Origin of the sequence: Microcella alkalica, from assembly GCF_014137945.1 — a bacterium.
Taxonomy (GTDB): domain Bacteria; phylum Actinomycetota; class Actinomycetes; order Actinomycetales; family Microbacteriaceae; genus Microcella; species Microcella alkalica.
Map to the genome: position 1 here is coordinate 1 of NZ_JACGWX010000003.1, position 57,063 is coordinate 57,063.

The 57,063-nt window shown below is 71.6% G+C and carries 49 protein-coding genes, 1 tRNA gene and 1 pseudogene (1 of these 51 only partly in view); 27 read left to right on the forward strand and 24 right to left on the reverse strand.

Features of this window, described 5'->3' with window-relative positions:
- Together FHX53_RS06825 and FHX53_RS13450 are read right to left on the reverse strand one after the other, a co-directional pair.
- Positions 1-355 (reverse strand): annotated as a pseudogene (locus FHX53_RS06825) (hypothetical protein); the annotation flags it as partial.
- Complete coding sequence (locus FHX53_RS13450; RefSeq protein ID WP_343050886.1) at positions 331-1,086, reverse strand: ABC transporter ATP-binding protein; 756 nt, start codon at positions 1,084-1,086, stop codon at positions 331-333. The pseudogene FHX53_RS06825 and the gene FHX53_RS13450, both read right to left, overlap by 25 nt.
- Here FHX53_RS13450 and FHX53_RS13455 point away from each other — a divergent pair.
- The 5 genes from FHX53_RS13455 to FHX53_RS06850 all read left to right on the forward strand — a co-directional run bounded on the left by FHX53_RS13455 (position 1,070) and on the right by FHX53_RS06850 (position 4,967).
- The gene (locus FHX53_RS13455; protein ID WP_220476283.1) at positions 1,070-1,360 is read left to right on the forward strand and encodes a hypothetical protein; all 291 of its coding nucleotides are present in this window, start codon (positions 1,070-1,072) and stop codon (positions 1,358-1,360) included. The two genes, FHX53_RS13450 and FHX53_RS13455, sit on opposite strands and share 17 nt — an antisense overlap.
- 353 nt (positions 1,361-1,713) lie before the next feature.
- Entirely contained in the window at positions 1,714-2,406 is a 693-nt protein-coding gene (locus FHX53_RS06835; RefSeq protein ID WP_182490621.1) for a phosphocholine cytidylyltransferase family protein, read from the forward strand.
- 133 nt (positions 2,407-2,539) lie between these two features.
- On the forward strand, positions 2,540-3,337 hold the full coding sequence (locus FHX53_RS06840; protein WP_425488306.1) for an ABC transporter permease: 798 nt from the start codon (positions 2,540-2,542) through the stop codon (positions 3,335-3,337).
- Positions 3,337-4,080, forward strand: coding sequence for an ABC transporter ATP-binding protein (locus tag FHX53_RS06845; protein WP_182490623.1), 744 nt, complete (start codon positions 3,337-3,339; stop codon positions 4,078-4,080). The genes FHX53_RS06840 and FHX53_RS06845 overlap by 1 nt, the downstream gene beginning before the upstream one ends.
- On the forward strand, positions 4,077-4,967 hold the full coding sequence (locus FHX53_RS06850) for a hypothetical protein (RefSeq protein WP_182490624.1): 891 nt from the start codon (positions 4,077-4,079) through the stop codon (positions 4,965-4,967). The genes FHX53_RS06845 and FHX53_RS06850 overlap by 4 nt, the downstream gene beginning before the upstream one ends.
- A 3-nt stretch (positions 4,968-4,970) precedes the next feature.
- On the opposite strand, the gene FHX53_RS06855 is transcribed toward FHX53_RS06850, so the two are convergent.
- The gene (locus tag FHX53_RS06855) at positions 4,971-6,269 is read right to left on the reverse strand and encodes a CDP-glycerol glycerophosphotransferase family protein (protein ID WP_343050888.1); all 1,299 of its coding nucleotides are present in this window, start codon (positions 6,267-6,269) and stop codon (positions 4,971-4,973) included.
- Between the two features lie 100 nt (positions 6,270-6,369).
- On the opposite strand from FHX53_RS06855, the gene FHX53_RS13600 reads away from it, so the two are divergent.
- A complete protein-coding gene (locus FHX53_RS13600) occupies positions 6,370-9,150 on the forward strand; it encodes a CDP-glycerol glycerophosphotransferase family protein (RefSeq protein ID WP_246335557.1) in 2,781 nt (926 codons plus the stop codon).
- Positions 9,151-9,186: 36 nt separating this feature from the next.
- Here FHX53_RS13600 and FHX53_RS06870 read toward each other — a convergent pair whose 3' ends face one another.
- Positions 9,187-10,230, reverse strand: coding sequence for a glycosyltransferase family 2 protein (locus tag FHX53_RS06870; RefSeq protein WP_182490626.1), 1,044 nt, complete (start codon positions 10,228-10,230; stop codon positions 9,187-9,189).
- An 18-nt stretch (positions 10,231-10,248) separates the two neighbouring features.
- Entirely contained in the window at positions 10,249-11,673 is a 1,425-nt protein-coding gene (locus tag FHX53_RS06875) for a S1C family serine protease (protein WP_182490627.1), read from the reverse strand.
- 207 nt (positions 11,674-11,880) lie between these two features.
- Here FHX53_RS06875 and FHX53_RS06880 point away from each other — a divergent pair, with 207 nt between their 5' ends.
- Together FHX53_RS06880 and FHX53_RS06885 are read left to right on the forward strand one after the other, a co-directional pair.
- Complete coding sequence (locus FHX53_RS06880) at positions 11,881-12,534, forward strand: TetR/AcrR family transcriptional regulator (protein WP_182490628.1); 654 nt, start codon at positions 11,881-11,883, stop codon at positions 12,532-12,534.
- Positions 12,535-12,588: 54 nt separating this feature from the next.
- Positions 12,589-13,788 carry an aminotransferase class I/II-fold pyridoxal phosphate-dependent enzyme gene (locus FHX53_RS06885; protein WP_182490629.1) on the forward strand — a complete coding sequence of 400 codons (1,200 nt, stop codon included), beginning with the start codon at positions 12,589-12,591 and terminating at the stop codon, positions 13,786-13,788.
- 39 nt (positions 13,789-13,827) lie between these two features.
- On the opposite strand, the gene FHX53_RS06890 is transcribed toward FHX53_RS06885, so the two are convergent.
- Positions 13,828-14,667, reverse strand: coding sequence for a carbon-nitrogen hydrolase family protein (locus FHX53_RS06890; protein WP_182490630.1), 840 nt, complete (start codon positions 14,665-14,667; stop codon positions 13,828-13,830).
- A gap of 41 nt (positions 14,668-14,708) precedes the next feature.
- On the opposite strand from FHX53_RS06890, the gene FHX53_RS06895 reads away from it, so the two are divergent.
- Positions 14,709-15,614, forward strand: a complete 906-nt coding sequence (locus FHX53_RS06895) for a ribokinase (RefSeq protein ID WP_182490631.1) — start codon at positions 14,709-14,711, stop codon at positions 15,612-15,614.
- A gap of 59 nt (positions 15,615-15,673) precedes the next feature.
- Here FHX53_RS06895 and FHX53_RS06900 read toward each other — a convergent pair.
- From FHX53_RS06900 to FHX53_RS14025, 5 genes are all read right to left on the reverse strand, one after another.
- A tRNA-Met gene (locus FHX53_RS06900) sits at positions 15,674-15,750 on the reverse strand.
- Positions 15,751-15,831: 81 nt separating this feature from the next.
- Complete coding sequence (locus tag FHX53_RS06905) at positions 15,832-17,070, reverse strand: GAF domain-containing protein (RefSeq protein ID WP_182490632.1); 1,239 nt, start codon at positions 17,068-17,070, stop codon at positions 15,832-15,834.
- A 109-nt stretch (positions 17,071-17,179) separates the two neighbouring features.
- Positions 17,180-18,049 carry a methyltransferase domain-containing protein gene (locus FHX53_RS06910; RefSeq protein ID WP_182490633.1) on the reverse strand — a complete coding sequence of 290 codons (870 nt, stop codon included), beginning with the start codon at positions 18,047-18,049 and terminating at the stop codon, positions 17,180-17,182.
- A 5-nt stretch (positions 18,050-18,054) separates the two neighbouring features.
- A complete protein-coding gene (locus FHX53_RS06915; RefSeq protein WP_182490634.1) occupies positions 18,055-20,982 on the reverse strand; it encodes a UPF0182 family protein in 2,928 nt (975 codons plus the stop codon).
- 118 nt (positions 20,983-21,100) lie between these two features.
- Complete coding sequence (locus FHX53_RS14025; protein ID WP_343050889.1) at positions 21,101-22,213, reverse strand: YlbL family protein; 1,113 nt, start codon at positions 22,211-22,213, stop codon at positions 21,101-21,103.
- Between the two features lie 82 nt (positions 22,214-22,295).
- Between FHX53_RS14025 and FHX53_RS06925 the strand changes: the two genes are divergently transcribed.
- Positions 22,296-23,693 carry a zinc-dependent metalloprotease gene (locus tag FHX53_RS06925; protein WP_182490636.1) on the forward strand — a complete coding sequence of 466 codons (1,398 nt, stop codon included), beginning with the start codon at positions 22,296-22,298 and terminating at the stop codon, positions 23,691-23,693.
- A gap of 34 nt (positions 23,694-23,727) precedes the next feature.
- Positions 23,728-24,585 (forward strand): hypothetical protein, encoded by an 858-nt coding sequence (locus FHX53_RS06930; RefSeq protein ID WP_182490637.1) that lies wholly within the window; start codon positions 23,728-23,730, stop codon positions 24,583-24,585.
- Here the strand turns inward: FHX53_RS06930 and FHX53_RS06935 are convergent.
- Entirely contained in the window at positions 24,557-26,311 is a 1,755-nt protein-coding gene (locus FHX53_RS06935) for an ATP-dependent helicase (RefSeq protein WP_182490638.1), read from the reverse strand. The two genes, FHX53_RS06930 and FHX53_RS06935, sit on opposite strands and share 29 nt — an antisense overlap.
- On the reverse strand, positions 26,308-27,246 hold the full coding sequence (gene nudC, locus FHX53_RS06940; RefSeq protein WP_182490639.1) for an NAD(+) diphosphatase: 939 nt from the start codon (positions 27,244-27,246) through the stop codon (positions 26,308-26,310). The genes FHX53_RS06935 and nudC overlap by 4 nt, the downstream gene beginning before the upstream one ends.
- 75 nt (positions 27,247-27,321) lie before the next feature.
- On the opposite strand from nudC, the gene FHX53_RS06945 reads away from it, so the two are divergent.
- On the forward strand, positions 27,322-28,458 hold the full coding sequence (locus FHX53_RS06945; RefSeq protein ID WP_182490640.1) for a phosphotransferase: 1,137 nt from the start codon (positions 27,322-27,324) through the stop codon (positions 28,456-28,458).
- An 18-nt stretch (positions 28,459-28,476) separates the two neighbouring features.
- On the opposite strand, the gene FHX53_RS06950 is transcribed toward FHX53_RS06945, so the two are convergent.
- The 4 genes from FHX53_RS06950 to FHX53_RS06965 all read right to left on the reverse strand — a co-directional run bounded on the left by FHX53_RS06950 (position 28,477) and on the right by FHX53_RS06965 (position 31,398).
- Entirely contained in the window at positions 28,477-28,737 is a 261-nt protein-coding gene (locus FHX53_RS06950; protein WP_182490641.1) for a hypothetical protein, read from the reverse strand.
- A 71-nt stretch (positions 28,738-28,808) separates the two neighbouring features.
- A complete protein-coding gene (locus tag FHX53_RS06955; protein ID WP_343050890.1) occupies positions 28,809-29,513 on the reverse strand; it encodes a gamma-glutamyl-gamma-aminobutyrate hydrolase family protein in 705 nt (234 codons plus the stop codon).
- Positions 29,510-29,791: a hypothetical protein gene (locus FHX53_RS06960; protein ID WP_182490642.1), complete on the reverse strand. Its 282-nt coding sequence runs from the start codon at positions 29,789-29,791 to the stop codon at positions 29,510-29,512. The genes FHX53_RS06955 and FHX53_RS06960 overlap by 4 nt, the downstream gene beginning before the upstream one ends.
- An 86-nt stretch (positions 29,792-29,877) precedes the next feature.
- Positions 29,878-31,398, reverse strand: a complete 1,521-nt coding sequence (locus tag FHX53_RS06965; protein WP_182490643.1) for an APC family permease — start codon at positions 31,396-31,398, stop codon at positions 29,878-29,880.
- Between the two features lie 146 nt (positions 31,399-31,544).
- Here FHX53_RS06965 and FHX53_RS06970 point away from each other — a divergent pair, with 146 nt between their 5' ends.
- Positions 31,545-32,357: an acetoacetate decarboxylase family protein gene (locus tag FHX53_RS06970; protein ID WP_182490644.1), complete on the forward strand. Its 813-nt coding sequence runs from the start codon at positions 31,545-31,547 to the stop codon at positions 32,355-32,357.
- Between the two features lie 101 nt (positions 32,358-32,458).
- On the opposite strand, the gene FHX53_RS06975 is transcribed toward FHX53_RS06970, so the two are convergent.
- Positions 32,459-33,808, reverse strand: a complete 1,350-nt coding sequence (locus tag FHX53_RS06975) for a glutamine synthetase family protein (RefSeq protein WP_182490645.1) — start codon at positions 33,806-33,808, stop codon at positions 32,459-32,461.
- Between the two features lie 98 nt (positions 33,809-33,906).
- Here FHX53_RS06975 and FHX53_RS06980 point away from each other — a divergent pair, with 98 nt between their 5' ends.
- On the forward strand, positions 33,907-34,623 hold the full coding sequence (locus FHX53_RS06980; protein WP_182490646.1) for a glutamine amidotransferase-related protein: 717 nt from the start codon (positions 33,907-33,909) through the stop codon (positions 34,621-34,623).
- Positions 34,624-34,705: 82 nt separating this feature from the next.
- On the opposite strand, the gene FHX53_RS06985 is transcribed toward FHX53_RS06980, so the two are convergent.
- A complete protein-coding gene (locus FHX53_RS06985; RefSeq protein WP_182490647.1) occupies positions 34,706-35,947 on the reverse strand; it encodes a cytochrome P450 in 1,242 nt (413 codons plus the stop codon).
- A 158-nt stretch (positions 35,948-36,105) separates the two neighbouring features.
- Between FHX53_RS06985 and FHX53_RS06990 the strand changes: the two genes are divergently transcribed.
- The 6 genes from FHX53_RS06990 to FHX53_RS07015 all read left to right on the forward strand — a co-directional run bounded on the left by FHX53_RS06990 (position 36,106) and on the right by FHX53_RS07015 (position 41,419).
- Entirely contained in the window at positions 36,106-36,603 is a 498-nt protein-coding gene (locus FHX53_RS06990) for a MarR family winged helix-turn-helix transcriptional regulator (protein ID WP_182490648.1), read from the forward strand.
- 109 nt (positions 36,604-36,712) lie between these two features.
- Complete coding sequence (locus tag FHX53_RS06995; protein ID WP_182490649.1) at positions 36,713-38,176, forward strand: aldehyde dehydrogenase family protein; 1,464 nt, start codon at positions 36,713-36,715, stop codon at positions 38,174-38,176.
- Positions 38,177-38,178: 2 nt separating this feature from the next.
- Positions 38,179-39,090: a DODA-type extradiol aromatic ring-opening family dioxygenase gene (locus FHX53_RS07000; RefSeq protein ID WP_182490650.1), complete on the forward strand. Its 912-nt coding sequence runs from the start codon at positions 38,179-38,181 to the stop codon at positions 39,088-39,090.
- A 2-nt stretch (positions 39,091-39,092) separates the two neighbouring features.
- Positions 39,093-39,998: a fumarylacetoacetate hydrolase family protein gene (locus FHX53_RS07005; RefSeq protein ID WP_182490651.1), complete on the forward strand. Its 906-nt coding sequence runs from the start codon at positions 39,093-39,095 to the stop codon at positions 39,996-39,998.
- Positions 39,995-40,189 (forward strand): ferredoxin, encoded by a 195-nt coding sequence (locus FHX53_RS07010; protein ID WP_220476284.1) that lies wholly within the window; start codon positions 39,995-39,997, stop codon positions 40,187-40,189. The genes FHX53_RS07005 and FHX53_RS07010 overlap by 4 nt, the downstream gene beginning before the upstream one ends.
- Before the next feature lie 6 nt (positions 40,190-40,195).
- Positions 40,196-41,419 carry an NAD(P)/FAD-dependent oxidoreductase gene (locus FHX53_RS07015; protein WP_182490652.1) on the forward strand — a complete coding sequence of 408 codons (1,224 nt, stop codon included), beginning with the start codon at positions 40,196-40,198 and terminating at the stop codon, positions 41,417-41,419.
- Here the strand turns inward: FHX53_RS07015 and FHX53_RS07020 are convergent.
- A complete protein-coding gene (locus tag FHX53_RS07020) occupies positions 41,416-44,709 on the reverse strand; it encodes an ATP-dependent helicase (RefSeq protein WP_182490653.1) in 3,294 nt (1,097 codons plus the stop codon). The genes FHX53_RS07015 and FHX53_RS07020 overlap by 4 nt on opposite strands.
- Positions 44,709-47,900 (reverse strand): ATP-dependent DNA helicase, encoded by a 3,192-nt coding sequence (locus FHX53_RS07025; RefSeq protein WP_182490654.1) that lies wholly within the window; start codon positions 47,898-47,900, stop codon positions 44,709-44,711. The genes FHX53_RS07020 and FHX53_RS07025 overlap by 1 nt, the downstream gene beginning before the upstream one ends.
- A gap of 115 nt (positions 47,901-48,015) precedes the next feature.
- Here FHX53_RS07025 and FHX53_RS07030 point away from each other — a divergent pair, with 115 nt between their 5' ends.
- Together FHX53_RS07030 and FHX53_RS07035 are read left to right on the forward strand one after the other, a co-directional pair.
- Positions 48,016-48,237 (forward strand): DUF3107 family protein, encoded by a 222-nt coding sequence (locus FHX53_RS07030; RefSeq protein ID WP_182490655.1) that lies wholly within the window; start codon positions 48,016-48,018, stop codon positions 48,235-48,237.
- Between the two features lie 2 nt (positions 48,238-48,239).
- Complete coding sequence (locus FHX53_RS07035) at positions 48,240-48,560, forward strand: hypothetical protein (protein ID WP_182490656.1); 321 nt, start codon at positions 48,240-48,242, stop codon at positions 48,558-48,560.
- Positions 48,561-48,594: 34 nt separating this feature from the next.
- Here FHX53_RS07035 and FHX53_RS07040 read toward each other — a convergent pair whose 3' ends face one another.
- Positions 48,595-49,311, reverse strand: a complete 717-nt coding sequence (locus tag FHX53_RS07040) for a ferritin-like fold-containing protein (RefSeq protein ID WP_182490657.1) — start codon at positions 49,309-49,311, stop codon at positions 48,595-48,597.
- Positions 49,312-49,403: 92 nt separating this feature from the next.
- On the opposite strand from FHX53_RS07040, the gene FHX53_RS07045 reads away from it, so the two are divergent.
- Together FHX53_RS07045 and FHX53_RS07050 are read left to right on the forward strand one after the other, a co-directional pair.
- Positions 49,404-50,876: a DEAD/DEAH box helicase gene (locus FHX53_RS07045; protein ID WP_182490658.1), complete on the forward strand. Its 1,473-nt coding sequence runs from the start codon at positions 49,404-49,406 to the stop codon at positions 50,874-50,876.
- Positions 50,877-51,008: 132 nt separating this feature from the next.
- Positions 51,009-52,568, forward strand: coding sequence for a DHA2 family efflux MFS transporter permease subunit (locus FHX53_RS07050; protein WP_343050892.1), 1,560 nt, complete (start codon positions 51,009-51,011; stop codon positions 52,566-52,568).
- On the opposite strand, the gene FHX53_RS07055 is transcribed toward FHX53_RS07050, so the two are convergent.
- Both FHX53_RS07055 and FHX53_RS07060 read right to left on the reverse strand, forming a co-directional pair.
- Positions 52,475-52,834: an A1S_2505 family phage non-structural protein gene (locus FHX53_RS07055; protein ID WP_182490659.1), complete on the reverse strand. Its 360-nt coding sequence runs from the start codon at positions 52,832-52,834 to the stop codon at positions 52,475-52,477. The genes FHX53_RS07050 and FHX53_RS07055 overlap by 94 nt on opposite strands.
- 107 nt (positions 52,835-52,941) lie before the next feature.
- Entirely contained in the window at positions 52,942-53,793 is an 852-nt protein-coding gene (locus FHX53_RS07060) for a PHP domain-containing protein (RefSeq protein ID WP_182490660.1), read from the reverse strand.
- A 99-nt stretch (positions 53,794-53,892) separates the two neighbouring features.
- On the opposite strand from FHX53_RS07060, the gene FHX53_RS07065 reads away from it, so the two are divergent.
- The 3 genes from FHX53_RS07065 to FHX53_RS07075 all read left to right on the forward strand — a co-directional run.
- On the forward strand, positions 53,893-54,900 hold the full coding sequence (locus FHX53_RS07065) for an endonuclease/exonuclease/phosphatase family protein (RefSeq protein ID WP_182490661.1): 1,008 nt from the start codon (positions 53,893-53,895) through the stop codon (positions 54,898-54,900).
- 59 nt (positions 54,901-54,959) lie between these two features.
- Positions 54,960-56,507, forward strand: coding sequence for an aminopeptidase P family protein (locus tag FHX53_RS07070; protein WP_182490662.1), 1,548 nt, complete (start codon positions 54,960-54,962; stop codon positions 56,505-56,507).
- 96 nt (positions 56,508-56,603) lie between these two features.
- Positions 56,604-57,063, forward strand: partial view of a hypothetical protein gene (locus tag FHX53_RS07075; RefSeq protein ID WP_182490663.1) — the 5' portion only. The gene runs 155 nt beyond the window's last position; only the first 460 of its 615 coding nucleotides appear in the window; it begins with the start codon at positions 56,604-56,606; its stop codon lies off the right edge, out of view.

Genomic DNA, 57,063 nt, shown 5'->3' on the forward strand with positions numbered 1-57,063 from the left:
CGACGAGGACGACCGAGAGGATGCCCTGCACGCCGAGGGCCCCGGCGACCGCGAGCGCCGCCGCGAGCCGACCGGGTGCGATCGGGAAGGGCGCGAACCGCCGCGGCTCGAGCGCCGAGCCCAGCCCCGAGGTAAGCGGGCAGATCGCCAGCGCGAGCGCGATGATGCTCGCGATCACGACGAGGCCCGCCCGGTGACCGTCGTCGGCGGGCCGGAAGGCCGCGGCGGCGTCCAGCAGGGCGACAGTGAACACCGCGGAGAGCGCGACGACCACGGCCGTGCGTGCCAGCCGGCGGGGGCCGCGGAAGGCTGACCCGAGCAGGGCGAGCTTCAGTCGGAGAACGTCGTCAGCCACTCGAGCCCCTCCACCGCGCTGCGGCCCCCGGCGAGCTCGACGAAGCGCTCCTCGAGTGTCGAGCCGTCGCGCACCTTCTCGAGAGTGCCCGAGGCGAGGATGCTCCCTCCGACGATGACGGCGACCGAGTCGCACACCCGCTCGACGAGGTCCATGTTGTGGCTCGACAGCACGACCGTCCCGCCCGCGCGGGCGTAGGAGCGCAGCAGGTCGATCGCGTGAGCCGTCGAGACGGGGTCGACGCCCTCGAAGGGCTCGTCGAGGACGAGCAGCCGCGGCGAGTGGATGAGCGCGGCCGCCAGCGAGACCTTCTTGATCATTCCGATCGAGTAGTCGGCCACCGGCCGGTCGAGCGAGCCCTCGAGCGCGAGTGCACGGGAGAGGTCCTCCGAGCGGCTGCGGGCGGTCGTTCGATCGAGCCCGTGCAGGACGCCGCAGTAGTACAGCATCTGCGCGCCGGTCAGCCGGTCGAAGAGCCGCATCCTGTCGGGCAGAACGCCGAGGACCCGCTTGGCTGCGTCGGGCGAGCGCCAGACGTCGGCCTCGCCCACGACGACGGAGCCGGCATCGGGCCGCAGGAGCCCCGTGATCATCGAGAGGGTCGTGGTCTTCCCGGCACCGTTGGGCCCCACGAAGCCGAAGATGGCACCCTTCCTGACGGCCAGGTCGATGCCGTCGACAGCAACGGTCCGGCCGAAGCGCTTGCGGAGTCCGGTGACCTCGAGGACCACGGGCGCGGGAGGCTCCGTCGGCTCGGGCGTCACCGCGACCGCGGGCTTCTTCGCCGCCGCGGGCTTCTTCGTCGCCGGCGTCCGCTTCGCCGCCGGGGCTCTCGTCGCCGGCGTCCTCGGCGCAGCGGGCTTCTTCGCCGCCGGCGCCTTCGCGGCCGCGGGGCTCGTCGCCTCGGCATCTGCGGGCTTCCGCGGCGCAGCGGGCTTCCGCGGCGCAGCGGGCTTCCGCGGGGCTGCCGTCCTCTTCGGCGCGGCCTCTCGCTCTGCAGGCTGAGCGCTGCCGGGCCTGTCGGCCGTCTCGGGCTGGGCCGCCTCCGCCACCTCCGCGCCGGGGGTCGCGCTGCTGGTCGAGGGCGGCGTAGTCGGATCCACGCGTCCACGCTAGCAACGCTCGAGCCGAAGCCTCCGCCCTCCCTCCCCGTCCGCTGCCCCATCACGATCGGGCAACAGATGCCCGTCATTCCCTGTTGATCGGCAGTTTTCGTCGCTAAGCTCGCCCGAGCACAATGAAGTGTCTGATCCACAGCGCGCAGTTGTCCGTTCGGTGAACAAACACCGGCCGATCCCCCGTACCAGAGGCATGATCGTTGAGAGCCTGCGCAGCCGACTGAAGACACAGGAGGTCCCATGACCACGCAGATCGTCATCCTCGCCGCCGGTATGGGCAGCCGCCTCGGCCGCTCGCTCCCGAAGCCGCTCACGGAGCTCAGCGACGGTCGCACCATCATGCAGCAGCAGCACGACAACATCGCGGCCGCGTTCGGCACCGACGCCACGATCACGACCGTCGTCGGCTACAAGCTCGAGCACATCATCGACGCGTTCCCCGACGTCAACTACGTGTACAACGAGCAGTACGACCAGACCAACACCTCCAAGAGCCTCCTCCGCGCGCTCAAGGCGACGGGGTCGCAGGGCGTGCTCTGGATGAACGGCGACGTCGTGTTCGACCCGCAGGCGCTCGTGCGCGCGGCGAGCCTCGTACACGCCGACCGCTCGTTCGTGAGCGTCAACACCTCGAAGGTCTCCGACGAGGAGGTCAAGTACACGGTCGACGCCGAGGGGTTCATCAAGGAGCTCTCCAAGCAGGTCGTCGGCGGCCTCGGCGAGGCGGTGGGCATCAACTACGTCTCCTCCGCCGACAAGTCAACCCTCATCCACCACCTGCAGCGCGTCGCCGATCAGGACTACTTCGAGCGCGGCATCGAGCTCGCGATCGAGCAGAACGGGCTCCGCGTCGAGCCGCTCGACATCTCCGACTTCTACGCCGTCGAGATCGACTTCGCGGAAGACCTCGAGCGCGCGAACCTCTTCGTCTGAGCGACGCCTCGCCGAACGACCACGAACGGCCCGACCCCGACAGGGGGCGGGCCGTTCGGCATCCGCCCCGCCGATTCATCGATCGCCCTCGCCCCGGGCCTGCGGGAGCGGGATGCCGGTACCGTTGTCGATTGTGACCCTCGCCTCGCCGTCGCGCCCGCCGCGCACCCCCGCACGGGTCTACAGCCAGACGCTCTGGCTGCTCACGAGCCGGGATCTGAAGGTCCGATACTCCACGTCGTTCCTCGGCTACCTGTGGTCGGTGCTCGACCCGCTCGCCATGGCGGTCATCTACTGGTTCGTGTTCACCCAGATCGTCGACCGGGCGATCGGCGCGGAGCCGTACATCGTGTTCCTGCTCGCGGGGCTCCTGCCCTGGACATGGTTCAACGGAGCGATCGGCGACTCGACGCGGGCCTTCATCAAGGACGCCAAGCTCGTGCGCTCGACGCGCCTGCCGCGCAGCGTGTGGGTCGCCAGGATCGTGCTGTCGAAGGGAATCGAGTTCCTGCTCGCCATCCCCGTGCTCCTCGCGTTCGCGATCGTCTTCGGCGCCGAGCTCACGTGGGGCGTGCTCTGGCTGCCGCTCGCGATCGCGCTGCAGGCGGCGCTCATCCTCGGCCTCTGCCTCATGATCGCGCCTCTCGTGGTGTTCTTCCGCGATCTCGAACGGGCCGTAAAGCTCGTGCTGCGCTTCCTCTTCTACGCCTCCCCCATCATCTACGGACTCAGCGACCTGCCGGACGGGCTCGACGTGTGGATGGCGTTCAATCCGCTCTCCGGCATCATCTCGCTCTACCGCGCGAGTTTCTTCCCCGACCAGGTCGAGCCGTTCGCCGTGATCGTGGCGGCCATCATGAGTCTCGTCGCGCTCGGAGCGGGCATCCTCGTCTTCCGGCGCATGGTGCGCGCCGTGCTGAAGGAGATCTGATGAGCGACATCGTCATCCGCGTCGAGGGCGCCGGCATCCGGTTCCGTCGGAACCGCCGTGGCCGCCGGAGCTTCAAGGATCTCTTCGCCGGCAGCAACCGCCGAGCGCGTCCCGACGAGTTCTGGGCGCTGCGCGGCGTGGACGTCGAGGTGCGGGCAGGCGAGGCGATCGGAGTCGTCGGTCGCAACGGCCAAGGCAAGTCGACCCTCCTCAAGCTCGTCGCGGGCGTCATGCTCCCCGACGAGGGCCGCGTCGACGTGCACGGCGGGGTCGCGCCGCTCATCGAGATCACCGGCGGATTCGTCGACGACCTCACGGTGCGCGAGAACGTCCACCTCACTGCTGGGCTCCACGGCATGACGCGCGCCGAGATCGACGAGCGCTACGACGAGATCATCGACTTCGCTGAGCTGGGCGAGAGCGTCGACACCCCGTACAAGCACCTGTCCAGCGGCATGAAGGTCCGCCTGGCCTTCTCCGTCATCTCGAGGCTCGAGGAGCCGATCCTGCTCGTCGACGAGGTGCTCGCCGTCGGCGACAAGGCGTTCCGAGAAAAGTGCTACCGGCGCATCGACGAGCTCCTCGCAGGCGGGCGGACCCTCTTCTTCGTCTCGCACAACGAGCGCGACCTCAAGCGCTTCTGCACCCGCGGCCTCTACCTGGACAAGGGCTTACTGCAGCTCGACGGGCCGATCGAGGGGGTTCTCGCCGCGTACGACAGCGACTACGGTTCCCGTTCATGACCTTCGAGACGCACGACTCCGCGGCGCATGACCCCACGACGCCCCGCATCGTCCCTCCCCAGCACGCGCAGGCCGACCCGCGCATGGTGCGTGCACTGCAGGCGATCATGTCGTCGCAGCGCCCCGCGGTCATCGCCCATGTTCGCCGGATCCGCCGCCGATCGCCCGGTGCCTCCCCCGACGAGGTGATCAGGATGCTCGAGAAGCACTACCTGACGCTCGTCACCGCGAGCGGAGCATCCGTCGGCGCCGCGGCGGTCGTGCCGGCCATCGGGGTCGCCGCCTCCCTCACCCTGAGCGGGGTCGAGACGGTCGCCTTCCTCGAGGCGAGCGCCCTCTTCGCTCAGTCCGTGACAGAGATCCACGGCATCGCCGTCGACGATCCCGAGCGCGCGCAGAGCCTCGTCATGGCGCTCATGCTCGGCGGCGCGGGCAAGGACCTCGTGACGCAGTTCGCCAAGCAGATGACGGGCGGAGCGCCCCGCACCGCCTACTGGGGCGAGCTCGTGACCAAGAGCATGCCGCGCGTCATGCTGGACTCGCTCGCCGACCGGCTGCGCACCGCGTTCGTCCGCAGGTTCGCCGTCACCCAGGGCGGCTCCGTCCTCGGTCGCGCCATCCCCTTCGGCATCGGCGCCGTCATCGGCGGCACGGGCAATCACATCCTCGGAAGGAAGGTCATCAGCAACGCGCGCGAGGCCTTCGGGCCCGCGCCCGCGCTGTGGCCGGCGAGCCTCGAGATCGAGACCCGCGCGCCGGGGGCCCCCCGACCGGGCCGCCGCGTCGTGATCCGCGAGGCAGGCCGTATCGGCCCGCTGCGCGTGCCGCGCCTGGCGATCGAGCGCCGACGCGGCTCCGACGAGCCCGCCGAGGAGTTCGAGATCTGACGCTCAGCCCCCACCGGGGGCGGCGTCCTCGTCGATGTCGGCGTCGAACGGGTTCGACTCGCTCGTGATCGGGTCATGGCGATGCTGCGCCGCCGCGCGCTCCCACTCGGTCATGAGTGATTCCACGGCCGCATGGAAGCGCGCGGTCGCGGCGCCGGGGGCCGTGTCACCGAAGTAGCGCTCGACCCAGTGCTGCAGCCGCTCGTGCGCCTCCGTGCTCGTGAGGACCCGGTCGATCGCCGGGATGACCGCCCTTGCCTCCTCCTGCGTGAGCCACTCGCAGTCGCCGAGGTAGCCGGTCGCGTCGATCTCCGCCTCCGGCGACGCCGGTCGGGCGATCAGGATCGGCTTGCCGGTCGCGAGCCGGTCGTAGACCATAGCCGAGATGTCGGTGATCGCGACATCCGCCGCCGCCAGCTGCCAGCCGAGCTCGGCGCCGTCGTCGAAGACGTGCCGCGCACGCGGGTCGGCGGCGTTGGCGCGGGCGATCGCGGCCACGATCCGCGCGCTTGCGGCACCGTAATCGGGGTCGACGACGCCGCTGCGCGGGTGAGGGCGGTAGATGACGCGGTGTCGGCCGGAGGCAAGGAGCTCGCTGACGAGGGCCTCCCCGTGGCTCGCGGTCGAGCCGTAGGCGGCCGTGGGCCTGTCGCCCTCCCACGTGGGCGCGTACAGCACGACGGTGCGATCGTCGGGCTCGTACGGCACCGCGCCGGCGAAGTGATCCGCCTGGGGACGGCCGATCGCGATCGCCTTGCTCTCCACGTCGTAGTTCCAGAGCTTGCGACGCAGGCGCTCCTTCGCTGCGTCGCCGGCGATGAACGCGTAGTCGTAGGCCTTGTACTGGTTCGTCGTCATGTACATCTTGTCCGACTCGCCGTGGTTGACGAACACGTGCCACATCCGGCTGTACCGGAACATCTGGAAGTTCTTGGCGTTCTGGTTCACGTAGAGCACGATCCGCAGCGGCTGCTCGGCGACGAAGCGCTCGAGGTCGACGACCTGGCGCAGGTAGACGGCCGGGACCGGCGACTCGTCGAGGAGCGTGAGCATCGTCGCCGGGCTGCGGGCGATGATGGCGACGGGATGCACCGTAGCGAGCTCGGCGAGGGGCGCGTACCACTGCCGGATCTGGTAGAGGTTCACCTGCGTGTCAGCGAAGTAGACGGCGATCTGCACGCTTCCCGCAGCGGGCTGCTTCTCTGACCGAAGCCGCCGTGCGAGCTCCGCGCGATGACGGCGCGAGCGGAGGATGTCGCGCGCGAGACGCCGCGCCGTGCCCAGCTGCTTTGAAATACTCACTGCTCCATCATGGTCGCCGGCGAGGGCGCGACCCCGCGAACGGGGGCCAACCGTTATGCGTTTGTTCGCTGGCGGCCTGGCCATGGAAGAATCGCCCGCGATGGCCCGCTTCACGTTCAGCGCCGGCAACGCGCGCGCCCTGGCCCGCGCCCCGCTGTACGGGCTCGGCGCGCTCGCCGCGCGCCTAGTCCCTCGCGACCCCGCACGCTGGGTCTTCGGCTCCGGCATCGGGGTCGGGGAGGGGGCCTTCGCGCTGTGGGAGCTCTGCCGAGATCGCGACCCGGAACGGCGTCTCGTGTGGCTCGCCTCGAGCGACGACGAGCTCGCGGACGCGATCGCGCGAGGGATGCGCGCGGTGCCGACCAGGAGCATCCACGGATTCTGGGAGACGCTGCGGGCGGGCGTCGTGGTCGTGACGCACGGCCTCGGCGACGTCAACCGCTACGGCTCGAGCCGCGCGGTCGTCGTGCAGCTGTGGCACGGGATCCCGCTCAAGCGACTGCATCTCGACACGGGCGCGGCGCTGAGGCTGCCCCTCATGGGGTCGCTGCCCGGAGCGCGCGCGCTCATGGCGCGTCTCTACCGCGCTGGGTCGTCGCGCATCACCCTCTTCCCCGTCGCCTCCGAGCTTGTCGCGGCGCGCATCCGCTCGGCCTTCGGTCTCCCCCGCTCGCGGGTCCGCGTGCTCGGCGATCCCCGTGACGACGTGTTGCTGCGCGGCGACGCGGCCGCACGGCGGGCCTCGGCGCGCGCGCTCGTCGAGAGCGCCGTCGGCCCACTGCCGGAGGGTGCGCGCGTCGTGCTGTACGCGCCCACGTGGCGCGATGGCGAACCCGATCCGGCGATCCCGACCGAGGAGGAGTGGCGCGCGATCGGCGCGTGGGCGGAGCGCGCGGACGCCGTGCTGCTCATCCGCTCGCACCCGCTCGGGGCCGGCTCGTACGCGCGAGGGCCGGAGCTGACGCCGCGGGTGCGCCTCATGGGGCGCGGCCGGCTCACGGATGCAACCCCGGCTCTCCCCGCCCTCGATGCGATCGTCACCGACTACTCCTCGATCGCGTTCGACGCCGCGATCGCGGGGGTGCCGAGCGTGTTCTTCGCCCCCGACCTCGCCCGCTACCTCTCGAGCCGGGGGCTCTACACGCCGTACCGGTCATTCAGCGGAGACGACCCCGCCGCGAGCTGGGAGCAGACGCTCAGCCGGCTCGACGGTCTGCTCGCAGAGGGGCCTGAGCGCGTCGCGGGTCTCGCGCACGCGGCATGGCTGCGCGACGAGCACGTCGATCGACTCGACGGCCATGCGACGGAGCGGGTGCGAGCGGCGATCCTCACGCTCCTCGGCGAAGGACCCGAGCCGGCCGACCTGGAGGTCGCACCGGAGCGCTCGGTCGTCATCGACGCAGTCACGATCGAGGAAGAGTCGATCGTCGTCGAAGGGCGCAGTTCGGCCCTTGTCGGATCCATCGCGCTCGTCGGACCCCGCCAGACGCTCAGCGGCGCCCTCGAGACGCTCGACGATCGGTTCCTCGCGCGGATCCCCTTGCTCGCGAGCCGCTGGGGCTCGGAACCGCTGGCGGCGCCCAGCGGCGCCTACGCCCTCGAACTGACCCTCGACGGCGCGACGCGGGCGACCAAGCGCGCGACGATCGTCGCGAGGATGCCCGGCGCATCCCTCACCCCGCTGGCGCGCATCGAGGTCGCCGCCGATCGCGGGACGCTGGTCGTCTCGCTCAGCGCGCCGCTCCCGGACGACGAGCGGGGGCCAGCCGGACAGCGCCGTCTGGAGGTCGAGTACCGTCGCCGGGACGCGGTGCCGGAGCGCGCGGTCTTCCTCGAGAGCTTCTACGCGCAGACCGCGGCGTGCAATCCGCTCGCGATCGATCGAGAGCTCGCCCGATCGCACCCCGACGTCGTGCGCTACTGGTCCGTCGTCGACCGCTCGATCGCGGTCCCGGAAGGAGGAGTCCCGATCGTGGAGGGCTCGGCCGAGTGGTGGCGCGTGCGCGCCGACGCGCGCGTGCTCGTCGTCAACGACTGGCTGCGCAAGCGCTGGCGGCCTCGAGCGCACCAGACCGTGCTGCAGACCTGGCACGGCACGATGCTCAAGCGCCTCGCGCTCGACCGTGACGGGGTGGGCCTGCGCACGCGCATCGCCGTGCGGCGCGAGAGTGCGCGCTGGTCGATCCTGCTCGCGCAGAACCCCTACGCGGCGAGCATCCTCCGGCGCGCCTACGGGTTCCGCGGACCGGTCTGGATCGAGGGATACCCGCGGAACGACCTGCTGCTCACGGGCGATCGAGCGGCGGTGCGCGCGCGGATCGGCATCGCCGAGGGCGTCACGGCCGTTCTCTACGCCCCGACCTGGCGCGACGACCGCACCGAGATCGTCGACTACCTCGACTTGCCTGGGTTCGCGACGGCACTCGCCGAGCTGCCAGGGGACCACGTACTCCTCGTCCGCGGCCACAGCCGCACGCTGCGCTTCGGCCGCGACCTCGAGGCGCCGGGCCTCATCGATGTGACGACCTTCCCGTCGATGAGCGAGCTGCTGCTCGCCGCCGACGTCGTCGTGACCGACTACAGCTCGATCATGTTCGACGCGACGGCGACGGATGCCCCGCTCGTGCTCTTCCTGCCCGACCTCGAGCACTACCGCCGTGACCTGCGGGGCTTCTACTTCGACGTCACGACCGAGGCCCCCGGCCCCGTCGTCACGGACGGGAATGCGCTGCTCGACGCGCTGCGCGATATCGCGACGGGCGCTGCCGGCACCGACCCCGTGGCGCTCGCCGCGTGGCGGGAGCGGTTCAACCCGCTCGACGACGGCGGGGCGGCCGGACGCGTCGTCGCGCGCATGGCCGCGTCGGGGATGCTCGGCTGAGGCCGCGCTCGCCCGGATGCTCCGCCGCGGCTCGACCTACGACTCGATGCGCGAGCGATCGACCGCGTCGCGCGCACCCAGGACGACCCCGCGCAGGAAGCCGGCGCCCCAGGTCACGTGCATCGTGGCGATGACGAGCGCGAATGTGGCACGGTCCGCGATCGTGCGCCCGCTGGAGGGCGCGAGCAACAGGCCAGCGAGCAGCAGCAGGTACGCGACCGGCGCAAGATGGACGAGCCCGAGGATCAGCGAGGTCGGGCCGACGAGCACGCCGGTGGCCTGCAGGAGCAGCACGATGAGGCTCGCGCCGCTCGAGACGACGAGCGCGGGCGGGGCGAAGTAGCGAAGAGGATGCCGTCCGCCGTGGCGGCGCACGAGCTCCCCGCGCCAGATGCCGGTCGCGACGAACTGGCGCGCAAGCTTCGACCATCTGTCGCGCGGCCAGTAGGTGACGCGCAGGGTGGGGTCGAGCCACACGACGCTGCCCGCGCTGCGGAGACGGAAGTTGAGTTCCCAATCCTCGCCGCGTCGCAGCCCCTCGTCGTACAGCCCCACCGCGATGAGCGATGAGCGCCTCATGATGCCCAGGTACGCGCTCTCGGCGGGCCCCTCGACGGCTGAGCCGTGGTAAGCCCCACCGCCGAGCCCCAGCCGGGAGTTGTAGGCGCGGGCGACCGCCGACTGGAATCGGCTCCGCCCGGAGGCGACCATGAGCCCTCCGAGCGAGGCGGCACCGGTACGGGCGAGGGTCGCGACGGCTGCGGCGGTGTAGTCGGGAGCGAGCTCGGTGTGGGCGTCCACGCGGACGATCACCTCGTGCCGGGCGGCCAGGATCGCGCGATTGAGGCCAATCGGGATCGCCATCTCCGGGTTGTGGACGATGCGGATGCGGCCGTCGACCGCGGCGAGTCGTTCGACCCGCTCGCTCGTGCCGTCGGTCGAGGGGCCGAGGGCGAGCACGAGCTCCTGGTCCCCGCCGTAGTCCTGCGCGAGCACGCTCGCGATCGCGTCGTCGATGTAGGCCGCCTCGTTGTACACCGGCATCACGTAGCTCACGCCGGGGAGCGAGGGGGCGACCATAGCTCCCGAGGCTATCGCCTAGCCGAGCTCGCCCAGGGTCACGGTCACCGACTCGCTCCGGCCTCCCCGCACGTACGACAGCTCGGCGCTGTCACCGGCCGCGAGCACCCGCACCTGCGCCGTGAGGTCGATCTGATCGGTGATCGGGACGCCGTTGAACTCGGTGATGACATCTCCGGAGCGCAGTCCGGCTTGCTCGGCGGGCCCGCCGGGCGCGACCTGATCGATGAGGGCGCCGACGACGTCGCTCGACGCCTCGGCGCTCGCGTCCCTGACGATCGCCCCGAGGAGACCGTGAGTGGCCGTGCCCGTCGCGATGAGCTCGGTCGCGATGCGCTGGGCGTAGTTGGCGGGGATGGAGAAGCCGACGCCGATGCTGCCCGCGCCGCCCTGACCGCCCCCGCCCGCCGTCGCGATCGCGACGTTGATGCCCATGAGCCGACCCTCCTGGTCGAGGAGGGCGCCGCCGGAGTTGCCCGGGTTGATCGCCGCGTCGGTCTGGATGACCGCGAGCGAGATCGTCGTGGAGGCGGAGGGCCGGCGGTCCTGGCCGGGAATGTCGAAGTTCCAGAACTCGAACGGGCTCTCCCCGTCCGGCTGCGGAGCCTCCGGCGCATCGGGAACCGCCGAGGACTGCACCGTGATGGAGCGGTTGAGCGCGGAGACGATGCCGTCGGTCACCGTGCCCGCCAGACCGAGCGGCGCACCGATGGCGATAGCCCGGTCGCCGACGTTGAGCTCGTCGGAGTCGGCGAACTCGATCGGCTGCAAGCCGGAGGCTCCCTCGATTCGGATGACTGCGAGGTCGGCGATCGGGTCGGCGCCGACGAGGCTCGCATCCCACAGGCGCCCGTCGGAGGTGGAGACGCGGATGCTCGGGTCGGCTGCCGCGCCGTCGAGCGTCGCGACGTGGGCGTTGGTGATCACGTATCCGTCCTCGCTCAGGATCACACCGGAGCCGCTGCCCTGCGCGCCGCCGCCCGCGACCTCGATCGTGACCACCGACGGCATGGCCTTCGCGACGACTCCCGTGACGATCGTCGCGTCCTGCGGGTCGTTGACGGTGACGGAGGCGGGACCGGCCGGAGAGGCGGTCGAGCCGGCACGGTCGCTGAGCGCCCATGCCGCGATGCCGCCGCCCGCGGCACCGCCGACGAGCGCACCCACCGCGAGCGCCGCGATCATCGGGGCGAGCGAGCGCTGAGGTGCGGTCGCAGCCTGCGCGGAGGCTGCGGCGGGAGCGACAGCGGAAGCGGTGCGGGTCTCGGGTCCGGCGTGGGCCTCAGGTGCAGCCTGGGCCGGAGGAGCAGCGTGGGCCTCAGCCGCGGGACGAGCCTCGGAAGAGGAGGCAGGGGCTTTCTCCGGCACGGAGTCGGGGTGGTGAGCCGGCCCGGCCGACGGCGCCGGCGCAGGCGGCTCGGGGGTGTTCGGGTTCTCGGTCATGGCGAGGTCTCCTTTCGGCCGCTGTCAGCGTCCTCCGCAAACCTGTGCAGTCTATTTGCCGCTGCTGAGGGCGGCCTGGCGCTCTCAGCAGTGCCGTCTATGCCGGCCGGCCCGCGCCCCGCACCCCCCGAAGGGGGTGCACGCACCGTTCCACCTCCCCGTCGTACACTTCTGACGTCACCTCCCCCACCCGAACGAGGATGCTCCATGCCCGCACCGCTGACAGATGTCGACCGCGTCCTCACCGCCGCCGCCGGCGTGCTCATGGCCGACGGATACGACGCCGTGACCATTTCGGCGATCGCGGCGCACGCCGGTCTCCCCGAGCCCGAGGTCGCCGAACTCTTCGCGACACCGGGAGATGCGCTCGTGGCGATGCTCAATCGCGAGTTCAGCGCGATGTACGCGGGCATCGTCGATCACATCGAGCGCGATCCGCGCGGCGGCCTCCTGTCGCGCATCTACCTGTACATCCTCGCCGGAATCTACGAGCGACCTCTCGCGAAGACCCTCTTCGTCATCGACCGCGACGCTCTCAACCGCATCATGCGGCACAGCCACTCCTTCCGCTACGTTCCGCAGGTCGGCATCCGCGGCGAGATGATCGAGCGGCTCCAGGAAGCGGGCATGGTGCGCCGTGACATCGACGCGACGATGGTGTCATCAGTGCTCTCGGTCTGCTCGGCGGGCCTCGCCCTCACCGCCCCGCACGACGACCTGGATCTGGTGATCCGCGGGATCAGCGATCTGCTCTCGCGGAGCGTCGATGCCGAGGTCGACGACACGGAGGCCGGAAAGCGCGTCTTCTACGACTGGGCGACGAGCCTCACGACCCCCTCTGCCTCCGGCCCAGACGACTGACGGGTGGCGTTCACCTCCCCCTGCGTCGCGGGCGCCTCTCGCTAGGGTGGGCGCATGAGCGCGATGGAGCCCTGGCGACGATCGCTCGACGCCGCGGGCCTGGTCGACGCCGACGGATCGACGCGACCCACGATCTTCGCCGAGATGTCGGCGCTGGCCACCGCCCACGACGCGGTCAATCTGGGCCAGGGCTTCCCCGACGAGGACGGCCCGTCCGAGGTGCTCGACGCCGCTGTCGAGGCGATCCGGTCGGGCGCCAACCAGTACCCGCCCGGCCGAGGTACCCCGGACCTGCGTGCCGCGATCAGCGAGCACCGAGCGCGGTTCGGCTCGCCCGCCCTCGACCCCGAGACGGAAGTGCTCGTCACGGCCGGTGCGACAGAGGCGATCGCGGCCGCGCTGCTCGCGCTCGTCCCCCCGGATGGCGAGGTCGTGACGCTCTCGCCCTTCTACGACAGTTACGCGGCGATCATCGGACTCATCGGAGCGCGGCACACGACCATCCCGCTGCGCGGCGCCGACTTCCAGCCCGAGCCGGCAGACATCGACGCGGCGATCGGGCCGAGCACGACCGTCGTGCTGCTCAACAATCCGCACAATCCGACCGGCTCCGTCATCGCCCCCGAGCTGCTGGAGCGCATCGCGGCGCGCGCCGCAGCGCACGGGGCCGTCGTCGTGAGCGATGAGGTCTACGAGCATCTGGTGTTCGACGGCGCCCCGTTCACGCCGATCGCGGCGGTGCCGAGCGCGCGCGGCCGCGCCCTGTCGATCTCGAGCGCGGCGAAGACGTTCCGCGTCACGGGGTGGAAGATCGGCTGGATCACCGGCCCCGCCGCGCTCATCGAGGCTGTCGTCGCCGTCAAGCAGTTCCTGACGTACGTCAACGGAGCGCCCTTCCAGCCCGCCGTCGCCGTCGGGCTCCGGCTGCCCGATGCGTACTTCACCGAGGCGAGCCTCGTCCTCCAGCGCCGACGCGATCTGCTGAGCGCCGGACTGCGCGACGCGGGCTTCGCGGTCTCGCCGAGCCGCGGGTCGTACTTCGTGGTGGCCGACGCGGCTCCGCTCGGCGTCGAGGACGGCGCGGCGTTCGCTCGCGAGCTCGTGAGGGATGCGGGGGTCGCGTCGATCCCGCTGGCCGCGTTCGCGCCGGGGTCGTCCGATCCCGCTATCCGCAGCTCGCTGCGCTTCGCGTTCTGCCGACGCGACGAGGCGATCGAGGAGTCTGTGCGCCGATTGAGCGCCTACCGCCGCTGAGCCGCGGAACGGACCGAGGGCGCTCGGCGACCGCGCGCGTCAGAGGGGCGCGACCCCGAATCGCCGCAGGCCGAGGGCGGGATTGACGGCCCGCACGTCGTCGATGCGCGCGCGCGTCGGGAAGGCGACCGCGGCATCCGTCTGCTCGCCGATCGAGGCGATCGTGACGCCCATCGGGTCGACGATGAGACTGCAGCCGACCCCGATCGGCGGGGCGTGGTCGGCGGCGGCGACGTAGACGGTGTTCTCGATGGCTCGCGCGGTGACGAGGGTGCGCCAGTGGCGCTCCTTCTGGGGGCCTCGCACCCACTCGGCCGGGATGAGCACGAGGTCGGCGCCCGCGTCGACGAGGCGGCGCGTGACCTCCGGGAAGCGAACGTCGTAGCAGGTCTGGATGCCCACCCGGAGCCCCGCGAACGAGAAGAGCTGCGGCGGCTCGACGTCACCGGCCTCGGCCCAGTCGGACTCGCGCGCCCCGAACGCGTCGTAGAGATGGAGCTTGCGGGAGACGGCTACGACCGCCCCATCCGGGCCGACCGCGACGATCGTGTTGCGGAAGCGGTCCGAGCGCGAGGCCTGCTCGACGAGCCCCGCGACGAGGACGACTCCGAGGTCGCGGGCGATCGCGCCGAGCCCGGCGACGAACGGGCCGTCGAGCGACTCGGCGGCGGTGATCCAGTCGGGGCCGAGCTCCGGAGCGAAGTACGAGCTGTACTCGGGGGCGACGACGAGACCGGCGCCGCGCTCGACCGCGAGGGCGGCGAGCGCGCGGATGCCGGCGAGGTTCTCGTCCCGATCGGCACCGGGCGCGAACTGCGCCACGGCGACGCCGGCGCGGGGCGCCACGGCGGTCACGGCGGTCTCGTCGGTCTCGGTCATGCGCCCAGCCTAGAGGCGGACCCTCTGCCAGCATGGAGCCTATGAGCGCCCCTCTCGCCGTCCTCGGCTCCGCGAACATCGACTACACGGTCGCGGTCGACCGCCATCCGCGGCCCGGCGAGACGGTGCTGGGAGGCGATGTCGTGACGGCGACCGGAGGCAAGGGCGCCAATCAGGCGCTCGCCGCTGCGCGGCACGGGGCACGACCGGTGTTCCTCGGCGCCGTCGGCGACGACGCGGGCGGGCGGCAGCTGCTCGACGCGCTCACGGTCGGCGGCGTCGACGTCAGCGCGGTCGATGTGGTGGCCGACGCTCCTACGGGCGTTGCCCTCATCACCCTCGCCCGCGACGGCGAGAACTCGATCGTCGTCGCGCCGGGGGCCAACGCCCGGGTGGAGGCAGCGCGCGTCGTCGAGCGACTGGGGGCGCTCGCGGGCGCGGTCCTGCTCGCGCAGCTCGAGGTCCCGCTCGACGTGGTCGCGGCGGCGGCCGCCGCCGTCGAGAAGGCGGACGGTCGCGTCGTTCTCAACCTGTCGCCTAGCTCCCGGGTGCCGGATGCCCTCCTCGCGGTCTGCGACCCCCTGGTCGTCAACGAGTCCGAGGCGTCCGACCTCGCCGGAGCGCCCGTCGACGGCCCGCGCTCGGCCGCGGCTGCCGCGGTCGCCCTGCTCGAGCGCTGCCGTAGCATCGTCATCACCCTCGGCAGCGAGGGCGCCGTCTTCGCGTGCCGCGTCCTCAGCCCGACGGGCGAGCCGGCGGCCACGACCGGCCATCGGCCGTCACAGGTGGTACCGGTCGTCGATACCACCGGCGCGGGGGACGCCTTCGTCGGCGCTCTGGCGGCCGAGCTCGCGCGCGGCGCCGAGCTCGCCGAGGCAGTCGAGAGCGGAGTCGCCGCGGGAGCCGAGGCGGTGCAGTGGCTCGGCGCGCAGCCGCCGCGTGCCTGAGCACCCGTCGCGCGGAGGGAAAGCAGAAGGCCCGGAATCATTGATTCCGGGCCTTCGTCTGGTTGCGGGGGCAGGATTTGAACCTACGACCTCTGGGTTATGAGCCCAGCGAGCTACCGAACTGCTCCACCCCGCGGCACGAGGGTTAACGATACCAGGGGCCGGAGCATCCGTCGAATCGCCCCGGGTGGACGCGTCGGGCCGGGCGCGTCGCGGGTCAGGAGGAGTGCGCGAACTCGGCCTCCGCCGCCCAGACGACCTCCTGCGCGCGGCGGGCGAGGCTGACGAGCAGCCCACGCTCGGCCGCGGTCATGCTCGTCCGCGGCTCGCGATCGATCACGCAGACCGCGCCGACCGGTCGGCCGTCGGCACCTTCGATCGCGGCCCCTGCGTAGAAGCGGATGCCGCCGGGCGCCGTGACGAGCGGGTTGTCGGCGAAGCGCGCGTCCCGCTGGGCATCGAGCACGATGAGCGGCTCGTCGAGCTCGACCGCGTAGAGGCAGAAGGAGTCCTGGATGGGCACGCTCTCGGCGATGGGCCCCGTGCGGGCGACGTGCCACTGGCGATCCGGCCCCAGGACCGTCACGAGAGCGGACGGCGCGCGGAACGCGGCCGCGGCGACGGCGACGATCCACTCGAGGCGTGCGCGGTGCTGCGAGAGCGCGAGGACGAGCAGGTCGTTGCGGGCGGCATCGGCGGCACCGAGCGACCGGCGCTGGGCGACCGGGACCCCGACGACGCGATCGAGGTCGTCCATGAGCGCGGCGGCCAGGATCGTCCCGGTCAGGGCGTAGTCACCGCGAGAGATGGCCGCATCGGGCGCGAGGCCGAGCGCGGGCGCGGGCGGAAGGCGGAGGACATCGATCCCGCGCTCGGTCGCGAGCTGCGCCTGCAGGATCGCGTTGAGCTCGTTCGCCCGGCGCTCGGCCCAGCCGACGACGGCGCCGTGGAGGCCGGGGAGGTCCCCCAGCTCGGGGATCTGCAGCACGACGAGGCGCGTCGCCCATCCGGCGGTGGACCGCCAGCCCTCGAGGAGGTCGTGGATCGCGTCTCGCCATGCCCGCGAGGTCTGCCCGGAGAGCACGTCGACGGCACCGAGGACGACCACGACGACGTCGTAGCGGCCGGGCGACGCCGAGCGCAGCGCGCTCGCGATGTCGCTCAGGCCCCACCGCTCGTCGGCGAGCACGTCGACGACGGCGCCCCGGCCCGTGCCCGCGCGCAACGCCCGAGCGACGGAGCCCGGCAGCGCGAGCTCGTGCGAGACGACGCCCCATCCCACCGCTCCGCCAGCCCCGACCAGCAGGAGCCGATCGGGGGACGGCCCGTCGGCGACCGCGTGCGGCCCGTCTACGGGGCGCGGGATGGCATCGCGCGCGTCGGAGGCCCAGGCCTCCCAGGCGCGCAGGACAGGGCGGAGAGAGACCGCCATCGCATCGGCCAGATCTGTCGACATGAGCACCTCCGGGGTCGGGTTGCGCTCAGGCTAGGGCCGACGAGGTCCCCGGCGGCGTGTCCTCCGTTTGGAGGACAGACCGGATGTTCGCAATGCGAACGGTCCGCGCTCAGTCCGCGCGACGCGTCGCGCCGAGACTCATCCCGAGCGGGAGCATCGTCTCGCCCGGCATGCGCCACAGCGCGTCGTCGCCGCGCTCGCACGCCGCGAAGATCCGCCACGGCACCGCGTCGTGCTCGTGCAGGAAGTCGATGTCGAGCCCGGCGGCGATGAGTTCGGTGATCGTGCGGCCGAGGGGGTGCATCCACTCGACGGTGCGCGAGTTCTCCAGGCGCGCGTCCGGCTCCGCGTAATCGCCGTCCTCGTCGGTCGACAGCCCGCCCTCGCGGAAGTACCCGTAGGAGGGCAGGGGGAACGGGCGCCCGTCGACGGGAACGCTTCCGGCGGCGTCGTCGAAGACGAAGGCGGTCGGATGCCCGTCCGCGAAGTACAGCCGCCCCCCGGGCTTGAGGAACCAGGCGATGATGCGAGCCCACTCCGCGATGTCGGGCAGCCAGCCGATCGTGCCCCACGTCGTGTAGACGACGTCGAATCCCTCGGGGTCGGGCAGCCGGTGACGGGCGTCGTAGAGGTCGGCGCACACGAAGCGCGTGCGGTCAGCGAGCCCGAGCTCGTCGGCGAGCTCGCGCGCGGCGCTGATCGCGGGCATCGAGAAGTCGAGGCCGACGACCTCCGCCCCCCGCTGGGCGAGGACGAGAGAGTCAGCGCCGAAGTGGCACTGCAGGTGCAGAACCCGCAGGCCGGCCCAGCCGTCGGGCGCGATGCGCGTGAGCTCGGCCTCCTCGATCGGGTAGAGCCGCCCCTCGCCCCGCCGAAGCGGGGCGAGATCGTAGAAGTCGCTGCCGAGGTGCACGGGGACCTTCTCGTCCCAGTGGGCGCGGTTGAGGGCGACCCACTCGGGCTCGATGCCGGCTCCCACGCCGCCTACTCCTCCGTCTGCAGCTCGCTCAGCTCGAAGAGGCGCTCGAGGGCCGCCTGCAGACGCTCGTCGGCCTCGGCGGCCGCCACGAGGTCGTTCGACGCGTAGGCCGCCTCGCGCTCGAGCAGAGCCTCGCGGGCCTCCTTGAGCGCGGCCTCGAAGTCGAGGTCGGGGTCGGCGGGCGGCTCGGGGTCGGCCGGCTGCTCGGGGTCGGCCGGGGCCTCCGGATCGCTCGGCTCGAGCGGATCGATCGGGTCGACGTCGCCGTCGCCCGCCTCGGCTCCGGACTCGCCGCCGAAGAGCGCGTCGAGCGCCTGGTCGAGGGTGTCCTCGAAGGCGATCTCGTTGCCGAACGCGACGAGCACCTTCCGCAGCAGCGGGTAGCTCGTCCCACCGGTCGACTGCACGTAGACCGGCTGCACGTAGAGGAGGCCGCCACCGACCGGCAGGGTCAGCAGGTTGCCGCTGATGACCTCGGTCTCGCCCTGGCGCAGCAGGTTGAGCTGCTGGCCGACGTTCGCGTCGGAGTCGAACTGGTTCTGCACCTGCCCGGGGCCGGGAACGGTCGTCTGCCTGGGCAGGGTGAGCAGCGTGAGCTTGCCGTAGTCCTCCCCCGCGTCGGCGTTCGCCGTGAGGTAGCCGTAGAGCACGTTGCGACTGTTGCCCCCGGAGGAAGCCGGGATGAACGTCGAGTACAGCGTGAAGGCGGGCTCCTCCGTGCCCGGCACCTGCATCGTCAGGTAGTAGGGCGGCTGGAGCGTCGGGCTGGCCGCGGCCGAGCCCGGGTCGTTCGGGGTCACCCACTCGTCGTCGCGCGAGAAGAAGGAGCCCGGGTCCGTGACGTGGTACTCGCCGAGGATGTCGCGCTGAACCTTGAAGAGGTCGGCCGGGTAGCGGACGTGGGCGAGAAGGTCATCGCTCATCTCCTCCATCGGCTCGAGGGTCGAGGGGAAGATCTTCTGCCAGGTCTGCAGGATCGGGTCGCCCGTGTCCCACGCGTAGAGCGTGACCGAGCCGTCGTAGGCGTCGACGGTGGCCTTCACCGAGTTGCGGATGTAGTTGATGTCGTCGATCGGGAAGGTCGGCGTCGGCGTGTACGTGTCGGCGATCGCGGCCGAGAGCGGCACGGAGGTCGAGTACGGGTAGTTCGCCGAGGTCGTGTAGCCGTCGATGATCCACTGGATCCGGCCGTCGACGATCGCCGGGTACGGGTCGCTGTCGAGCGTCAGGTACGGGGCGACCTTCTGCACCCGATCGAGCGGGTTGCGGTCGTAGAGGATCTGCGAGTCGTCGTTGACGGCGTCGGAGAGGAAAATCTGCTCCGACTGGAACTTCAGCGCGTAGAGCAGCTTCTTGAAGGCGTTGTCGAGCGCCGGCCCGCCGTCGCCCGTGAATGTGTACGTGCGGTTGCCCGAGGTGTCGTCCTCCTCGCCGCCCTCCGACGGGAAGTCGAGCTCGAGGGCGGGCGCGCCCTCCGGGGCGCCGACGATCGAGTACTCCGGCGAGGTCTCGCCGAAGTAGATGCGCGGCTCGTACTCGCCGACCGAGTCGGACAGCGGGCCGCTGACCGGGATGCCCGACTCGAGGAAGAGCGGCTGACCGTCGTCGGCCCGCTGGTTGCCGTACGCGGCGACTATTCCGTAGCCGTGCGTGAAGACGATGCGGGAGTTGTACCAGCTCTCCTCCGTCTGCTCGTTCGGGGTGAGCTCGCGGACGGAGATGACGGTGTCCTGCGTCTCGCCGTCGATCTCGTAGCGGTCGACGTCGAGGTACTGCGGGAAGCCGTAGTACGGGCGGAACTGCTCGAGCTGGGCGAAGGCGTCGGTGACGAGCGCCGGGTCGATGATGCGGATGTTCGCGGTCGTCGCGGCATCCTCCCGCAGCGCGCCCTCCTCCGCGCTCGTCGTCGCCGCGTACGGCACCTCCTCGATGCCCGAGATGCCGTACGCGTCGCGCGTGGCCTCGATGTTGCGCTCGATGTAGGGCGCCTCTAGGGAGCGGGCGCTCGGCTCGACCTGGAAGCGCTGCACGATCCAGGGGTAGACGCTGCCGACGAGGATGCCGGAGATGATGAGGAGCGCCGTGCCGACGATCGAGAGTCGCCAGCGGCCGATGATGGCGGTGATGATGAAGAGCACCGCGATGAGCGCGGCGATGCCGGCGAGGATCTGCCTGCCCGGGATCGTCGCGAAGACCTCGGTGTAGCCGGCGCCTGCCGCGAGGAAGCCGTCGCTCGGCTGCACGAGGGCCGCGTACTGGTCGAGCCAGATCGACACGGCTTGCAGGGCGATGTAGATCGCCGCGGTCACGGCGAGCTGGATGCGCGCGGTGCGCGAGATGCGCACCTCACGACCGGTGAAGCGGATCGCGCCGTAGAGGTAGCTCGTCGCGACGGCGGCGATCGCCGAGAGGAGCACGACGCCCGAGGCGAAGGCGACGATGCCGCGCCAGAACGGGAGCTCGTAGATGTAGAAGGAGATGTCGAGGCCGAACTGCGGGTCGACGTCGCCGAAGGGGGTCCGGTTGATCCACTGGAGCACCATCGGCCAGCGACTCGCGGCCGCGACGCCCGCGAAGAGGCCGAGGACGGCCGGGATGCCCAGCATCGCGACGCGGCGCAGCGGCTCCACGACCTCCTGGTAGCGGTCGAGCTGGCTCGAGAGCTTCGCGTAGACGGGGCGCGAGCGGTACGCGATCTGCAAGCTCGCGAACACGGGGATGAACATCCCGAGGAAGCCGACGAGGAACATCCCACCGGTCGCGAGCCACTGCGTCGTCAGGACGGGCAGATAGCCGACCTGGTCGAACCAGAGCACGTCGCTGTAGAAGTTCGCGAAGACGAAGAAGAGCACGACGACGACGGCGAGGATGCCGGCCGAGATCGCGAGAGTCGCCCGGTTGCGGTTAGCGGGCGGCGTTGCGGTGGACGTCACGGAGAGTCTCCCAGGAGTCGGGTGGCGATCCAGGCCAGACTAGCGGGCGGAACCTTGGCGGCGGCCCCGCGCACGCGCTGTTCGCTCAGGGCGCGGACGCCGCTCCGACGGATCGCGTCTAGGAGCCGCAGCGCGGCAGAGCGCCCCGGTCGCCCCCGTCCGCGACGGTCTGCAGGACCCCGATCGCGTCGTCGAGCGTCGCGACCCGGAAGACGTCGAGACCGTCGGGGATGCTGCCGACCACCTCGCCGCAGTTCTCCGCGGGTGCGAGGAATATTTCGGCACCTGCGTCGACCGCGCCGTACATCTTCTGCACGACGCCGCCGATGGGGCCGACCGTGCCGTCAGCGGCGATCGTGCCGGTGCCCGCGACCTCGGCGCCGCCGGCGAGCGAGCCGGGAGTGAGCTTGTCGATGATCCCGAGCGCGAACATCATGCCGGCGCTCGGGCCGCCCACGTTCGACAGCTCGATCTCGACCTCGAATGGGAACTCGTAGTCGCCCGCGACGAGGATGCCGATGACCGGCACGCGCTCGGTGCCCTCGCTGAGGCGCGGCGTGACCTCGACCGTGCGCTCCCGGCCGCCGCGCTCGATGCCGAGCACGACGGGCGATCCCGTGCCGTTCTCCGAGATCGCGGCGCGCAGCGCCGTGACATCCCGCACCGGCTCGCCCTGGATCGACACGATCACATCGTCGGCCTCGAGGATGCCGACGGATGCGCCGCCCTCCTGCGCCTCGACGACGTACAGGCGGCTCTCGTACGGCTCGCCGATCGCGCGGAGCGCCGCCGCGACGGCCTCCTGCTGCGAGTTCTCCATCTCGATGCGGCTCTGCTCCCGCCTGTCGTCGGTCGAGAGCCCCGGCGGGAAGACCGATTCGAGCGGCACGACCGACTGCTCGGGGTCGAGCCACGCGGCCGCGACCTCGAACCACGACGGCTGGGCCTCGGGGTTGCCGAGGACGTTGACCGTCAGGAGGCTCAGCGAGCCCTCGGTGGGGTACGTCGGCTCGGTGGGGATGGTGATGAGCGCCACCTCCTCACCGTCGACCGAGACCGAGCCGAGGGTGTCGAAGACCGGACCGGGGCGCTCGATGACGTACGGCGAGGGGAGGACGGCCATGGCGAGCACGCCGAAGACGGTCACGGCGAGCAGGAGCCAGCCGATGCGGCGGCCGCGCGAGCGCGCCTCGTCCTGCTCGGCGTCGGCCCCGTCGGTGAAGAGCGACACGGGTTGTTCCTCTCGAAATCCGGCCGTCAGCCTACGGCGAAACCCGGCCGGAGAGCGCGGGCGCCGCACTAGCGTAGGCGGCATGGCTGACGATTCCCTCGGCGGCGCCGAGGACGAGTTCCGCGAGATGATGCGAAAGTTCCTGGCTGGAGAGGGCGACATCGACCCCGCGAGGCTCGCCGGCGCCGCGGGGCTCCCCGCCGACCCCGCGATGGTCGCGCGGCTCATGGGGCAGCTGCAGCGCGCGATGAACTCCCCCAGCGAGGGCATCGACGAGAAGCTCGCACGCGACGAGGCGGGGCGCATCGCCGCGACGGGCGCCGTGACGCCCTCGGCAGCCGAGCTCGAGGCCCTCCGCCAGGCGCTCCACGTCGCGGCGCTGTGGCTCGACGAGGCGACGAGCATCACGCAGCTCACCGCCGAGCCCTCGCTCATCTCGCGCGCCGACTGGGCGCGCCAGACCCTGCCGGTGTGGAGCCAGCTCGCCGAGCCCGTCGCGCTCTCGATCGCCGACGCCCTCACGACGGCCCTCGACACCCAGGTCCCCGAGGAGCTCAAGGCGATGATGGGCGATGCGACGGGCATGATGCGCTCGCTCGGCGGCACGCTCTTCACGCTCCAGCTCGGGCACGTCGTCGGCCAGCTGTCGGCCGAGGTCGTCTCCGGCGGCGACATCGGGATCCCGCTCCTCCCCGGCCGCGACGACCACGACGTGCAGGCGGCCCTGCTGCCGCAGAACGTCGCCGCCTTCGCGCAGGGGCTCGACATCCCCCTCGACCAGGTGCACCTCTACCTCGCCGTGCGCGAGCTCGCCCACGCCCGTCTCTTCCGCCATGCCCGCTGGCTGCGGGCGCACCTCATCAGCGCGATCACCGACTACGCGCGCGGGATCAGCATCGACGCCTCGAGCATCGAGAGCCTCGCGGCCGACTTCGACCCCGCGAACCCCGAGAGCCTCCGCGAGGCGCTCACGAGCGGCGCGCTCATCCCGCCGAAGACCGATGCGCAGCTCGCCGCCCTCGCCCGGCTCGAGACGACGCTCGCCCTCATCGAAGGATGGGTCGACGTGGTCACGGCCGACGCGACGAGCCGGCTGCCCCGAGCGGATGCCGCGGCCGAGACCGTGCGCCGGCGCCGCGGCGCGGGCGGGCCGGCCGAGTCCGCCTTCGCGACGCTCGTCGGGCTCGAGCTGCGCCCGCGACGGCTCCGCGAGGCTGCCGCGTTCTGGCGGGCGATCACCGACGGGGTCGGCACCGCCGCACGAGACGATCTGTGGGGCCACCCCGACCTCCTGCCGACCGCGGAGGACATCGACGACCCCGCGCGCGTCATCGCGGGAATCCAGGCGGGGCCGGTCGACGACGATGCGTTCGACCAGGCGCTCAGCGAGCTGCTCGCCGACGAGGGCGATCGTCCCGTCGAGGGGGCACCGGGTGTCGAGCCCACCGAGGGCGACGACCCGGGGCCTGTGCACAACTGACGCCCTCGAGCGGGGCGCCGCGCATCATGTGCCCATGGTCCTGCGCATCGATCCGCGTCGCCCCCTCGTGTGGCGCACGCCGCACAGCATCCAGATCGGCGTCGACCCCGTCGTCGCGATCATCGACCCCGTCGACGACGGGGACGCGCGGCTGATCGCCGCGCTCGCGACCGGCGTCACGCGCAGCGGGCTCGCAATGCTCGCCTCGACGCTCGGCGTCCCCTCTTCCCGCCTCGACGAGCTCCTGACCGCCCTCGAGCCCGCTTTCGCTCCTCCGCGCGTCGCCGCCGTGCGACGCGTGGCGGTGATCGGAGCGGTGCCCGCCGCGGGGCGGATCGCCCGGATCATCGCGGACGCCGGGCATCCGGTCATCGCCGCGGCGCACGGCGCCGGAGTCCTCGACGAGTCGATCGACGCCGCCGTCCTCGTGAGCCACCACGTGATCGACCCGACCGAGCACCTCGCATGGCTGCGCCGCGACATCGTGCACGTGCCCGTCGTGATCGGCGAGGAGGCCGCGACCGTCGGGCCGCGAGTCGAGCCGGGCACGACGCCCTGCCTCGCGTGCGTCGATCAGGCGCGCACGGCCGCCGATCCGTCCTGGCCCGCGATCGAGGCGCAGCTGTGGGGGCAGCAGGCGCACGCCGACGCGCCGATGCTCGCGACCGAGGCCGCGATCGAGGTGCTGCGGGTGCTGCGCGAGCAGGATGCCGCGAGCGTGCGCATCGACGCCGTCACCGGCCGCCGGCACCGTCAGTCGTGGGCGCCGTCGCAGCAGTGCGGATGCCGCGGGCTCGAGCTCGGGCTGGCTCCCGCCTTCCTCCCCGGGCACGACCTCGCCGGCCCGGTTGACCCAGCCGGTCTCAGCGCCGTGCGGCCCCTCGCCGGCTGACGCTGCCCGCCGCCCCGACCGGGGGCGAGCCGGGCGCTCTGACCTCGTCGAGGAAGCGGCTCGGTGATCGATCGGCGCGACTCGCGCTCGGCCGCTGGGCCCACGACAGCTCGAGCGACCGCCGGGCGCGGGTGATGCCCACGTAGAACAGGCGTCGCTCCTCGTCGACGGCCTCGAGCGTCGTCGCGAAGGTGATCGGGACGGTGCCCTCGTTGAGGCCGACGATGTAGACCGCGTCCCACTCCAGGCCCTTTGCGGCGTGGAGCGTCGAGAGCGTCACCGCCGAGCGGGCAGGAGCGTGCTGCTGCTCGGCGCGGCGCTGCAGCTCGCGCACGAACTCGGCGAGCGTCGTGCCGGCGGGCGACTCCTCAGCGAGGCCGAGGAGCGCCGTGAGGCTCTCCCAGCGCGAGCGCTCGGCACCGCCGCCCTCGGGCGGGTCCTGCCGCCAGCCGAGGCCGCGCAGCACGTCGCTCACGCTCTTGAAGAGCGGCTCGTCGCCGATCGAGATGGCCGCGCCGCGCAAGAGCATGATCGCCTGCCTGACCTCCGGCTGGTCGAAGTAGCGGCTGTTGGCGCGCGTCTGCACCGGCACGCCCGCGCGACGCAGCGCAGCCTCGAGCGCGATGGACTGCGTGTTGATGCGGAACAGCACGGCGATCGTCTCCGGCTCCGCGCCATCGGCGATGCGGCGGGCGATCGACTCGGCGACGGCAGCGGCCTCGGAGGCGTCATCGGGGTGCGCGGCCACCGTGGGGGCGGGTGACGGCCCGGCGCCGTCGCGCGCGGCGGCACGCAGAGTGAGCGCGCCCGGCCGACCGCGCATGAGACGGTTCGCGAGCGTCACGATCGGGTCGGTGGAGCGGTAGTTGTCCTCCAGCCGGACGACGCGAGCGTCGGGGAACTCGCTGCCGAATCGCACGAGGTAGTCGCTCGATGCCCCCGCGAAGGAGTAGATGGTCTGCGAGGCGTCGCCGACGACGCAGAGCTCGCGCCGACCGCCGAGCCACAGCGAGAGCAGGTCGTGCTGGAGGGGCGAGACGTCCTGGTACTCGTCGACGACGAAGAACCGGTACTGCTCGCGCACCTGCTCGGCGACGCGCGGCTCGACCTCGAGCATCCCGGCCGTGGCGAGGAGGACGTCCTCGAAGTCGATCTGGCGACGCTCGTCCTTGATCGCCTCATACTGGCGGTGCAGGTCGACCATCGCCGAGACGGGCAGGCGCGCGGGCATCGTGCGGCTCTCGGCGGCGCGCCCGTACTCGTCGAGCGAGAGCCGCGAGACCTTGCGCCACTCGATCTCGGCCGCGGCGTCGCGGAGGGCGGCGGTGTCGAGCCTGAGCTTGAGCGCGGACGCCGCCTGGCCGATGAGCGGGCCCTTACCGTCGATCACGCGCGGGGGCGACCCTCCGACGACGGTCGGCCAGAAGTAGTGCAGCTGCCGAAGGGCCGCCGAGTGGAAGGTGCGGGCAGAGACGCCGTCGGCGCCGAGCGCGCGCAGGCGCCCGACGAGCTCGCCCGCCGCGCGAGTCGTGAACGTGAGCGCCATGACGCGGGACGGGTCGTACGCGCCGGTCGCGACGCCGTAGGCGATGCGGTGCGTGATGGCGCGGGTCTTGCCGGTGCCGGCGCCCGCGAGCACGCACACGGGGCCGAGCAGGCTCTCGGCGACGACCCGCTGCTGGTCGTCTAGCTGGGCCAACAGGCGATCGGGTTCGGGGCCGCTCATGCGTCGATCGGGCCCCCGTACCAGTCCTCGATGATCGCGCGAGCGATCGAGGTCCGGCCAGGAAGGGCTATGTCATCGAGGGCCGCGCCGAGCTCCTCGCGGCTGAACCAGCGCAGGTCGAGGATCTCGGTGCCGTCCGGCCGCAGCTCGTGCTCGAGCGCCGGGTCGAGGCGGGCGCGGAAGCCGAGCATGAGCGAGGCGGGGAACGGCCACGGCTGCGAGCCGACGTAGACGGGGTCGACGACGCGCAGCCCCGACTCCTCGCGCACCTCGCGCACGACGGCGGCCTCGAGCGACTCGCCCGGCTCGACGAACCCGGCGAGGAGCGAGAAACGGTTGGCCTCCCACTGCGCGTTCGACCCGAGCACAATGCGGTCGTCGGCGTCGGTCACGGCAACGATGATCGCGGCGTCCGTGCGCGGGAACAGCTCGCGGCCCGTCTTGACGTCGACTCTCACCCAGCCGCCTCGTCCTGGCTGCGTCGCGTTGCCCGTGAGCGGCGAGAACGCGTGCGCGGCATGCCAGTTGGCGATGCCGAGCGCCTCGACGGCGAGGCCGGCGTCGCGATCGCCGAGCGCGTGGCCGAGCGAGCGCGGATTGCCCCATCGCGCGATGTCGGCGGCGAACGCAGGGGCGCGGTCGTCGTCGAGCACGACGGCGACGATTGCGGAGCCGGCGGGAAGGTCGGGCGCCTCCTCTGTCGCGCGCCCGAGGTAGATGCGCAGGGCATCCGTCGGGGCCGCCTGCACCGGGAGGAGGGCGAGCGCGACGGCGTCGCCCGCCGCGAGGAGGACCTCGCCGCGCCACACCGGGAGGACGCGCGTGGTCGGCTCGCCCCACAGCTCGTCGAACAGCCGCGGACGCGTGCGCGCCGTGTCGTCGCGATCGATGCGATATCGCGAGAGCGGCAGCGTCGCGGTGAGCGAGAACTGCATGGATGCCTCCAACTGCCGGGTGGGACCTGCGTGGCGCAGGGCGGCCGGGGGGTGCCCGCCGCCTACCCTGGGGGCATGGCCAGATCCCCTCTCACTCTAGCCGCGCTCGCCACGGCGGCCGTCCCGGGACTGGACGTCACGCACGCCTCTCGGCTCAGCTCCGCCCGGTCGCGCGACATCGACGCCGCCGTGCTCACGAGCCGCGACGGGCGCCACCTGGTCATCCGCGTGCCGCGCACCGAGCCGGCGGAGGCCGAGCAGTCGGCCGACCTCGTCGCCCTGCGCGCCCTGAGCGACGGCGTGCGCTCGCGCCTGCCGTTCGCGGTGCCGCGCCTCGTGGGGCAGACTCCCGTCGGCGGCACGCGCGCGATCGTGCACGAGTTCGTCGATGGCGACCCGGTCGCCCTCGAGTCGATCACGCCGGGGCTCGCATCGTCGATCGGGCGCGCGATCGCGGCCGTCCACGCGCTGCCGACGAGCGTCGTGTCGGATGTCGGGCTCCCCCAGCTGCGCGCGATCGACGTCATGCGCGAATCGCTCGCCACTCTCGACCGGGCGAGCGAGACCGGGCTCGTTCCCGCGGGCCTCCTGCGGCGCTGGGAGCTCGCGAGCGAGGACCAGTCGCTCTGGCAGTTCACGCCGACCGTGATCAACGGCGGCGTCTCCGCCGGATCGTTCCTCTCCATCGGCGAGACCGTCACGGGCGTGCTCGGCTGGTCGCGCCTGCAGATCGCCGACCCGGCGCGCGACCTGTTCTGGCTGCTGGGCTCCGCCGACGCCGCCGTGCCCGAGTCGGCGTTCGAGGCGTATCACGAGGCGCGCGGCATCCACGATCGAGAGCTCTCGCGTCGCGCGGTGTTCGCCGCCGAGCTCGAGGTCGCGCGCTGGCTCCTGCACGGCACGACGAGCGGCAGCAGCGAGATCGTCGACGACGCCGTCGAAATGCTCCACGCGCTGCTCGACCGCGTGCACCGCGACATGACGAATCCGCTCACGATGGAGCAGGACCGCCCCGCGACGCTCACCGAGGCCCACGACCTCGCCGAGCTCGGCGCGCCCGAGGCGGCGCGGCTCTCGCCCGCGAGCCTCTCGCCGGCGAGCCCGGCATCGGCAGGGTCGGCGGGCTCGGTCGGCTCCGGCGGCTCGTCCGCGAGCCCCGGCTCGAACGGCAGCGCGGCGACCCCGCCGACGCCGCCCACCCCGCGCGACTGACGGAGGAGCGCGGACCGGCTACTCGCCCGCGGCGATGCGGCGCGCGATGATCGTGCGGCCGCGCTGCACGGCGCGGACGAGCTCGGGCTGGCGGATGCCGAGCTCCTGCGAGACGTCGGAGTACGTGCGCTTCTCCAGCAGGATGCCGCCGAGAGGCGCCCGCAGCTCGGGCGGCAGCTGCGAGATGCGCCCGACGAGCTCGTCGTAGCCGAGAGCGTCGACCGCCGAGTCGTCGATGTCGTGCTCGGGCGTCACGTCGAGGTCGAAGTCGTCTGCCATGCGAGAAGCCTTTCGAAGCGAGGGAGGGCCGGGCGGCGCGACCCAGCCTAGAGCGCGCCCGTACCCGGCGCTCAGGAGCTCGCGGCCTCGATCAGTGCCGAGAAGAGCCGCAGATCGTCAGGCGACTCCTCCGGGTGCCACTGCACGGCGACGCCGAACGAGAGCCCGTCGATGTCGACGGCCTGAATGATGCCCTCGTCGCCGCGGGCGCTCACCGTGAGCCCCGGCGCGAGGTGATCGATGGCCTGGTGGTGATAGCTCTTGACCGTGAGGCCCGCGCCGAGCATCCCGGCGATGCGCGTACCCGGCTCGGTGAGCACAGGGTTGTCGGCGAACGTCGCGTTGCCGTAGCTGTAGCGGTTCGAGCCGAGAACGTCGGGCAGGTGCTGCACGAGCGTGCCGCCGAGCGCCACGTTGAGCACCTGCAGGCCGCGGCAGATGCCGAGAACCGGCAGGTCGCGCGCGATCGCAGCGCGCACGAGCGCGATCTCCCAGGCGTCGCGGTCGGGGCGCGGGGCGTCGTTCTCAGGATGCGCGAGCTCGCCGTAGAGGGCGGCGTCGACGTCTTTGCCCCCAGTGAGGATGAGCCCGTCGATGCCGTCGAGGGCGCGCTCGACCGCTGCGGGGTGAGGCGGCTGCGGGGGCAGGCCCGCGACCGCTCCCCCGGAGGCGATGACGCAGTCGGTGTAGACGCGAGGCAGCACAGAGGCTGGGCGATCCCACAGACCCATGACGGTCTGCTCCATGTAGGTCGTCAGACCGATGAGTGCAGTCACGCGGCGCCGCTGCTCGACGAGAGTGCGTGGTCGGCTGCGATGAGGTGGCGCGCTCGGTGCACGGCGCGCACGAGCTCGGCCTGGCGGATGCCGAGCTCCTGGCTCACGTCGCTGTATCTGCGGCGCTGCACGAGCACGCCGGTCGCGGCGGCCTGCAGATCGTGCGGCAGGCGGGCGATCGACGTCGCGAGGTCGGCGGCGTCGAGGCCGGCCACGAGCTGCTCGAGGCGGGCATCCTCATGATCGACCACATCGAGGTCGAAGTCGTCGTCACGCATGGGTCTCTCCATTTCGGTGGTGGTGGTGGTGGGGGGGGCGCGGCCCGGGAGCGGCGGGATCAGCGGCCGCCCCCGAGCGAGACGAGTCAGCTCGCGAAGTCGCGCACGAGCTGCTCGTTCTCCTTCTTGTTGATGAGGGCGACGACGTAGCCGACGACCAGGGCGATGAACGGCAAGAGCACGAGGAACCAGCCGAGCGCGTTGAGCTGGAAGGCGCTCTCGGGCAGCGACGGGTCGACGCCCTCGGGAACCGTGCCGGCCAGCAGGTTGAAGCGCGACATCACGAGGTAGAGGCCGAGCGTCAGGAGGATCGCCGAGAGCGCCGGAGCGATCACGGTCTTCCACATCGAGCCGCCGCCGACCTTGCGGAAGAAGACGATGATCGCGATCGAGACCAGGATCTCGACGACGATGACCGACATCGCGGTGATCGAGCTCATCCAGAAGAACAGATTCGCGACCGGGTCGAGGCCCGCGACGGCGAACACGATCATGACGATCGCGGCGAGCACCGAGGTGATGACGACGCCGCCGACGGGCGCCCCCGCGCGGTTCGTCGTGGCCGCGCGCTGCGGTAGCACGCCGCCGCGTCCGAGAGCGAAGAAGTAGCGCGCCGCGGCATTCTGGAAGGCCAGGAGGCCCGCGAAGAGGCTCGTGATGACGAGCACCGTCATGATCGTGACGAGCCAGGGGCCGACGTACTGCTCGGTGAGGCTGAAGAGCACGCCCGCGGGGTTCACGAGCGGGTTGCCGTCGGCGTCGGCCGAGCGCGTGACGACCTCGTCGATGATCGAGCCAGCACCCATGCCCGTCACCATGGCGAACGAGACGATCGCGAACAGGATGCTGATGGTCGAGATCGCGATGTAGGTCGCGAGCGGCACGGTGCGCTTGGGGTCCTTCGACTCCTCGCCGTAGATGGCCGTGGCCTCGAAGCCTATGAAGCTCGCGAGGGCGAAGGCGAGGGCGATGCCGGCGCCGCCCGCGAAGCCACCGGCGAAGATGTTCTCGGGGCTGAACGAGGCGACGAGGTTCCAGCCCTCGGGGCCCCCGTCGGCGAGCATCGCCACGGCCGCGACGAGCAGCGACAGCATCTCGAGCACGAGCAGCACGCCGAGCACCTTGGCGCCGATGTCGACGGTGAGTAGCGAGAGACCCGTCACGAGAGCCCAGGCGATGAACGACCAGAGGTACCAGGGCAGGTCGACGCCGAGCTCGGCCATCGTGCCGGCGACGAGGCCGCCGAAGAAGCCGAAGATGGCGAGCTGGATCGTGACGTAGGTGAGGACCGAGACGAAGGCCGAGGCGACGCCGGCGTTCACGCCGAGACCCTTGCCCACGTACGCGAAGAACGCGCCCGAGTTGGTGACGCGCTGGCTCATCGCGGCGTAGCCGACGCTGAACAGCAGCAGCGTCAGGCCGACGACGAGGTACGCGCCGGGGGTTCCTGCGCCGTTGCCGACGAGCATCGCGACGGGCACCGCGCCCGTGATGCCGACGAGCGGGGCTGATGCGGCGACGACGAAGAAGACGACGCCGATGACGCCGAGCCGCCCGGCACGGAGCGACGAGCGCTCCGCCTGGGCCGTGGGGGTGGAACGGGTCATGACCGGTACTCCTCATTGAGCAGGGGTGATCGTTTGGGCCTAAACGACTGGTTCACAGATTGGCCCTCGGCCTCGCTCGCGTCAAGCAGTTCGCCGGGCGAATTTGCCTATCGTTAGTTTACGAACGATTCGGTAGGCTGGTGACCATGTCAGACCTCCACGGCTTCATGGCCCCCCAGACCCCGTCGGGCGCGAGCGCGATCATCCCCGACATGCCCTGGTACTACTCGGGCACCCTGCTCACCGCCGAGTACCGCACCGACCCCGAGAAGGTCGCGGCCCTCCTCCCCGAGGGCCTCGAGCTCGCCGACGACGACCCGGGAGCAGTGGCGCTCATCTGGGCCGACTGGCAGTCGTGCTCGGGCAGCGGCGCCGAGCTGCTCGACCCGCAGCGCTCGCAGTATCTCGAGACCTTCGCCGTCGTGCGCGTCAAGCACGAGGGCCAGACCTACACGCGCTGCGTCGCCATCTGGGTCACGAAGGACTTCGCGATCGCCCGCGGCTGGTTCCAGGGCTACCCCAAGAAGCTCGGCTCGATGGCCGTCACGCGCGTCATGAACGTCGGCCGCGCCGCCCCGCGCCTCGCGCCCGGTGCCAAGATCGGCGCCTCGCTCGCGGCCTACGACCACCGCCTCGCCTCGCTCGTCGTCACGCTCGAGGCCGAGAGCGAGAGCAACGGCTTCGTGAACGGCCACCCCATGCTGCATTCGCGGTGGATGCCCTCGATCACGCCCGGCGCCGGCAACAGCCTCGACCAGCTCATCACCATGAGCACGACCGACGCCGAGCTCGGCGCCACCTGGCGAGGCGACTTCGAGCTCGAGCTGCACGACTCTCCGTGGGACGAGCTCGCGTCGATCCTGCCGATGCGCGAGAAGATCGGCGCGTTCTACCGCGAGGTGGGCGTGACCTTCAATGGGGGAAAACTCGTGAAGGACGCGTCTAACACCTCGATCTAGACCAATGCATGGAACGAGAGGGGCCCGGGAGCATCGCTCCCGGGCCCCTCTCGTCTGCTCCTTCGGAGGTCCAAGAAGCTGTGTTTGCTGACTTCCTCGACCTACAGGTCGAGGAAGTACTCCTTCACTTCCCACTCGGTGACGTCGCGCGTCGAGGGGTCGTCGACCGCCTCGGCGTAGCGCTCGAGCTCGTCGCGCTTCATGACCTCGAAGACGTCGACGAGCGGGCCGCCGAGGATCTCGATGAGGGCGGTATCGGCGCGCAGAGCATCCAGGGCATCGCCCAGCGTCATCGGGAGGACGACCTGCGACTCATCCTCGTACGAGTAGCCGACAGCGGGCGGCGGCGCGACGAGCATGCGGCGGATGCCGTCGAGGCCGGCTGCCAGGATCGCAGCGGTCATGAGGTACGGGTTCGCCGCGCCGTCGCCGAGGCGCATCTCGAGCCGCGTACCGCCGCCGCGCTCCGGCGGGATGCGCACCATCGCGCTGCGGTTGTCGTGGCCCCAGTTGGCGCGGTACGGCGCGAGCGTGTCGGGCCCGAGCCGCTTGAACGCGTTCACCGTGGGGTTGCAGAGGGCGGTGAGCGCCGGCCCGTGCTCGACGATGCCGGCGATCATGTGCAGCGCGATCTCGCTGAGCTCGTGACCCGAGTGCATGAGGTTCTCGCCGTCGACATCGACGACCGAGACGTGCAGGTGGAACCCGCTGCCGCCCTCGTCGCTCCACGGCTTGCCCGAGAACGTCGCCGCCTGGCCGACCCTTGCGATGAGGTCTTTCACGGCGGCCTTGAGCATGAAGATGCGGTCGCACGCGTCGAGCGATTCGCCGTGCCAGATGTTGACCTCGTACTGGCTCGGGCTGAACTCGTGATTGCCCGCGAAGACGCCGATTCGCAGCTGGTCGAGCATGCGCAGCAGGTGCAGGAAGGTGCCCTTGGGGTCGACGGTCGCGCCGCTCGAATACACGCGACCGGGCTGCGTGAGCGCACGGCGGTACGAGCCGTCGGAGTTGCGATCGGCGATGTAGAACTCGAGCTCAGGGCCGATGACCGGCTGCAGGCCGAGGGCCGCGTACTCGCCGACGACGCGCTCGAGGAGCGTGCGGGGCGCGAACTCGTTGGGCGTCATGTCGGGGTTCGCGGCACCCGCGACGACGTAGGCGACGCCGGGCTCCCAGGGCAGGGCGCGCCAGCTCTCGGGCACGATCTGGCTGATGAAGTCGGAGAGACCGTCGCTCAGGATGCTGCCGCCGTCGAGCACGCCGCCCTGGGTCGTGGTGATCCAGACGCCCTGCGAGAATGCCGGGCCGCCGTGGCTGATCTTGTCGAGCTGGCTGACGAGCAGGTCTTTCGAGCGGACGGTGCCGATGACGTCGGCGTAGATGACGCGGAGCACATCGATGCCCGCTTCGGCGAGCTCGCTCTGCAGATTGACGAGACTCCGACTCATGTGCGACTCCTTCGTGGCACTTCAGTGATCCTGCGGTGGATCGTTAGGCCTCAAACGATACAGTAAGTAGCGACCACCGTCGAAGAGGAGGGTGCCCCGTGCGAGCACTGTTTGTCCAGCATGACCACGTCAGCCCGCTCGGGCCGGTCGGCGAGCGCTTCGCGCAGCATGGCTTCGAGATCGACACCTTCCTCGTCGTGCCGGAGGAGAGTTTCCACTCCCCCGACATCGCCGTCGACTTCCCCGACCTCTCCCACTACGACGTCGTCATCCCTCTCGGCGCCCCCTGGGGCGCCTGGGACGACGCGTGCATCGGCACGTGGCTGCGCGCCGAGCTCGACTGGCTCGGCGACGCGGTGCGCGGCGGGATGCCCGTGCTCGGCATCTGCTTCGGCGGCCAGCTCGTCGCCCGCGCGCTCGGCGGCTCGGTCGCGCCAGGACCGAGGGGCGAGATCGGCTGGACCGCCATCTGGAGCGAGGACCCGTCGCTCGTCGGGCAGGGGCCGTGGTTCCAGTTCCACTACGACCAGTGGCAGGTGCCGCCGAGAGCGGTCGAGATCGCGCGCAGCCCGGTCGCGTCGCAGGCCTTCACGATTGAGCGCACGCTCGCGGTGCAGTTCCACCCCGAGCTCGATGCGGCAGGCCTCAAGGGCTGGCTCGATTGGGGCGGCGCGTCGAAGGTGCGGGAGTACGGGCAGGATCCGGAGGTCATGCTCGCGCAGACCCGCGCCGAGCAGGAGGCCGCCCGCGAGCGCACCTTCGCGCTCGTCGACGCGTTCCTGAGCCGGGTGGCCGGGCTCATCCCCGCGGCCTGAGCGCAGCATCCGCCGTCGGCAGGCGCCCCGACAGCACGACGCGCCGGGGCCCTGGAATGCCCCGGCGCGACGTGGGATCGGATCAAACGACGCGGACGGGCATCCGCTTGATGCCGTGCACGAAGTTGCTGCGCAGGTAGTCGATGTCGCCCGTGCGCTCGAGGACGACGTCGCGCGAGAGCAGGTCTTCGAACATGATGCGCAGCTCGATGCGCGCGAGCGCGTTGCCGAGGCACATGTGCGGGCCACCGCGGCCGAACGACATGTGCTCGTTCGGGTTGCGGGTCACGTCGAAGCGGTACGGATCGTCGAAGACCGAGTCGTCGCGGTTGCCCGAGGCGAACCACGTGACGACCTTGTCGCCCTCCTTAATCTGCGTGTCGGAGAACTCGACGTCCTTCGTCGCCGTGCGGCGGAAGTGGTAGACGGGCGAGGCGAAGCGCAGGAACTCCTCGATCGCCCACGGGATGAGCGAGGGGTCGTTCTTGAGCAGCGCCATCTGCTCGGGGTTGTTGAGCAGGTTGCTCATCGAGTGGGTGATCGTGTGGCGCGTGGTCTCGTTGCCGGCCACGACGAGCAGGAGGAAGTTGGTGTTGAACTCGTCCTCACTGAGCCTGTTGCCGTCGTTCGGAACGCCGTCGGAAAGCAGCGTCACGAGATCGGCGCCGCCCTTGCCGGTGCGCTCGGCCTTGAGGTGCCGGCCGTACTCGTAGACCTCGACGGCCGCGGGCGAACGGAACGGCACGTGCTTGTACTTCTCGCTGTCGACCGAGTCGACGAGCACGTCGGCGTGCTCGGGGTCGGTGTTGCCGACCATGCGGTTGCCCCAGTCGATGAGCTGGCCGGTGTCGCTGTCCGGCACCCCGAGCAGTCGAGCGAGCACGCGGATCGGGAAGTCGGCGCTGACCTCCTCGACGAAGTCGAACTCCTTCTTCGCGAGCGCGTCGTCGAGGGTCTTGGCGGTGATGCCGCGCAGGAAGGTCTCGTACTTCGCGACCGCCTGAGGCGTGAACTCGCCCTGCAGCATGCGGCGCAGCGCGCGGTGGCGCAGGCCGTCCATCTCGAGCAGCGAGCGGCGCTGCTCCTGCAGCTCGGGGTCGACCTCCTCGAGGTTGGTGAACTTCGTCGAGGTGAAGGTCTCGGTGTCGCGCAGCACCCGCACGATCTCGTGGTACCGCGTCACCGACCAGAAACCGTGGTTCGGCGACTCCTCACTCGAGAAGTGGAGACCGGGCCTGCGCCGGAGCTCCTCGAACACCTGCCACGGCGCGCCGTGGGCGAACAGATCGAGGTCAGCGAGGGTGAGGGCTGTCGTCGTCGACATGGAGCGCCTGCTTTCGTCGGAGGCCGAGATTGTTAGGATCCTAACAATCTTTACCGGACCGCGTCGAGTCCTCTTTCTCCCGGCGCGCCGCGGGCGATCGTGAGCGTTCAGCATGCTTCGGGCCCGAATGAGGTTGGATGCTCTGCAGGAGGACTTCGATGCCCAGCCCCCACACGCTCGCCGAGACGGAGCAGCAGGTCGCCCAGAAGCTCGGCGGCCTGACGATCGACTTCGAGGCCATGGCCGTCGCGTCGAATCTGTTCCGCGCCGCGAATGCGACGCGCAACTACCTCGAGCGCACCGTGCTCGCGCCGCACGGACTGTCGTGGACCGCGTTCGTCGTGCTCTGGGTCACGTGGATCTGGGAGCCGATCGAGACGCGCCAAATCGCCGAGGAGGGTGGGTTCTCGAAGGCGACGCTCACCGGGGTGCTCGGCACGCTCGAGGGCAAGGGCCTGCTGCAGCGAGAGCGCAGCACGAGCGATGGACGACTCGTGCTCGTCTCGATGACGCAAGAGGGTTGCGACGTCATGCAGCGACTCTTCCCCGAGTTCAACCGTCACGAGCAGCAGGTCGCGCACGCCGCCGGCGATCAGGCCGAGCAGCTGGCCGAGCTGCTGCGGCGCATCACCGCTGACATCGAGTCGCGCCGCTGACCCGCGGGTCTCTCGAAGCGTCATTCCGCACGCTCGGTTCTTGGGCTACTATTGTCAGAGTCGTTCGTACCCGAATGACTTACCACCGTCACTGCAAGGGAGCAGCCACGTGCACCAGGTGCAACTCGCCGGCCTGACCGTCGACACCCGCCACGCGATCGGCGGCGAGCGCATCGCCTCGGCCGAGACCTTCGACAGCGTCTCGCCCATCGACGGCTCGGTTCTCGCGCACATCTCTCGCGGCGGTGCCGCTGAGGTGGATGCGGCGGTGCAGGCCGCTCGCGCGGCCTTCCCCGCCTGGCGCGACCTCGGGCCGGATGGGCGCGGAGAGCTCCTCCACCGCCTCGCCGACCTCGTGGAGGCGAACCTCGAGCAGCTCGCGAACCTCGAGACCCTCGACAACGGGTCGCTCCTGCGCAGTCACCGCCGCGGGGTCATGCCGCGCGTCGCCATGAACATCCGCTTCTTCGCCGACTGGGCGATCAACAGACTGCACCACGAGGTCTGGCAGACCCGCGGCCACGACAACAACGTCTCGTGGGATCCCTCCGGCGTCGCGGCGCTCATCACGCCGTGGAACGCTCCGCTCATGCTCGCGACCTGGAAGATCGGCCCGGCGCTCGCGGCCGGCGACACCGTGGTGCTCAAGCCCGCGGAGTGGACGCCGCTGAGTGCGAGCGTGTTCGCCGACCTCGCGAACGAAGCGGGCATCCCGCCCGGGGTCGTCAACGTCGTGCAGGGCTTCGGCGCCGAGGCGGGGGCCGCGCTCGTCGCCCACCCCGGCATCGCGCGCATCTCGTTCACCGGCTCGGTGCCGACCGCAAAGGCGATCGCGCGCTCGGCGGCCGACAACCTCACGCCCGTGAGCTTCGAGCTCGGCGGCAAGAGCCCGCTCATCGTCACCGACGACGCCGATCTCGACCTCGCCGTCGACCTCGCCGTCGAGCAGTACGACAACGCCGGCCAGGTTTGCCTCTCGGGCACGCGACTGCTCGTCCACGAGGGCGTCGCCGATCGATTCGCCGAGGCGTTCGCCGCGCGCGTCGCCGCGCTGCGTCAGGGCGATCCCCGCGAGGACGAGACGCAGATCGGCCCGCAGATCCATCGCGTGCACCTCGAGCGGATCGACGGCTTCGTCCAGCGCGCCCGCGAGGGAGGCGCCCGCATCGCCTTCGGCGGCGGCCCCAACGACGAGCTCGGCGGCCTCTACTACCGGCCGACGCTCGTGGTCGACGCGGCGCCGGGCAGCGAGATCCTGACGGCGGAGGTCTTCGGACCCGTCCTCGCGATGCAGACCTTCGCGACCGACGAGGAGGCGGTCGAGCTCGCCAACGGCACCGAGTTCGGCCTCGCCGCGGTCGTCGTGTGCGGCGACCGCGCCCGGGCCGAACGGCTCACCAAGAACCTCGTCGCCGGCACCATCTGGGTGAACTGCTTCTTCGTCCGTGACCTCGCGGCACCCTTCGGAGGCAGCAAGAAGTCGGGCATCGGCCGCGAGGGCGGCACGTGGTCGTTCGACTTCTACGCCGACGTCAAGAACACCGTCTACGCACCGACAGGTTGGAAGGAATAATCATGGGAAGAGTCGTCGGAGCCGCCATTCTGGCTCACGTGCCCACCATCATGCTCCCGCAGGATGTTCGGTACGACCTCAACGGAGGGCACGAGATCAGCCTCGTGCCCGGCCTCAAGCGCCTGCGCGAGGAGGTCATGGAGACCCTCGACTACGACACCGTCGTCGTGCTCGACTCGCACTGGGCGACCACCGTCGAGTTCGTGATCACCGCCCAGGCCGAGCGCAGCGGGCTCTTCACGAGCGAGGAGCTGCCGCGCGGCATGTCGCAAATCCCCTACGCGTTCAAGGGCGACCCCAAGCTCGCGAACCTCACCGCCGGGTACGACGAGAAGAACGGGACGTGGATCACGCCCATCAGCGACCCGCACCTGCCGATCTTCTACGCCACCGTCAACCTCTGGCACTACCTCGGCCGCGGTCTCGACAAGCGCTGGGTCAGCATGTCGGTCTGCCAGACAGCCGAGACGGAGGACTTCCTCCGCGCCGGCCGCGCGCTCGGCGAGGCCATCCATGACAGCGACCGCAAGGTGCTGCTGCTCGCGTCGGGTGCGCTTTCGCACACGTTCTACAAGCTGCGCGACCTGCGCCAGCACGAGGCGAGCGACCCCAGCCACATCTACAGCCCGGAGGCGCGCGAGGCCGACCTCGAGCGCATCGAGTGGATGAAGTCCGGCGATCACGCGCGGATCCTCGACACGATGGACGAGTTCAAGAAGTTCAAGCCCGAGGCGAACTTCAGCCACTGGCTCACGATGGCCGGCGCGACGGGCGAGGGCGCGAACACCGCGAAGGGCGTCATGTACTCGGAGTACGAGAACTCGATCGGCACGGGCCAGGTGCACGTGTACTTCCCCGAGCCCGATGGAGGCTTCCCGCAGCCGCGGGACCTCGTCCTGTCGCGGGAGCGCTGAGCGTGAGCGAGGCGACGAGAACGACGACCGAGTACCGCCGCATCCTGCTCGGGGGCGCGCCCGTCCGGGTCCGCCGCGAGGGCGAGGAGCTCGTCGCCCCCGACGGGCGCCGGGTCGCGATCGCCGAGGCCGTGCACCTCGCGCCGAGCATCCCGACCAAGATCATCGCCGTGCACCTCAACTACGCCAGCCGAACCGAGGAGTTCATGACGCGGCTCCCCGACGCGCCGACGTACTTCCACAAGCCGATCACCGCGCTCAACAGCCACGACGGCGACATCGTGCGACCCGTCGGCTGCAAGTGGCTCAACTACGAGGGCGAGATCGTCATCATCATCGGGCGCACGTGCCGCAACGTGTCGCCGGCCGAGGCGGGCGACTACATCGCCGGCTACAGCGTCGGCAACGACTACGGGCTGCACGACTTCCGCGACACGGATGCCGGCTCGATGCTGCGCGTGAAGGGCTCCGACACCCTCGGGCCCGTGGGCCCCGGCATCGTGGAGGGCTGGGACTTCCGCGGCAAGATGATCCGCACCTACGTCAACGGCGAGCTCAAGCAGGAGGACTCGACCGACAACATGGAGTGGGACATGCACTACCTCGTCGCCGACCTCGCCCGCACGATCACCCTCGAGCCCGGCGACATGATCTTCTCCGGCACGCCGGCGAACTCGCGCCCGGTCGTGCCGGGCGACGTCGTCGAGGTCGAGGTCGAGGGCCTCGGCCGGCTGCGCAACCGCATCGTCGAGGGCCCCGAGCCGATCCGCACCGATGTGGGCGCACAGCCGACCGAGAGCGAGGAGGTCGTCTCTACCGCGCTCGGCGGAGACTGGGAGTTCCGCGGCATCCGCACCCCCTCGAAAGACCTCTACCCGTCCACCGTCCAGGAGGAGGAAGACGCATGATCAAGATCGACGTCGACATGAACAAGTGCCAGCACTACGGCCAGTGCGTGTTCGAGGCGCCCGAGGTGTTCCAGCTGAACGCCGACGACAAGCTCGAGTACCAGGCCCAGGCGCCGGACGAGATGCTCGCCGACCTCGAGGCCGCGGCCGACGTGTGCCCGATGCAGGCGATCACGATCACGCAGGCCTGAATCTCGATGACGGACGCGCCGCTCCTGATCGTCGGAGCCTCGATGGCAGGCCTCCGCACCGCCGAGGGTGCGCGTCGCGCCGGCTACGCGGGCCCCATCGAGTTCCTCGGCGCCGAGGCGCACGCGCCGTACAACCGGCCGCCGCTGTCGAAGGAGCTCCTGCAGACCGAGGGGCACGGGCACGACGAGGTCGCGTTCCCCATCCGCTCGGCGCTCGAGCAGGGCGTCACGTGGACGCTCGGACGCGCGGCCGCCTCGCTCGACATCTCGCGGCGGGTGGTGATCGACGAGGCCGGTGACGAGCATCCGTACCGAGCGCTCGCGATCGCGACCGGGCTGCGCCCCAAGCCGCTTCCCGTCGACGGGCACGCGCTGACGGGCATCCACGTTCTTCGCACGCTCGACGACGCCGTCGGGTTGCGCACCTCTCTGCGCCCGGGCGCGAACGTCGTCATCCTCGGCTCGGGCTTCGTCGGCTGCGAGATCGCGGCGACCGCGGCGAAGAACGGATGCGCGGTGTCGGTCGTCACGCAGAGCGCGGTGCCGCTCGAGCGGGCCCTCGGCCCGGAGCTCGGGGGCGAGGTGCGGCGACGCCACGAGGCGCACGGCGTGCGGTTCTTCCCGCGCGACGGGCTCTTCGGGCTCGTCGGCGACCCCTGTGTCGAGCGCGTCATCCTGTCGAGCGGCGTCATGCTCGAGTGCGACGTGCTCGTCGTGGCGATCGGGTCGGACCCGAACACCGAGTGGCTCGCAGGCTCGGGCCTCGATGTGAGCGACGGCGTGCTCGTGGACGGCGGGCTGCGCGCCCTGACCGCGGAGGGTGCCGTCGTGCCCGACGTCTTCGCGGTCGGCGACGTCGCCCGGTACCCCAACCCGCTGTTCGACGGCGTGGCGCGTCGCGTCGAGCACTGGAACCTGCCGACCGAGACGGGCAAGCGCGCCGGCCAGCTGATCGCCGCGCACCTCGCGGGCGAGAACTGCGAACCGCTCGCGGCCGCCGGGTTCGCGCCCCTTCCGTCGTTCTGGAGCGACCAGTACGACATGCACCTGCTCGCGTTCGGCATGACCTACCTCGCCGACCGCCGAGAGCTCGTCGCCGGCGCGCTCGACGACGAATGCGTGGTCGAGTACCACCGCGGCGACGCCCTCGTGGGCGTGTGCGGCATCGGGATGCGCTCGCTCGTGCAGAGCTACCGCTCGCGCTTCAGCGTGCCGACCGCCGCGGTCTAGCCGGCCTCTGCGTCGAGCGCCGCACGCCAGAGCACGCGCAGCTCTGCCTCGTCGGGAAGCCGCTCGGGCCGGAGCACTTCGTCGTCGGCGACGAAGTAGAAGGCCGCGTCGACGTTCGACAGCGGCAGCCCCCGCCAGCGGGCGTAGGCGAGGCGGTACACGGCGAGCTGCAGCTCCTTCGCCGCGCGATCGTCGGCGTCGCGCGGGGCTCGCCCGGTCTTCCAATCGACGATCTCAACGCGATCGCCGCCGTCCGCGCCCGGCGGCAGCGCGTAGACGGCGTCGATCTTGCAGACCAGGATGCGGCCCTCGAGCGGCACGTGCAGTTCGCGCTCGACCTCGAGCGGCCGACGGGCGGCCCACGGCGAACGCGCGAAGGTCTCCTGCAGCACGGCGAGCCGTTCGCGCTCGACCTCCTCGCCCCCGAGCTCGTCGATCGCTCCTGGCTCGAGCACGAGCCCGTCGACCGAGTCCTCCATCGTCGCGAGCCCGTAGCGCTGCTCGACCCACCGGTGGAACACGGTGCCGAGACGGGTCGCGCGATACGGCCGCTGCGGCATCGGCCGGCGCAGCCGCTCGGCGATGCCGTCGGGATCGGTGACGAAGTCCTTGAGCGTCGAGGCGGCGACGCGCAGCGGAACGGGCGCTCGACGCGCGCCGGCGAGGCGCTCGGCCCGCTCGGCGAGCAGCAGCTCGACATCGTCGTGCCAGGAGCTCGCCGCGTCAGGACTCGCCGCGCGAACGCGCGCGGCCGCGCGCTCGAGCACGGGTCGACGAGCGCCGAGAGGGTCTCCGGGCCACCAGGGCGTCGTGTCGTCGTCGAGCACGAGGGGGTTCGTCTCGTGCTCGCTCGCCTGGGGCACTCGAGGCAGGATGCCCCGCTCGATGAGGGGCGCGAGGAAGGGGCTCGACGGCCGGGGCTTCGACTGGCCCGCCCAGAAGGATCCGGTCAGCAGCAGCCGGTGGCGGGCTCGCGTGACGGCGACGTAGGCGAGCCGGCGCTCCTCGCGCTCGAGGTGCGAGCCGACCTCGGCGCAGAACGCGTCGCGGCGCTCGAGGAGCTCCTTCCGCGTCTCGGCACTGCGCCAGGCGAAGACGGGCAGCTCGGACGCGTCGCCGCGCAGCTCGTAGGGCAGGACTCCGAGGCTGAGCCAGCCGGTCGTGCCGTCCCGCGGCCGCGCCGGCAGCTCGTCGGCGACAGCGCGAGGCACGACGACGTGATCCCACTCGAGCCCCTTCGCCCCGTGGATGGTCAGCACCTGCACCGTGCCCGGCTCCGGGTCCTCGCTGCGGGGCGAGAGGTTGTCGCGCCACTCGGCCTCGCGCAGCCAGGAGAGGAAGCCGCCGAGCGTCGCGTGATCGGCGAGAGCGAGGTACCCGTCGAGAGCGTCGAGAAAGGCCTCGCGGGGGGCGTCGCGCAGCACGCGGGCGGGGTTGGCGACGACCTCGACATCGAGCTGCAGCTCGTGCTCGACGGCCGCGACGAGGTCGGGCAGATCGAGAGCCGTCCGCGATCGCAGCCGCGCGAACAGCCGGCCCGCCTCCCGCAGCCGCTCGCGGCCGACCTCGCTCAGGCGAGCGAGCTGCCCGTGGGTCTCGGGAGCGGTGGCGACGAAGTCGACGGCGTCGACGAGCGAGACGCCGTCGGTGGAGGCGACCGAGGCGCGCATCCGCTCAATGACCTCAGGCGGGAAGGCCCGCTGGGCGAGGTCTCGCTCGCGCAGCCAGGAGGCGATGCCGCGCAGCGCCTCGAGGTCGGCCAGCCCGATGCGCCACCGCGGTCCGGCGAGCAGGCGCACGAGCTCGGTACCCGCCGCCGGATCGTCGACCACGGCGAGCGCGCTCACGAGGTCGGCGATCTCCGGCTCGGCGAGGAGCCCGCCGATGCCGAGCACGTGGAAGGGCACACCGTGCTCGCGCAGCGCGGCGAGGAACACGGGCTGCAGCGTGCGATTGCGCATGAGCATCGCGGCGCTCGGCCGCAGCGGCCGGCCGTTATCGTCGACGGCGCCCGCGCCGAGCCCGTGGGGCGGCTCGGCGAGGCGGGCGGCGAGCCACCGCGCGACGGCGTCCGCCTCCTCCGTCACCGTCTCGAGCTGCACGAGCTCGACGGGCTCCGCGCTCGCGGCGGGGCCGGGGTGCAGGCGCTCGACCGGCACGCCGCCGCGCGCGGTGAGCGGTTCGACGAGCGCATTGGCGACGTCGAGCACGCGTCGGCCGTTCCGCCAGGACGTGCTCAGCGAGTAGCGGGCGACGCCGCCCTCCTCGCCGCGGGCGAATCGACGGGCGAAGTCGTCGAGGTTCGACGCGCTGGCCCCGCGCCAGCCGTAGATCGACTGGTGCGGGTCGCCGACGGCCATGACGGGGAGACCGGCGAAAAGGGACGCGAGCAGGCGTGACTGCGCGACGTTGGTGTCCTGGTACTCGTCGAGCAGGACGACGCGATAACGGTCGCGGACCCCCTCCGCGACCTCGCCATGGCGCCCGACGATGCGCAGCGCGAGGCTCACCTGGTCGCTGAACTCGACGAGACCCTCGCGGGCCTTGACGGCCTGGAAGCGCTCGACGAGATCGACGATCGGGAGGGTGGCGCCGAGCGTGAGGAGGGAGGTCATCCCCTGGGCGCGCTCGTACCGGTCGCCGAGCGGCAGATCGGAGACGCGGAGGAAGTCGGTGATGAGCGTGCGGACGTCTGCGATGTCGGCGTCGTGCTCGGCGACCGCGTGGGCGAGCTGGAGCACGGCCGCGGTGATCCGATCGATCGGCCGGTCGAGATCGGCGAGCCGCGCGTCGTCGGAGCCGGTCACGAGCTGGCGCGCGAGCTGCCAGGCGCTCGCCTCGCCGAGCACCGCACCCTCGGGGTCGCGGCCGATGAGCACGGCGTGGTCGCGGTAGAGGGTGGAGGCGAAGGCGTTGTAGGTCGAGACGGTCGGCTGGGTGAACGCGTCGACGAGCGGGGGCGCGCTCGCATCGCCAGCCATGAGCGGTGTGCGCCCGAGGGCGGTGAGCCGTTCGCGGATCCGGTGCGAGAGCTCGCCAGCGGCCTTGCGCGTGAAGGTGAGGCCGAGAACCTGCTCCGGCGCCACGAACCCGTTCGCGACGAGCCACAGCACGCGCGCCGACATGGTCTCGGTCTTGCCCGACCCGGCGCCGGCGACGACGAGCGCGGGGCCGAGCGGCGCCTCGATGACGGCCCGCTGCTCCGCGGTCGGCCGATGCTGCCCGATGGCGTCGGCGATGTCATCGGCGCTCACGCGGGCTCCGGGCACGGAGGCGATCCAGGTCGTCATCACTCCCCCGTCACGGATGGGACGCGATGGATGCGATGGCGCAAGGCGCCGTAGTCGTAGCGACCGACGGATCGCGCTCCCGTGAGCTCCGCGACGGCGATCGCGGCGACGGCCTGACGCAGTCGCTCGCGGAACGCCTCGAGCCCGGACTCGTCGAGCACCGGCTGGCTCGCCTCGCGGTAGGGTTTGCCGCGCACGCCCTCCCTCACGAACAGCAGTCGGGCGCCCTCCGCGTAGTGCGGCCCGAGCCCGTCGAGGATCTCGTCGAACGCCCCGTCCGCGTAGGCCAGCTGGTACGCGCCGAGCTGCGCGTTCTCGGCCGCACGGGCATCCGTCACTGGCTTGCCGGTCTTGAGATCGATGATCCGCACCGCGCCGTCGGCCCCGCGCTCGATGCGGTCGACAGTGCCCCGGAGCCGCACGCGGTCGACGTCGACCTCGAAGCGCCGCTCGGCGGCGACGAGAGCGCGGCCGGCGCTCGCGGCGTCCTGCAGATAGACGGCGACGCCCTGGGCGTAGCGGCGCGCGAGGCGACGCTGCTGGTCGGCGAGCCAGGGCGACTCGAACACGAGCTCGCTCCAGCGCGCCTCGATCGCAGCCCACACCGCGTCGACGGTCGGGTCGGTCGCGGTCTCCATCGCGCCGTGCACGATCGTGCCGATGCCCATCGCGGGGCTCGACTCCTCGGGCGCGACGCGATCGAGGAACCAGTCGAGCGGCGACGACTCGATCGATTCGAGCTTCGACGGCGAGAGCGCGACGCTGTCTGCCTCGGCGAAGAGGGGCGTCGTCGTCGAGGGCTCGATGAGCCCCCACCACTCCGCGGGATCAGCACCGGGCACCTGAGCGTCGGTGAGGCGCCGCAGGGCGACCGCGGCGTCGGCGCGCGCGGACTCGCCCGCCGCCGGATCGGCGAGGATGCGCCTCAGGTGCCCGACGAGTCGCCTGAGCGAGCGGGGCCTGCCCCTGCGTCGCTCACGGGCGGCCGCGCCACCATCGACGCCGCCCGACGCGTCGCTCGCAGCCGCATCGCCCACTGCCGCGGCGTCGGCGACGACCTGCCACAGGGCGCTGGGCTGCTCGTCGTCTCCGGCGGTCGCCGTCGCGATGAGCTGGTGGCGCGCCCGCGAGAACGCGAGCACGGCCATCCGCAGCTCGTCGTCGAGCACGAGCCGCCGCTCGTCGATGTCGTCGACGGGCAGGCCGCTCGCGAGCCGGCTGATCGCGGGGGCGTGCAGCAGCGACCCGCGGATCCGCAGGTTCGGCCACACCCCCTCCGTGAGCCCCGCGACGATGACGGCGTCGACCTCGAGCCCGGTCGCCGACGCGGGCGTCGTCACGAGCACCGACTCGGCCGTGCGAACCGGGGCGAGCAGGTCGTCGGCGACGTCGCTGTCGAGCACACGGGCGAGGAAGGCTTCGACCGTCGCCTCCGGCACCGTGTCGACGATGGTCGTGGCCGCCGTGAACACGGCGACGATCGCGTCGAGCGCGCGGTCGGCTTCCGCGGCCACGACCCCCGCGCCGGCCGACTGGCGGGCCCAGTCGTCGGCGACGCGCGCGTCGCTCCACGCCGCCCACAGCAGCTCGTCGACGGTGGCTCCTTCCTCATGACGGCGACGGATGCCCGCGAGCGTCCGCGCGACGCGCGCGGCGCGGCGGGCCACGCGATGGTCGATCGTCTCGAGCCGGTCGGGCGCGGCGAGCGCCTCGACCAGCAGCTGGTCGGCCGGGCGATCGCCGTCGCCCGCGAGCTCCTCCGCCCGCAGCGCCCGACGCAGTCGACGCAGGCCGATGCGGTCGAGGCCGCCGAGCGGCCCGAGCAGAAGCTCGGTCGCGGAGGCTGCGTCGAGGGGGTTTCGCGCGACCCCGACGTCGACGAAGCGGATGAGCGCGCGCGCGGCGGGGTGCTCGCGCAGCGGCCGCCCGGCGGCGGTGGTCCGCACGGGGACATCGGCGACGGCGAGAGCGCGCGCGATGAGCGGAACCTGCGCGCCGCTGCGCACGACCACCGCCATGCGCGACCACGGCACCCCGTCCAGCACGTGCCGCTCCCGCAGCAGGTCGGCGACGAGGGCGCGCTCGCGCGCCCCGCTCGGCGCGGTGAGGGCCATGAGGGGCGGATCGAGGGCGGGCGAGCTCTCGCCGTCCGCGTCGCTGTTGTCGCGCTCGCGCCCGGGGAGCGCCCGCCGCTGCCTTCCCGCCGCCGCCGTGCCCACTCGCCCGGCGAGCGACGCGGCAAGCGCGCGCAGAGCGGGCCCGTGCCGGTGGGCCGTGCTGAGCACGAGCGTCGGCAGCGAGGCCCCGGGAGCGGCGCGCTCGACCACGGAGGCGAAGCGCGCGACCGCGTCGGGCTCGGAGCCGCGGAAGGTGTTCGTGGCGACGTCCGGGTCGCCGATGACGATGACGGTCGTACCGCGCGCGGCGAGCGCGGCGAGCAGATCGAAGCCGCTCGGCGTCGCGTCGTGAGCGTCGTCCAGGACGACCAGGCGGGGCGCGGGAGGAGCGGCGGGCAGCGGGTCGCTGATGAGCCCGATCGCGGCGCGCACGAGCTCCGCAGGGTCGACCTGGTCGGCGCGCGCGCCGCCGAGGACCGCACGGTACTCGTCGACGAAGTCGGCGATCGCCGCCCACTCGGGCCGCGAGCGCCGAGCGGCCGCCGCTCGCAGATCGTGCGTGGACCAGTGGTGCTCGGAGAGCCGCGCGATGACGTCGCGGAGCTCGGTTCGGAAGGCGCCGAGCGCGCGGACGTCCGGCCCGAGATGATCGGGCCAGAGCGGCCCCGCCCCGTCGGCGAGGTGCCCGTCGAGCAGCTCGGCGATGTCGGCGTCCTGGTCGGCGCCCGACAGCAGTCGCGGATCGGCAGCCCCCGCGAGCCGCGCCTCGGCCGTCACGAGGGAGTGCGCGAACGACGCGATCGATCGTGCGAGCGGGCCGGGCAGCACGGGCGCCCGCGTCTCGTCGGGCTCCGCGAGGCGCAGGGCGATCCTATCGCGCAGCGCGGTCGCCGATCGTCGCGACGGCGTGAGCACGAGCACCTCGTCCGGCGCGAGGCCGTCCTCGAGCACGGCGCGCGCGACGATCTCGATCGCGACGGTCGTCTTGCCCGTCCCCGGGGCGCCGAGCACGACCGCTCCGCGCCCGCGCCGCGCCTCGACGGCGGCGAGCTGCGAGGGATCGAGCGGGGGCATGTCCTCACGCTAGCGCCGGGCTCCGACACCCTCGCGGCGGCCCGGCCGAGCGCCGGCGGTCCGCTCTCGGTGAACGCCGCGGAACGGCCTCGTGCGCCGGGGTACAGTGACGTTCGTGGACATTCGCATCGGCATCCTCAACAGCCCCCGTGAGCTCTCCTTCGAGACCTCGCAGACCGCCGCCGACATCGAGAAGGCGGTGACCGAGGCTCTCGACGCCGGCACCGTCCTCACTCTCGCCGACGACAAGGGCAAGCACTACGTGGTGCCCGCCGCGGCCATCGGCTACGTCGAGATCGGGTCGGAATCGGCTCGGCGCGTGGGCTTCGTCGGCTGACGATGGAGCTCCTCTACGTCACGGTCATCGGCGCCGCACTCGGCCTCGGCGTGCGCTACGGCGTTCCCGGCCGCGATACGCACGGCCTGCTGCTGATCCCCGCGACAGCCGCGGCCGCGACGGCGGCGACGTGGGTGCTCCTGCTGTGGCTGGGCTTCACCTTCGACGGCGGATGGATCTGGGTCTTCAGCCTGCTGATCGGCCCCGGCGTCGCGCTCGCTTTCGCTCTGCTGCTGCCGCCGCGTCGGCGCGAGGCCGACGACGCGCTGCTGGCGCGCCTGATGGCGCCGGGCGGGATGCCCGCACCGGCCCGCTCCGTCTGATCGGCGCGCAGACCGCCCGGTACGCCTTCGCGGCCTAGGCCGTGAGCCCGAGGCGGTCGAGCCGCCGGGTGTGCTCGGCGATCAGTTCGGTGAACACGGGCTCGATCTGCGCCTCGTCGCGGGTCCGATCGGCGTGCAGCACGAGCGCCGACCTGGCTTGCAGCATGGTGTCGCCGACGAGCCGCCGGCACCACAGCGCGAGCCGGGAGGAGAGCCGCGGATTCGCGGCGATGGCGCGCTCGACGATCGCGTGGAGCGGCCTCTCGATGTCGCCATCGCCGAGCACGGCCTCGACCCGCTCGCGCGAGTCGCGCGGAAGACCGGCGCCGAGCCTGATCCAGAAGTCGGTGAGGAAGCCGATCGCGACGTGCGCGCTCGCGACCTGCTCGTGCCAGTCCGCCCCCATCGTCCGTCGCTCGAACTCCTGGACGCCCGCGAGGTGGGGCTCCATGATCCCCGCCGGATCGAGCTTCATGCGCTCCATCTCCGCGATGAGCCCCCGGTAGCGTGAGAGGACCGTCGCCGCTGCCGCGGCGAGAAGATCCTTCTCGGCGACGCGGGGGGCGTTCGCGACCGCGTGGCTCAGCTGCTCGAAGAAAGTGAGGTGCAGAGCGGCGCAGTGGCCGAGGAACACGTCGGTCTCCGGGGTCAGCTCGTGCAGATCGACGCGAGTCGCCGCAGTGGACGTGTCTCGCGCGGGGAGCGTCGGCGCCGGCACGCGCGGGCTGGTGCGTCGGAGCCACGGGGTCACGCGCACAGCCTAGGCGATGCGCTCGTCGGCGGTAGCGTGAGCCCTCCGGGTAAAGTGGGCCGTACCAAATACCAGACAAGGCGAACCTTTACGTGACTTTCACCGATCTGGGCATCGAGACCGACCTGGTCGACGCCCTCGCGAGCCAGGGCATCATCGAGCCCTTCCCGATTCAGCAGCAGACCATCCCCCTCGCTCTCACGGGGCAGGACATCATCGGTCAAGCCAAGACCGGTACGGGCAAGACGTTCGGCTTCGGCCTCCCCCTCGTGCAGCGCCTCGGCCTGCACCCCGCGCCGGGCGTCAAGGCGCTCATCGTCGTGCCGACGCGCGAGCTGTGCGTCCAGGTGACGGAGGACCTCGAGCTCGCGTCGAAGAACCGCGACGTCAAGATCGTCTCGATCTACGGCGGCAAGGCCTACGAGGGGCAGATCGAGCAGCTCAAGGCCGGCGCGCAGATCGTCGTCGGCACTCCCGGTCGCCTCCTCGACCTCGCGAGCCAGCGGCTGCTGAGCCTCGCCAACGTCGAGGTCATGGTGCTCGACGAGGCAGACAAGATGCTCGATCTGGGCTTCCTGTCCGACATCGAGAAGCTCTTCTCGCAGACCAAGCCCACGCGCCACACGATGCTCTTCTCTGCGACGATGCCCGGCCCGATCGTCGCCCTCGCGCGCCGCTTCATGAACCGGCCCATCCACATCCGCGCGACGGACCCCGACGAGGGCCTCACGCAGGCCAACATCGAGCACATCGTGTACCGCGCGCACTCGCTCGACAAGGACGAGGTCATCGGCCGGATCCTGCAGGCCGAGGGCCGCGGCAAGACCGTCGTCTTCACTCGCACCAAGCGCGCCGCCGCGAAGCTCGTGGAGGAGCTCAACGACCGCGGCTACAGCGCCGGCGCCGTGCACGGCGACATGACGCAGGAGGCCCGCGAGCGCTCGATGGCCGCGTTCAAGGCCGGCAAGAAGGACATCCTGATCGCGACCGACGTCGCCGCGCGAGGCATCGACGTCAACGACGTCACGCACGTGATCAACCACACCGTCCCCGACGACCACGATGCCTACCTGCACCGCGTCGGCCGCACGGGCCGTGCGGGCAAGACCGGCATCGCCGTGACCTTCGTCGACTGGGCCGACATGCACAAGTGGGCGCTCATCAACCGCGCGCTGGAGATGGGCATCCCCGAGCCGGTCGAGACGTACTCGTCGTCGCCGCACCTGTTCGCCGACCTCAACATCCCCGCCGGGTCGAAGGGCCGCCTGAAGGCGACGCCGATCCCGAAGGCCGAGAAGGACGCCTCCCACCCGCCGCGCGAGCGCTCGAGGTCGCGCTCGGGCGGCTCGACCGAGGGGTCGACGCGCGACGGGTCGCGTCCTCCGCGCGAGCGTCGCCGTAGCGAGCCCGCCGACCGCACCGAGGCGGATGCTCCCGCCGCGTCGCCCGCCGCCGACGGCTCGACCCCCGCGGCGAAGCGCCGTCGCCGCCGTCGTCGCTCGGGCGGCTCGGGCGGAGCCGGTCAGGCCGGGTCGGGCGAGGGCTCGGCCGCCGCGCAGTCCTAGCGCGACCCTGCGCGGAGGAGCTCGCGCTCCGCGGATTCCTCACGGATGGGAATGACGGAGGGTCGGAGCAGGTTGTGCCTTCGCGGCCACCTCCGCGCATCCCCGATCATCCGCCTCGTGCACCGGAGAACCGTGACCTCTTCCCGCTCCCCCGAGACCGCCGGCACCCCGGCGCCTCAGCCGGTCGAGGGGCCCGACCAAGCGCGCAACATGCTCGTGATCCGGCTCCTGCTGGTCTCGGCCTTCGTCGTCATCCTGAACGAGACGCTCATGGGCGTCGCGATCCCGGAGCTCATGGAGGATCTGCGGATCACGGCGTCGGCCGCGCAGTGGCTGACGACGGCCTTCATGCTGACGCTCGCTGTGGTCATCCCGATCACCGGGTTCCTCATGCTGCGCTTCTCCACGCGGCGCATGTTCCTCGCCGCGATGTCGCTCTTCACGATCGGCACCGCGATCGCGACGGTCGCACCCGGCTTCGAGGTGCTACTCATCGCCCGCATCGTGCAGGCGAGCGGCACCGCGATCATGATGCCGCTCCTCTTCACGACCGTCTTCGCGCTCGTGCCGGCTCACATGCGGGGGCGCGTCGTCGGGAACATCTCGATCGTGATCTCGGTGGCGCCCGCGCTCGGCCCGACCGTCTCCGGCGCCATCCTCTCGATCGCCGACTGGCGCTGGCTCTTCATCACGATGATGCCCTTCGCGATCGGCGCGCTCGCCCTCGGGGCGGCGCGCATCGTGAACGTCGGCGAGCAGCGTCCCGTCCGCCTCGACGTGCTCTCCGTGGTGCTGTCGATCCCCGGCTTCGGCGGCCTCGTGTACGGGCTGAGCCTGCTCGGCGAGCGCGGCGGCGGCCAGTTCCTGCCCGGCCTCCTCGCCCTCGGCGTCGGCATCGTCGCGATCGGGCTCTTCGCCTGGCGACAGGTCGTCCTGCAGCGCACGGACGGCGCGCTGCTCGACCTGCGCACCTTCGCCTCGCGCGAGTTCGCGCTCGCGATCGCGGCCGTCTCGATCGCCTCGATGGCGCTCTTCGGGGCGATCATCCTCATCCCGCTCTACGTGCAGGACGTCCTGGGCGCGGAGGCCGTCATCTCAGGCCTCCTCATCCTGCCCGGCGGACTTCTCATGGCGTTCGCGGCCCCGTTCATCGGCCGTCGCTACGACCGCGTCGGTCCGCGCTCGCTCGTCATCCCCGGGGCGATCGTGCTCTCCGCATCGCTGTGGAGCATGACCATGTTCGCGGAGACGACGCCGCTGTGGCTCGTCGCGGTCGGGAACCTCGGCACGAGCCTCGGCCTCGCACTGCTGTTCACTCCGCTCATCACGAACGGCATGTCGTCGCTCACCCCGCAGCTGAGCTCCTACGGCAGCGCGATAATCGGGACGGTGCAGCAGGTGTCGGGGGCCGCCGGCATCGCGCTCTTCATCTCTGTCTCCTCGGCGTTCGCCGGGCCCGGCGGCGCCGCGACCGACTCGGTCACCGCCGAAGGGGTCCGCGCGGCCTTCGCGGTCGGCGCGGTCATCGCGCTCGTCACCATCCCGCTCGTCCTCATGGTTCGCCGCGCCTCCGCCGTCGCCCCGACGGGCCACGCCGCTCACTCGGCCGCGAGCACCGCCGAGAACTCAGCGGGCAGCACGACGTTGTCGGGCGCGCCGACGAAGAAGGGCGCCACCTCCTCCGGGTCGTGACCGGCGATCCCCGTGCCGATGGGGGTGACGAGGAAGCGCAGCTCGGGGTGGTAGGTCGCGAACTCCAGGAGCGTCCTCACCTCGTCCTGGAGCACACCGAGACCGCTCATCGTGTCGACGGCGTACGAGCGGCCGTGAAGACCGTGCCCCTCGCCCCACACCGCCCCGAAGCGTTCGAGCGCGGTCCTGGCCGCTCCGCCCGCATGCCAGCCGTCGGGATTGGAGCCGAAGACGAAGATCTCGTTCGGGCCGAGCTCGGTGATCACGCGTCATCGCCCCCGGTCGTCGCGCCGACGCGAGCTCGCCCCGCATCGGCATGGACACGACGGTACGCCGCTTCCCGCGGCGAGATCGGCGAGCGCCCTCAGGCGCGCTAGGAGCGCTCTGCCGCGATCCCTCGCGACCGAGCGACGATCGCCTCGAACGCCTCCGGGTCGGTCGTGTTCTCGGCCAGCCGGTTCGGCTTGCCGTCGCCGTGGTAGTCGCTCGACCCCGTCATGACGAGGTCGTAGCGCCGCGCCCAGTCGCGCAGCGTCGCACGGCCCTCTTCGGTGTTCTCGCGGTGGTCGACCTCGAGGCCGACGAGACCGGCGTCGACCAGCTGCTCGAGCATCCCCTCATCGATCACCGCCTCGCGGCCGCGCGTCGCGGGGTGCGCGATCACCGGGGCGCCGCCGGCGTTCGCGATGATGCGGACGCCGTCGAGCACGGTGGGCGCGGCGTGCGGGAGGTAGTACCCGGCGCGGAAGTGCAGGATCGACTCGAAGGCCTCGCTGCGCGTGCGGACGATGCCCCGGGCGACGAGCGCATCGGCGATGTGCGGTCGGCCGATGGAGACGCCGCCCGACTGCGCGAGCACGTCGTCCCAGGTGACGTCGTAATCCTCGGCGATGCGTGAGACCATGCGCTCGGCGCGCGTGAGACGGTCATCGCGGATTCTGCCCGTCTCCGCCACGAGGTCGGCGTCGTTCGGGTCGAAGAGGTAGCCGAGCACATGGACGCTCCGCCACTCGAACCGGGTCGAGAGCTCCATGCCGCGCACGATCTGCAGCCCCGACCCGGCGGCGGCCGCGACCGCCTCGTCCCACCCGGCGGTCGAGTCATGGTCGGTGATCGCGAGAGTGTCGAGCCCGGCCGCGAGCGCCGCGCGCACGAGCTGGGTGGGAGTCTCCGTGCCGTCCGAGACGCTGCTGTGGCTGTGCAGGTCGATGAGGGGGCGCGGCATGCTCATCATGCTACGCAGATGACGGTCGGGCTCCGCTCGGCGCGTACCGGGCATCCGCCCCCGATCGCTCTCGATCAAGCGGGATAGGCTCACGACGTCATGATTCGCCGTTTCGCCGCCGCCGCCCTGCTTCTCGGCGTCGGCGCGGTGCTGCTCGTCATCGCATGGCCGAGCCTGTTCGGGCTCGCGGGGGCTCCCGTCATCGCCCAGCTCGTCTCGCTCCGCGGCCTCACCTCGCTCGTCGCGATTCTCGTCGCGATCAGCCTCCTCATCATCGCTGCCGTGTGGGCGGGGGGCCGGCGTTTCCTCGCCGGCCTCGCGGTGATCGCGCTCGGGTTCACCGCGATCAATCTGGCGGTCCTCTCCAGTCGCGGCTTCGGGTCGGATGCCCCGCCCGCGCCCGCCGACGACGAGCTCGTCGTCCTCGCCTGGAACACTCTCGGCGACGCGACCGGCTCGGACGCCATCGCCGCTCTCGCCATCGCCGAGCAGGCCGACATCGTGGTGCTGCCCGAGACGACGGAGGAGACCGCGGTCGCCGCCGCCGAGTCGATGCGGGCGAACGACCGGCCGATGTGGGTCCACACGCTCGAGTTCGACCCCGAGCTCGAGCTCAAGGCCCGCTCGACGAGCGTTCTCATCTCCGTCGAGGTGGGAGAGTACGCGCGCGACGACTCGGTCGGCTCGACGACGGTGCTCCCGAGCATCGTGCTGCGGCCGATCTCCGGCGACGGCCCCACCATCATCGGCGTGCACCCGATCTCCCCCGTGCCTGGCGAGCTCGAGAACTGGCGGGCCGACCTCGCGTGGCTCGACGGAGTGTGCGAGGGCGAGCGCGTCATCATGGCGGGAGACCTCAACGCCACCGCCGATCACTTCACCGTGACCGACTCGGGGCTCGGGCTGGGCTCGTGCGTCGATGCCGCTCTCGAGACGGGCGACGGGGCCGTGGGCACATGGCCGACGCGTCTCCCCCCGCTGCTCGGCGCGCCGATCGACCACGTCCTCGTGACTCCCGACATCGAGATCCGCTCCTTCCGCGTGATCACATCCGAGGACGGCGCGGGCAGCGATCACCGACCCGTGGTCGCCCGGCTCCTCCCCTGATCGAGCGCTGACGCGAGCATCCCCTCCCCCCGCCCCGCGGCGAGTGGGAGGATGGGCGCATGGCTGAGACCGACCAGAAGGATGCCCCGCGCGCGACCGCGAACCGCTCGACCACTCCCGGCTCCGAGGCCTTCAAGACGTACATCTCGCAGGGCTGGGCCGAGCGCCCGAGCCGGGCGGGCGGTGCGCGCGAGCAGGCAGCCTTCGCCGCCGAGCGCCGCGCCCGCATCTCCGCGCTGCATCCGACCGCTCGCCTCGTGATCCCCGCCGGCCCGGCCAAGCAGCGCTCGAATGACACCGACTACCCCTACCGCGCGCACTCGGCGTTCGCGCACCTCACCGGCTGGGGCTCGGACACCGTGCCGGGCAGCGTGCTCGTGCTGGAACCGCGCACGAGCGGTGCAGGCGAGCCCGACGGCCACGACGCCGTGCTGTACTTCCGTGAGGCCGCCGGCCGCGACTCGGACGAGTTCTACGCGAACCCCGAGATCGGCGAGTTCTGGACGGGCCCTCGCCCGACCGCCGACGACGTCGCCGCCGACCTCGCACTCACCACGCGCGGTCTCGACGCATTCGAGAGCATCCTCGACGCCGTCGACGCCAACACGATCCTGGTGCGCGAGGCAGACCTCGCCATCACCGAGCGCGTGGATGCTCAGCGCTTCCTCCTCACCGGCCTGGACGAGTCCCCCGCCGATGCCGACGCCGACCCCGAGACCCTCGCGGGCGAGCTCGCCGAGCGCGACGCCGACCTCGCGCGCGACGTGAGCGAGATGCGGCTGGTGAAGGACGCGTTCGAGATCGAGCAGATGCGCCTCGCGGTCGCCGCGACGCAGCAGGGCTTCGAGGATGTCATCGGCGACCTGCCCGAGATCACGGCGCACCCTCGCGGCGAGCGACTCGTGGAAGGCACCTTCGACCGCCGCGCGCGGGCCGAGGGCAACACGGTCGGCTACGACACGATCGCCGCGAGCGGCCCGCACGCGTGCATCCTGCACTGGACGCGCAACGACGGCCCCGTCCTGCCCGGCGACCTCATCCTCATCGACGCGGGCGTCGAGCTCGAGAGCTACTACACGGCCGACATCACCCGCACGCTCCCGGTGAGCGGCACCTTCACCGAGGTGCAGCGTCGCGTGTACGAGGCCGTGCGCGAGGCGGCCGACGCCGCGTTCGCGATCGTCCGACCGGGCGTCCGCTTCCGCGAGATCCACGCCGCAGCGATGGAGGTCGTCGCCCGCCGGACCGCCGAGTGGGGCCTGCTGCCGGTCTCCGCGGAAGAGGCGCTGCAGCCCGACGGCGGTCAGCACCGCCGCTACATGGTCCACGGCACGTCGCACCACCTCGGGCTCGACGTGCACGACTGCGCGCAGGCGCGCCGCGACCTGTACCTCGACGGCGTGCTCGAGCCGGGCATGGTCTTCACGATCGAGCCGGGCCTGTACTTCCAGCCCGACGACCTCACCGTGCCCGAGGAGTACCGCGGAATCGGCGTGCGCATCGAGGACGACGTGCTCGTGACGGCCGATGGCTGCGAGAGCCTGTCAGCGGGCATCCCGCGCACCGCAGACGAAATCGAGGCGTGGATGGCGCGCTCGGCGCGCTGAGCCCCGGGAGGCCAGCCGCGGCGATCGCCCCTGGTGCTGGCCCGAACGCAGGAGGATACTGGCGCCACCCCGCCATGGCCTCGAGGAGCTCGCGTCATGATCACCGCACTCACCACCGCACGATCCGCCCGATTGCGCACCGCCCATCGCACCGCGCTCGGGGTGCTCGTCGGGCTCCTGCTTCTCGTCGGCCTCGCGCTCGCGGCATCCGCTCTCGCGCCGGAGCAGCTCGACCCGGTGCTCGGGCACCTCTCGCCCACGACGGCCATCCTGCTCGGCTCGGCATCGGTGCTGGGGCTCGTCCTCTTCCGCTGGCTCGACACGATCGGGCGCATCGGGGCCGTGATGCTCGCCGTGCCCGTCGTCGTGCTCACCGTCGCGAATCAGCTGCTCGGGAGCGACTTCGCGGGCGCCCCGACCGGCACGCCGCTCGACTATCCCGTGCTTCTGCTCGTCCCCGCGGGTCACCTGACGCTGCTGTTCGGAGCGCTCCGCTCGGCCGGATGGGGACACCGCGGCTCATGGCTCGTGTTCGCCCTCACTGCGGCGCTCTCGC

Bases quoted from the DNA above. Each gene is read 5' to 3' on its own strand.
- FHX53_RS06950 (WP_182490641.1), bottom strand. From the start codon at position 28,737: ATGGCAGACGACTTCGACCTCGACGTGACGCCCGAGCACGACATCGAC.
- FHX53_RS06835 (WP_182490621.1), top strand. From the start codon at position 1,714: ATGACCACGCAGATCGTCATCCTCGCCGCCGGTATGGGCAGCCGCCTC.
- FHX53_RS06925 (WP_182490636.1), top strand. From the start codon at position 22,296: ATGGCTGACGATTCCCTCGGCGGCGCCGAGGACGAGTTCCGCGAGATG.
- FHX53_RS06905 (WP_182490632.1), bottom strand. From the start codon at position 17,070: ATGTCGACAGATCTGGCCGATGCGATGGCGGTCTCTCTCCGCCCTGTC.
- FHX53_RS07025 (WP_182490654.1), bottom strand. From the start codon at position 47,900: ATGCCCCCGCTCGATCCCTCGCAGCTCGCCGCCGTCGAGGCGCGGCGC.
- FHX53_RS06885 (WP_182490629.1), top strand. From the start codon at position 12,589: ATGAGCGCGATGGAGCCCTGGCGACGATCGCTCGACGCCGCGGGCCTG.
- FHX53_RS07015 (WP_182490652.1), top strand. From the start codon at position 40,196: ATGACGGACGCGCCGCTCCTGATCGTCGGAGCCTCGATGGCAGGCCTC.
- FHX53_RS06975 (WP_182490645.1), bottom strand. From the start codon at position 33,808: ATGAGTCGGAGTCTCGTCAATCTGCAGAGCGAGCTCGCCGAAGCGGGC.
- FHX53_RS06870 (WP_182490626.1), bottom strand. From the start codon at position 10,230: ATGGTCGCCCCCTCGCTCCCCGGCGTGAGCTACGTGATGCCGGTGTAC.
- FHX53_RS07000 (WP_182490650.1), top strand. From the start codon at position 38,179: ATGGGAAGAGTCGTCGGAGCCGCCATTCTGGCTCACGTGCCCACCATC.
- FHX53_RS07060 (WP_182490660.1), bottom strand. From the start codon at position 53,793: ATGCCGCGCCCCCTCATCGACCTGCACAGCCACAGCAGCGTCTCGGAC.
- FHX53_RS07010 (WP_220476284.1), top strand. From the start codon at position 39,995: ATGATCAAGATCGACGTCGACATGAACAAGTGCCAGCACTACGGCCAG.
- FHX53_RS06845 (WP_182490623.1), top strand. From the start codon at position 3,337: ATGAGCGACATCGTCATCCGCGTCGAGGGCGCCGGCATCCGGTTCCGT.
- FHX53_RS06990 (WP_182490648.1), top strand. From the start codon at position 36,106: ATGCCCAGCCCCCACACGCTCGCCGAGACGGAGCAGCAGGTCGCCCAG.
- FHX53_RS06985 (WP_182490647.1), bottom strand. From the start codon at position 35,947: ATGTCGACGACGACAGCCCTCACCCTCGCTGACCTCGATCTGTTCGCC.
- FHX53_RS06890 (WP_182490630.1), bottom strand. From the start codon at position 14,667: ATGACCGAGACCGACGAGACCGCCGTGACCGCCGTGGCGCCCCGCGCC.
- nudC (WP_182490639.1), bottom strand. From the start codon at position 27,246: ATGCAGTTCTCGCTCACCGCGACGCTGCCGCTCTCGCGATATCGCATC.
- FHX53_RS06850 (WP_182490624.1), top strand. From the start codon at position 4,077: ATGACCTTCGAGACGCACGACTCCGCGGCGCATGACCCCACGACGCCC.
- FHX53_RS07070 (WP_182490662.1), top strand. From the start codon at position 54,960: ATGGCTGAGACCGACCAGAAGGATGCCCCGCGCGCGACCGCGAACCGC.
- FHX53_RS07020 (WP_182490653.1), bottom strand. From the start codon at position 44,709: ATGACGACCTGGATCGCCTCCGTGCCCGGAGCCCGCGTGAGCGCCGAT.
- FHX53_RS06935 (WP_182490638.1), bottom strand. From the start codon at position 26,311: ATGAGCGGCCCCGAACCCGATCGCCTGTTGGCCCAGCTAGACGACCAG.
- FHX53_RS06875 (WP_182490627.1), bottom strand. From the start codon at position 11,673: ATGACCGAGAACCCGAACACCCCCGAGCCGCCTGCGCCGGCGCCGTCG.
- FHX53_RS06930 (WP_182490637.1), top strand. From the start codon at position 23,728: ATGGTCCTGCGCATCGATCCGCGTCGCCCCCTCGTGTGGCGCACGCCG.
- FHX53_RS06895 (WP_182490631.1), top strand. From the start codon at position 14,709: ATGAGCGCCCCTCTCGCCGTCCTCGGCTCCGCGAACATCGACTACACG.
- FHX53_RS07035 (WP_182490656.1), top strand. From the start codon at position 48,240: ATGGAGCTCCTCTACGTCACGGTCATCGGCGCCGCACTCGGCCTCGGC.
- FHX53_RS13600 (WP_246335557.1), top strand. From the start codon at position 6,370: ATGGCCCGCTTCACGTTCAGCGCCGGCAACGCGCGCGCCCTGGCCCGC.
- FHX53_RS06960 (WP_182490642.1), bottom strand. From the start codon at position 29,791: ATGCGTGACGACGACTTCGACCTCGATGTGGTCGATCATGAGGATGCC.
- FHX53_RS06880 (WP_182490628.1), top strand. From the start codon at position 11,881: ATGCCCGCACCGCTGACAGATGTCGACCGCGTCCTCACCGCCGCCGCC.
- FHX53_RS06965 (WP_182490643.1), bottom strand. From the start codon at position 31,398: ATGACCCGTTCCACCCCCACGGCCCAGGCGGAGCGCTCGTCGCTCCGT.
- FHX53_RS06945 (WP_182490640.1), top strand. From the start codon at position 27,322: ATGGCCAGATCCCCTCTCACTCTAGCCGCGCTCGCCACGGCGGCCGTC.
- FHX53_RS06970 (WP_182490644.1), top strand. From the start codon at position 31,545: ATGTCAGACCTCCACGGCTTCATGGCCCCCCAGACCCCGTCGGGCGCG.
- FHX53_RS07065 (WP_182490661.1), top strand. From the start codon at position 53,893: ATGATTCGCCGTTTCGCCGCCGCCGCCCTGCTTCTCGGCGTCGGCGCG.